This window comes from Nocardia sp. NPDC004260 (assembly GCF_053603155.1).
In genome coordinates, this window is sequence record NZ_JBSGEZ010000013.1 from 56,334 (window position 1) to 114,004 (window position 57,671).

General features: G+C 67.1%; 48 protein-coding genes (2 of these 48 cut by a window edge). 19 read left to right on the top strand and 29 right to left on the bottom strand.

Annotated features, from left to right (window positions below; translation table 11 throughout):
• Both ACWEO7_RS10295 and ACWEO7_RS10300 read right to left on the bottom strand, forming a co-directional pair.
• Positions 1-740, bottom strand: partial view of an aminoglycoside phosphotransferase family protein gene (locus tag ACWEO7_RS10295; protein WP_452422424.1) — the 5' portion only. Its footprint begins 7 nt before the window's first position; only the first 740 of its 747 coding nucleotides appear in the window; it begins with the start codon at positions 738-740; the stop codon falls past the left edge of the window.
• Positions 741-745: 5 nt separating this feature from the next.
• Positions 746-1,717, bottom strand: coding sequence for a helix-turn-helix transcriptional regulator (locus ACWEO7_RS10300; RefSeq protein WP_452422426.1), 972 nt, complete (start codon positions 1,715-1,717; stop codon positions 746-748).
• 62 nt (positions 1,718-1,779) lie between these two features.
• Between ACWEO7_RS10300 and ACWEO7_RS10305 the strand changes: the two genes are divergently transcribed.
• The gene (locus tag ACWEO7_RS10305; RefSeq protein WP_452422428.1) at positions 1,780-2,271 is read left to right on the top strand and encodes a pyridoxamine 5'-phosphate oxidase family protein; all 492 of its coding nucleotides are present in this window, start codon (positions 1,780-1,782) and stop codon (positions 2,269-2,271) included.
• A 15-nt stretch (positions 2,272-2,286) separates the two neighbouring features.
• On the opposite strand, the gene ACWEO7_RS10310 is transcribed toward ACWEO7_RS10305, so the two are convergent.
• Positions 2,287-3,195, bottom strand: coding sequence for a LysR family transcriptional regulator (locus ACWEO7_RS10310; RefSeq protein WP_452422430.1), 909 nt, complete (start codon positions 3,193-3,195; stop codon positions 2,287-2,289).
• Between the two features lie 110 nt (positions 3,196-3,305).
• On the opposite strand from ACWEO7_RS10310, the gene ACWEO7_RS10315 reads away from it, so the two are divergent.
• A complete protein-coding gene (locus tag ACWEO7_RS10315; protein WP_452422432.1) occupies positions 3,306-4,043 on the top strand; it encodes an SDR family oxidoreductase in 738 nt (245 codons plus the stop codon).
• A 10-nt stretch (positions 4,044-4,053) separates the two neighbouring features.
• On the opposite strand, the gene ACWEO7_RS10320 is transcribed toward ACWEO7_RS10315, so the two are convergent.
• The 4 genes from ACWEO7_RS10320 to ACWEO7_RS10335 all read right to left on the bottom strand — a co-directional run bounded on the left by ACWEO7_RS10320 (position 4,054) and on the right by ACWEO7_RS10335 (position 7,184).
• Positions 4,054-5,298 carry an RNA polymerase sigma factor gene (locus tag ACWEO7_RS10320; RefSeq protein WP_452422433.1) on the bottom strand — a complete coding sequence of 415 codons (1,245 nt, stop codon included), beginning with the start codon at positions 5,296-5,298 and terminating at the stop codon, positions 4,054-4,056.
• Entirely contained in the window at positions 5,299-5,637 is a 339-nt protein-coding gene (locus ACWEO7_RS10325) for a YciI family protein (protein WP_450024171.1), read from the bottom strand.
• On the bottom strand, positions 5,634-6,236 hold the full coding sequence (locus tag ACWEO7_RS10330; protein WP_452422435.1) for a dihydrofolate reductase family protein: 603 nt from the start codon (positions 6,234-6,236) through the stop codon (positions 5,634-5,636). The genes ACWEO7_RS10325 and ACWEO7_RS10330 overlap by 4 nt, the downstream gene beginning before the upstream one ends.
• A 135-nt stretch (positions 6,237-6,371) precedes the next feature.
• Positions 6,372-7,184 (bottom strand): isocitrate lyase/PEP mutase family protein, encoded by an 813-nt coding sequence (locus ACWEO7_RS10335; RefSeq protein WP_452422437.1) that lies wholly within the window; start codon positions 7,182-7,184, stop codon positions 6,372-6,374.
• Positions 7,185-7,248: 64 nt separating this feature from the next.
• Between ACWEO7_RS10335 and ACWEO7_RS10340 the strand changes: the two genes are divergently transcribed.
• From ACWEO7_RS10340 to ACWEO7_RS10375, 8 genes are all read left to right on the top strand, one after another.
• Complete coding sequence (locus ACWEO7_RS10340) at positions 7,249-7,956, top strand: ArsR/SmtB family transcription factor (protein WP_452422439.1); 708 nt, start codon at positions 7,249-7,251, stop codon at positions 7,954-7,956.
• Positions 7,957-8,104: 148 nt separating this feature from the next.
• Positions 8,105-9,163 (top strand): N-acetyl-gamma-glutamyl-phosphate reductase, encoded by a 1,059-nt coding sequence (gene argC / locus ACWEO7_RS10345; RefSeq protein ID WP_452422441.1) that lies wholly within the window; start codon positions 8,105-8,107, stop codon positions 9,161-9,163.
• Complete coding sequence (argJ, locus tag ACWEO7_RS10350) at positions 9,160-10,377, top strand: bifunctional glutamate N-acetyltransferase/amino-acid acetyltransferase ArgJ (protein WP_452422443.1); 1,218 nt, start codon at positions 9,160-9,162, stop codon at positions 10,375-10,377. Before argC ends, argJ begins: the two co-directional genes overlap by 4 nt.
• Positions 10,374-11,309: an acetylglutamate kinase gene (gene argB, locus ACWEO7_RS10355; protein ID WP_452422445.1), complete on the top strand. Its 936-nt coding sequence runs from the start codon at positions 10,374-10,376 to the stop codon at positions 11,307-11,309. The genes argJ and argB overlap by 4 nt, the downstream gene beginning before the upstream one ends.
• A complete protein-coding gene (locus ACWEO7_RS10360) occupies positions 11,306-12,508 on the top strand; it encodes an acetylornithine transaminase (protein ID WP_452422447.1) in 1,203 nt (400 codons plus the stop codon). The genes argB and ACWEO7_RS10360 overlap by 4 nt, the downstream gene beginning before the upstream one ends.
• Positions 12,505-13,449: an ornithine carbamoyltransferase gene (argF, locus tag ACWEO7_RS10365; protein WP_452422449.1), complete on the top strand. Its 945-nt coding sequence runs from the start codon at positions 12,505-12,507 to the stop codon at positions 13,447-13,449. Before ACWEO7_RS10360 ends, argF begins: the two co-directional genes overlap by 4 nt.
• A gap of 223 nt (positions 13,450-13,672) precedes the next feature.
• Positions 13,673-14,188, top strand: a complete 516-nt coding sequence (locus ACWEO7_RS10370; protein WP_452422451.1) for an arginine repressor — start codon at positions 13,673-13,675, stop codon at positions 14,186-14,188.
• 450 nt (positions 14,189-14,638) lie between these two features.
• On the top strand, positions 14,639-15,559 hold the full coding sequence (locus ACWEO7_RS10375) for a diacylglycerol/lipid kinase family protein (protein ID WP_452422453.1): 921 nt from the start codon (positions 14,639-14,641) through the stop codon (positions 15,557-15,559).
• Here the strand turns inward: ACWEO7_RS10375 and ACWEO7_RS10380 are convergent.
• The 11 genes from ACWEO7_RS10380 to tyrS form a co-directional block, all read right to left on the bottom strand.
• Positions 15,527-16,222 carry a phosphatase PAP2 family protein gene (locus tag ACWEO7_RS10380; protein ID WP_452422455.1) on the bottom strand — a complete coding sequence of 232 codons (696 nt, stop codon included), beginning with the start codon at positions 16,220-16,222 and terminating at the stop codon, positions 15,527-15,529. The two genes, ACWEO7_RS10375 and ACWEO7_RS10380, sit on opposite strands and share 33 nt — an antisense overlap.
• 246 nt (positions 16,223-16,468) lie before the next feature.
• Positions 16,469-16,849 (bottom strand): hypothetical protein, encoded by a 381-nt coding sequence (locus ACWEO7_RS10385; protein WP_452422457.1) that lies wholly within the window; start codon positions 16,847-16,849, stop codon positions 16,469-16,471.
• Between the two features lie 55 nt (positions 16,850-16,904).
• Positions 16,905-18,722, bottom strand: a complete 1,818-nt coding sequence (locus ACWEO7_RS10390; protein ID WP_452422458.1) for a hypothetical protein — start codon at positions 18,720-18,722, stop codon at positions 16,905-16,907.
• A gap of 322 nt (positions 18,723-19,044) precedes the next feature.
• A complete protein-coding gene (locus ACWEO7_RS10395; protein ID WP_452422460.1) occupies positions 19,045-22,509 on the bottom strand; it encodes a DEAD/DEAH box helicase family protein in 3,465 nt (1,154 codons plus the stop codon).
• A 15-nt stretch (positions 22,510-22,524) separates the two neighbouring features.
• Positions 22,525-23,748 (bottom strand): hypothetical protein, encoded by a 1,224-nt coding sequence (locus tag ACWEO7_RS10400; RefSeq protein WP_452422462.1) that lies wholly within the window; start codon positions 23,746-23,748, stop codon positions 22,525-22,527.
• Positions 23,745-25,253: a type I restriction-modification system subunit M gene (locus tag ACWEO7_RS10405; RefSeq protein WP_452422464.1), complete on the bottom strand. Its 1,509-nt coding sequence runs from the start codon at positions 25,251-25,253 to the stop codon at positions 23,745-23,747. The genes ACWEO7_RS10400 and ACWEO7_RS10405 overlap by 4 nt, the downstream gene beginning before the upstream one ends.
• A 184-nt stretch (positions 25,254-25,437) precedes the next feature.
• A complete protein-coding gene (locus tag ACWEO7_RS10410) occupies positions 25,438-26,676 on the bottom strand; it encodes a helix-turn-helix domain-containing protein (RefSeq protein WP_452422466.1) in 1,239 nt (412 codons plus the stop codon).
• An 81-nt stretch (positions 26,677-26,757) separates the two neighbouring features.
• The gene (locus ACWEO7_RS10415) at positions 26,758-27,816 is read right to left on the bottom strand and encodes a hypothetical protein (protein ID WP_452422468.1); all 1,059 of its coding nucleotides are present in this window, start codon (positions 27,814-27,816) and stop codon (positions 26,758-26,760) included.
• Positions 27,816-29,738, bottom strand: coding sequence for a carbamoyltransferase C-terminal domain-containing protein (locus tag ACWEO7_RS10420; protein WP_452422470.1), 1,923 nt, complete (start codon positions 29,736-29,738; stop codon positions 27,816-27,818). The genes ACWEO7_RS10415 and ACWEO7_RS10420 overlap by 1 nt, the downstream gene beginning before the upstream one ends.
• Entirely contained in the window at positions 29,735-31,456 is a 1,722-nt protein-coding gene (locus ACWEO7_RS10425) for a pyridoxal phosphate-dependent decarboxylase family protein (RefSeq protein ID WP_452422472.1), read from the bottom strand. Before ACWEO7_RS10425 ends, ACWEO7_RS10420 begins: the two co-directional genes overlap by 4 nt.
• Before the next feature lie 880 nt (positions 31,457-32,336).
• A complete protein-coding gene (tyrS, locus tag ACWEO7_RS10430) occupies positions 32,337-33,656 on the bottom strand; it encodes a tyrosine--tRNA ligase (protein WP_452422473.1) in 1,320 nt (439 codons plus the stop codon).
• Between the two features lie 193 nt (positions 33,657-33,849).
• Between tyrS and ACWEO7_RS10435 the strand changes: the two genes are divergently transcribed.
• Positions 33,850-34,449: an NUDIX hydrolase gene (locus tag ACWEO7_RS10435; RefSeq protein ID WP_452422475.1), complete on the top strand. Its 600-nt coding sequence runs from the start codon at positions 33,850-33,852 to the stop codon at positions 34,447-34,449.
• Here the strand turns inward: ACWEO7_RS10435 and ACWEO7_RS10440 are convergent.
• Together ACWEO7_RS10440 and ACWEO7_RS10445 are read right to left on the bottom strand one after the other, a co-directional pair.
• Positions 34,381-35,409, bottom strand: a complete 1,029-nt coding sequence (locus tag ACWEO7_RS10440) for a hypothetical protein (protein WP_452422477.1) — start codon at positions 35,407-35,409, stop codon at positions 34,381-34,383. The two genes, ACWEO7_RS10435 and ACWEO7_RS10440, sit on opposite strands and share 69 nt — an antisense overlap.
• Positions 35,410-35,716: 307 nt before the next feature.
• The gene (locus tag ACWEO7_RS10445) at positions 35,717-36,115 is read right to left on the bottom strand and encodes a hypothetical protein (RefSeq protein ID WP_452422479.1); all 399 of its coding nucleotides are present in this window, start codon (positions 36,113-36,115) and stop codon (positions 35,717-35,719) included.
• Positions 36,116-36,597: 482 nt separating this feature from the next.
• Between ACWEO7_RS10445 and ACWEO7_RS10450 the strand changes: the two genes are divergently transcribed.
• Positions 36,598-37,800, top strand: a complete 1,203-nt coding sequence (locus ACWEO7_RS10450; protein WP_450024194.1) for an argininosuccinate synthase — start codon at positions 36,598-36,600, stop codon at positions 37,798-37,800.
• Between the two features lie 526 nt (positions 37,801-38,326).
• Positions 38,327-39,736, top strand: coding sequence for an argininosuccinate lyase (argH, locus tag ACWEO7_RS10455; RefSeq protein ID WP_452422481.1), 1,410 nt, complete (start codon positions 38,327-38,329; stop codon positions 39,734-39,736).
• Positions 39,737-39,768: 32 nt separating this feature from the next.
• Here argH and ACWEO7_RS10460 read toward each other — a convergent pair whose 3' ends face one another.
• On the bottom strand, positions 39,769-41,034 hold the full coding sequence (locus ACWEO7_RS10460) for a hypothetical protein (RefSeq protein WP_452422482.1): 1,266 nt from the start codon (positions 41,032-41,034) through the stop codon (positions 39,769-39,771).
• A gap of 121 nt (positions 41,035-41,155) precedes the next feature.
• Here ACWEO7_RS10460 and ACWEO7_RS10465 point away from each other — a divergent pair, with 121 nt between their 5' ends.
• Complete coding sequence (locus ACWEO7_RS10465) at positions 41,156-41,479, top strand: DMT family transporter (protein WP_397279331.1); 324 nt, start codon at positions 41,156-41,158, stop codon at positions 41,477-41,479.
• Positions 41,480-41,514: 35 nt separating this feature from the next.
• Here ACWEO7_RS10465 and ilvA read toward each other — a convergent pair whose 3' ends face one another.
• Together ilvA and ACWEO7_RS10475 are read right to left on the bottom strand one after the other, a co-directional pair.
• Positions 41,515-42,735 carry a threonine ammonia-lyase gene (ilvA, locus tag ACWEO7_RS10470; RefSeq protein WP_452422484.1) on the bottom strand — a complete coding sequence of 407 codons (1,221 nt, stop codon included), beginning with the start codon at positions 42,733-42,735 and terminating at the stop codon, positions 41,515-41,517.
• A gap of 30 nt (positions 42,736-42,765) precedes the next feature.
• Entirely contained in the window at positions 42,766-43,935 is a 1,170-nt protein-coding gene (locus tag ACWEO7_RS10475) for a serine hydrolase domain-containing protein (protein ID WP_452422486.1), read from the bottom strand.
• Between the two features lie 187 nt (positions 43,936-44,122).
• Between ACWEO7_RS10475 and ACWEO7_RS10480 the strand changes: the two genes are divergently transcribed.
• From ACWEO7_RS10480 to ACWEO7_RS10490, 3 genes are all read left to right on the top strand, one after another.
• On the top strand, positions 44,123-44,845 hold the full coding sequence (locus ACWEO7_RS10480) for a GntR family transcriptional regulator (protein WP_452422488.1): 723 nt from the start codon (positions 44,123-44,125) through the stop codon (positions 44,843-44,845).
• A gap of 86 nt (positions 44,846-44,931) precedes the next feature.
• Entirely contained in the window at positions 44,932-46,419 is a 1,488-nt protein-coding gene (locus tag ACWEO7_RS10485; RefSeq protein ID WP_452422490.1) for an NCS1 family nucleobase:cation symporter-1, read from the top strand.
• Complete coding sequence (locus ACWEO7_RS10490) at positions 46,419-47,147, top strand: aspartate/glutamate racemase family protein (RefSeq protein WP_452422492.1); 729 nt, start codon at positions 46,419-46,421, stop codon at positions 47,145-47,147. The genes ACWEO7_RS10485 and ACWEO7_RS10490 overlap by 1 nt, the downstream gene beginning before the upstream one ends.
• A gap of 7 nt (positions 47,148-47,154) precedes the next feature.
• On the opposite strand, the gene ACWEO7_RS10495 is transcribed toward ACWEO7_RS10490, so the two are convergent.
• The 5 genes from ACWEO7_RS10495 to ACWEO7_RS10515 form a co-directional block, all read right to left on the bottom strand.
• Positions 47,155-47,505, bottom strand: coding sequence for a hypothetical protein (locus ACWEO7_RS10495; protein WP_450023710.1), 351 nt, complete (start codon positions 47,503-47,505; stop codon positions 47,155-47,157).
• Positions 47,506-47,803: 298 nt separating this feature from the next.
• A complete protein-coding gene (gene idi / locus ACWEO7_RS10500; RefSeq protein WP_452422494.1) occupies positions 47,804-48,379 on the bottom strand; it encodes an isopentenyl-diphosphate Delta-isomerase in 576 nt (191 codons plus the stop codon).
• Positions 48,376-49,248 carry a geranyl diphosphate 2-C-methyltransferase gene (locus tag ACWEO7_RS10505; protein WP_452422496.1) on the bottom strand — a complete coding sequence of 291 codons (873 nt, stop codon included), beginning with the start codon at positions 49,246-49,248 and terminating at the stop codon, positions 48,376-48,378. Before ACWEO7_RS10505 ends, idi begins: the two co-directional genes overlap by 4 nt.
• A 43-nt stretch (positions 49,249-49,291) precedes the next feature.
• Entirely contained in the window at positions 49,292-50,839 is a 1,548-nt protein-coding gene (locus tag ACWEO7_RS10510; protein WP_452422498.1) for a family 2 encapsulin nanocompartment cargo protein terpene cyclase, read from the bottom strand.
• Between the two features lie 14 nt (positions 50,840-50,853).
• Positions 50,854-52,260: a family 2B encapsulin nanocompartment shell protein gene (locus ACWEO7_RS10515; RefSeq protein ID WP_452422500.1), complete on the bottom strand. Its 1,407-nt coding sequence runs from the start codon at positions 52,258-52,260 to the stop codon at positions 50,854-50,856.
• An 800-nt stretch (positions 52,261-53,060) separates the two neighbouring features.
• On the opposite strand from ACWEO7_RS10515, the gene ACWEO7_RS10520 reads away from it, so the two are divergent.
• Both ACWEO7_RS10520 and ACWEO7_RS10525 read left to right on the top strand, forming a co-directional pair.
• Positions 53,061-56,012 carry an acyl-CoA synthetase gene (locus ACWEO7_RS10520; RefSeq protein ID WP_452422502.1) on the top strand — a complete coding sequence of 984 codons (2,952 nt, stop codon included), beginning with the start codon at positions 53,061-53,063 and terminating at the stop codon, positions 56,010-56,012.
• Between the two features lie 56 nt (positions 56,013-56,068).
• Positions 56,069-56,668 (top strand): class I SAM-dependent methyltransferase, encoded by a 600-nt coding sequence (locus tag ACWEO7_RS10525; protein WP_355080806.1) that lies wholly within the window; start codon positions 56,069-56,071, stop codon positions 56,666-56,668.
• Between the two features lie 18 nt (positions 56,669-56,686).
• On the opposite strand, the gene rffA is transcribed toward ACWEO7_RS10525, so the two are convergent.
• On the bottom strand, positions 56,687-57,671 hold the 3' portion of the coding sequence (gene rffA / locus ACWEO7_RS10530) for a dTDP-4-amino-4,6-dideoxygalactose transaminase (RefSeq protein WP_452422503.1). It continues 155 nt past the right edge of the window; only the last 985 of its 1,140 coding nucleotides appear in the window; its start codon lies off the right edge, out of view; it ends in the stop codon at positions 56,687-56,689.

Below are 57,671 nucleotides of genomic sequence, written 5' to 3' on the forward strand. Positions count from 1 at the left end.
TCGTGCCGGAGTGCCGCTTCGAAGGCGGCGCGGTGGGCGCTGGTGTAGGCATGTTCCCGTTCGGACCAGGCGATGCGGGAGGCGATCTGCTCGGGGCTGGTGTCGCGATGGCCGGGTTCGGTCAGCTGTGCTGTCCACCAGTGGGCGTTGCGGATCTGGCGATCGAGCATCGCGTCGACGACGTGGGCTCGCTCGGCGGTGGTGAGGCCGTAAGCGCCGGCGAGGATTCGCACCTGGGCTGCTTGGGCGGGGGCGGGTGGTGCGTCGGGCTTCGAGGAGACGCACCACGTCCAGGCGAGGTACCCGAAGTCTTCGAGCGGATCGCCGGGGGCGGCGGTATCGAAATCGATGAAGGCGACCGGTCGGGCGTTCCGGAAGACGGTGTTGTTGGGGCCGGGGTCGTGGTGGCAGACGACCGGTCGGCCTGCCGTGAGCCCGCTGTCGCGGGTTGCGTCGTGGAGCGAACGGAGCAGGGCCCCTGCTGCGGCGACCTGGGTGTCCGTCCAGCGCTGGAACCTGGCGGGCACCCATCCGGGCAGGTAGGTGAAGGTATCGCGGCCGGTGTCGTCGAGTCCGAGATAACGCGGTGCGCCGGCGAAACGGACTTGCTCGAGGTGCGTGAGCAGCTCGGCGACGAAGGCCGACGAGGCGGTGGTGGGTCGTCGCACCGTGTCGCCGCCGCGGACCACGCCGGGGGTGATTCGTCCTCCGGTCAGGGGGACTTCGGCATCAGGTGGCATAGGAACTACTTCCCGGAGTAGCGCGCGTGCATGGCGGCTGCGGTCGCCGCGAGTCGAGCGCGCAACTGCGGTGGGTCGAGAACCTCGACGTGCTCGCCGAGCGGCAGCAGGCCGTGGGCGAGCACGTCGTAGGACTCCGACGGAACCACCAACTCGACCCAGCCTTCGGCATCGGGCGGTCCCGCCGAGGCCAGTGCCTCCGCGACCGCCGCCGGATCGTTCGTCAGCCGCAGCAGGCGCAGGTGGGTGGCGGCGATCCGGCAGCGCGCCCGCACGCGCAGCATCGAGCGCGCGAATTCGTCGGCGGCTTCGGACCAATGTGTGCGCAGATCGAATTGTGCTGGGCGGGAGAAGGTTTCGCCGGTCGGCTCGGCGGAGAGGATCCGGCCGACCCGGTACGAGCGCGGTGTGGACCCGCTGCGCGCGACCAGGTACCAGGTGCCCGCCTTGAGCACCAGACCGAGCGGGTCGAGCAGGCGCTCGACCACTTTGTCGTTGCGGCCGTAGCGCACTCGCAGCCTGCGGTCGTGCCAGAGCGCGTCGGCGATCGCCGCGAGCATCGGCGTCTCGTCCGGCCGGTGGAACCAGCCCGGCGCGTCGACGAGCACCCGTTCGGCGATGCGCGTCGCCCGCCCGCGCAGTTCCGGCGGTAGCGCGGCGAGCACCTTCAACTGCGCGGTGGCCAGCACGGTGCCGAGCCCGAGATCGGCGGCGGCGCCGGGCAGACCGGTCAGCAGCACCGCGTCGGCTTCGTCGGTGGTGAGGCCGGTGAGCCGGGTGCGGTAGCCGTCGACCAGCCGCACGCCGCCGGCCCGGCCCGGCTCGCTGTAGACCGGGACACCGGCCGCCGAGAGTGCCTCGACGTCGCGGTAGACGGTGCGCACCGACACCTCCAGTTCCCTGGCCAGTTCGGGCGCGGTGAGTCTGCCCCGCGTCTGCAACAGCAACAGCAGCTGCACCAATCGACTGGCCCGCACGTAGGCGAGACTAGCCGGAAACCTGGACAGGAGATGGCAAGTATTCGCCGTACCGTCGCCGTATGACCACTTGGAGCCGGTTCACCGAAGAAGCGCCGCACATCGCCGAGATCTTCCTGCGCAGGCATCGCGCGGCGGGCAATCTCTGCATGCTCGGCACCATCCGTTCCGACGGGTATCCACGGATCAGTCCGATCGAGCCGCGCGTCTTCGACGGGCTGCTGGTGATCGCGGGGATGCCGGGCACGACCAAGTTCCGCGATCTGGCGCGCGATCCGCGCTTCTGCCTGCACACCGCCACGGTGGACACGAACGTGTCCGACGGCGACGCCAAACTCTTCGGCACCGTCGTCGAGCTTCCCGACCGCGACGTGCACGTTCGCTTCGCCCAGCACCTGTTCGACGAGACCGGTTTCGACATCAGGGGCCAAGAGTTCGACCACTTCTACGTCGCCGATCTCACCGGCGCGTCGACAGTGGAGGTCGCGGGCGACCACCTCGACATCACCATCTGGAAGCCGGGTGAAGGCGAACGCGTGGTGCGCAAGCACTGACCCGGGGCCGCCGCCTCACTCCGGCGCCGTCAACTGGGCGGCGATCGGGCTCGGGACCGGGACTCCGCGACGGCGCAGGTCTTCCAGGAATCGGCGGACGAGAGGATCGCCAGGGGTGGCGGTGAGGCAGACGACCTCGCGCACCAGGGGCGGACGCAGGCTGCGGACGGCGCCGGAGAACGTGGCCGGCAGCGCGCTGGTCGGCACGAGTGCGGTGCCGAGTCCGGCGGCGGCCAGCTGGGCGGCGGTGCTGGCCTGCCGGGTCCTGGTGGACGCGGTCAGCGTCACGCCCTGGCCTGCCGCGATTTCGTCGAGCCAGGCGCCGAGACCGTTGTCGGAGTGGTAGTGCACCACCGGTTGCGCGGCGATGTCGGCGAAAGTGACCGTCGCCGTGGGCTTTCCGGCAGCCTGCGGCGATACCGCGACGATCTCCTCGCTTCCGATCACCACGAGGCGGCCCTCCCAGCGGGACGGCCGCGGGCCGAGGGCGAGGTCGGCCGTCCCGGCGGACACCATCTCGGCCATGGCGTCCGCGCTGGACAACTCGGCCAGCACGAGGTGTACCTCGGGACGGCGGCGATGCCAGGCACGCAGCACAGGCGCGAGCAGGCTCGCGGACATGCTGTCCGCGCAGGCGATCCGCAGCTGTCCTCGCGCGCCCGCGGCGACGGCGCGCCCTGCCGTGACCACACGTTCGGCGGCGGCCACGGCGGCGCGCGCGTCCGCGGCGATCGCGCGGCCCGCCGCGGTGGCCCGCATACCGCGCGGCAGCCGCTCCAGCACCGGCGTGCCGAGCTCGCGTTCCAGCGCGGCGATCTGATGCGACAGCGCGGGCTGCGACAGATGCAGCCGGGCGGCGGCTTCGGTCACCGATCCGGAGTCCAGCACGGCGACCAGGCACTCCAGCGCGCGCAGAGTAGGCATTCGAGAATTTTATGGCAAAGCCAGAAAATATCGATCTCACGACGGGATGGCCGATGGTCTCCCTGCTTGTTCCTTCTCGGTGGGGGCGACACCTACCGAGGAGGCAACTCATGACAGGCACGATGCATGGCAAGAAACTCGTCATCGTCGGCGGTGCGTCGGGCATCGCGCGACAGATCGCGCGAGACGGCGCCGCCGAGGGTGCGGACGTGGTGCTCGCGGGCCGGGACGAGAACGCCGTCGCCGCCGCACGGCGGCAGGTGGCGGGCGAGACACGTGGTCGCGCGACGATCCATGCCCTGCGCATCGATCTCGGCGACGAGGACTCCGTCGTCCGGGCGGCCGAGGAGATCGGTGAACTGGACTATCTGGTGTCGGTGGCGGCGGCGCACGCGAACGGTCCCGTGGCCGAGTTGGACCGCGCGGCGGTCGTGCGGGCCTTCGACGCGAAGGTGATCGGTCCGATCCTGCTCGGCAAGCACTTCGCCGCCCGGATCAGGCCGGGCGGTGCGCTGCTGCTGTTCTCCGAGGTCGCCGCATGGCGGCCCGCGCCGGGCCGGACGGTGATGGCCGCGACCAACGGCGCGGTGCGTTTTCTCGCCGAGGCGCTGGCGGTCGAGCTGGCGCCGGTCCGGGTGAACGCGCTGTCGCCGGGCATCGTCGACTCGGGCGCCTGGGACGGTCTGGGCGAGCGGAAAGAGCATTTCTTCGAGGAGGTGGCGGCTCGCAATCCGGCGCGCCGGGTCGGAAGCACCGCCGACATCTCCGCCGCGGCGCTGTCGGCACTGACCAATCCGTTCATGACCGGGACGACCCTGCACGTCGATGGCGGCGGCCGCCTGGCGTGAGCGCGGGCCGTCAATCGCTCCGGCGTGGTTGCCCACCGAGTTCGGCGCGCCGACGCGCCAGGAAACTGCGCTCGGCGGCATTCTCGGTGCGGGCGATGGCGGCGTCGTAGGCGGCGGCGGCCTCCTCGGTGCGGCCGAGCCGGGTCAACAGGTCGGCGCGGATGGCATGGAACAGGTGGTACCCCGCCAGGGGCAGGGCGTCCACCTGTGCCAAGGCCGTTGCCGGACCGTCTATTTCGGCGACCGCCACCGCGCGATTGAGCGTGACGATCGGACTCGGCGTGAGTGCGGCGAGCTGGTCGTAGAGCCGCAGGATCTGGGTCCAGTCGGTGGCCGCGGCGGCGGGGGCGTCGGCATGCACCGCGTTGATCGCCGCCTGCAGCTGGTACTGCCCCGGCCGGTTGCGGCGCAGGCACTGCCGGACGAGCGCGTGTCCTTCGTCGACGAGGTCGCGGTCCCACCGGCTGCGATCCTGCTCCGCGAGGGGGACGAGAGAGCCGTCGGCACCCGTGCGGGCGGCCCGGCGGGACTCGCTCAGCAGCATCAGCGCGAGCAGTCCGGTCACCTCGGGCTCGTCCGGCATCAGCTCTGCCAGCAAGCGCCCGAGGCGGATGGCCTCGGCGCAGAGGTCGGCCCGGACCAGCCGCGCGCCGGAGGAGGCGGTGTGCCCCTCGGTGAAGATCAGATACACGACGGCGAGTACCGCGCGCAGCCGGGCGGGCAACTCGGCGTCCGCGGGCACCCGGTAGGGAATGCGGGCATCCCGGATCTTGCCTTTGGCGCGCACCAAGCGTTGCGCCATGGTCGCTTCCGAGACCAGGAAGGCGCGGGCGATCTCGGCGGTGCCCAACCCGCCGAGCAGCCGCAGGGTCAGTGCCACCCGCGCCTGCTGCGCGAGGGCGGGGTGGCAGCAGGTGAAGATCAACCGGAGGCGGTCGTCGCGCACGGCGCTCATGGGCTCCAACGGTTCGTCCTCGGCATGCAGGAGTGCGGCCTGCGCGTGCCGGTCCGCCCGGGAGGCGTCGCGGCGCAGGCGGTCGATCGCTCGGTTGCGGGCGGTGGTGATGATCCAGCCGGGCGGGCTCGGCGGGACACCGTCGGCGGGCCAGCGCTGGACGGCGGCGGCGAACGCGTCCTGCACCGCGTCCTCGGCGACGCCGATGTCTCCGAACACGCGGATCAGGCTCGCCACCGCACGGCCGTAGTGCTCGGCGAACACCGCTTCGATCACCGAGCCGGTCACGGCCTCGCTCATCTATTCGTCTCGGATCGGACGGACTTCGATGGGCAGAGTGACGACGGCGGCGAGCCTGCGGCCCCACTCCAGGGCCTCGTCGAGATCGGCGGCGCGGATGACGGTGAACCCGCCGATGTGCTCCTTGCCCTCGACATACGGGCCGTCAGTGATCAGCATGTCGTCGCCCTTGGCGCGCAGCACGGTGGCGGTGCTCGGGGCGTGCAGGCCCGCCGCGAACACCCAGGCTCCCGCCGCCCGCATCTCGTCGTTCAGCGCCGCGAGATCGCGCATGATCTGGTCCAGGTTGTCCGGCACGCCTTCGTCGGGCTGGTAGATGCCGAGCAGATAGTTCTTCATTCCGTCGTCCTCCCGCACGCACGCCGGTAGGTGGTGATGACGACACCGGTGCCGGTCACCACGGTGTCGACCGACCGCAGACCGACCGGCCCCACGCCGTCGAACAGGCGGCGACCGGTGCCGAGCACCAGCGGGTGGGTCAGCAATAGGTACTCGTCCACGAGATCGTGACGCATCAGAGAGCGCAACAGGTCACCGCTGCCGAGTACCACCAGGTTCCGGTCCGGCTGCCGCCGCTGTATTCCGGGCACCGCCGTCGCCGCGTCGCCGCCGAGCCAGGTCGAATTCTGCCAGGCCAGCGGCCCGCTTCCGGTACGCGAGGCGACGATCTTCTCGGTTTTGTCCAGCGCATCGGCCATCGGATCGCCGACCTGGCGGGGCCAGTATCCCGCGAAATCCTCGTAGGTGCGCCTGCCGAGCAGCAGCGCGCCGCGGTTGGCCGCCATGTGCCTGCCCATGACCTCCGCCTGCACCGGGTCGTCGTGCCGGTGTGCCCAGCCGCCGTGGGCGAATCCGTCCCTGTCGTCCTCATCCGCCCGGCCGGGCGCCTGCATGACGCCGTCCAAGCTCAGATGCTCCACCGCGATGATCTTGCTCATCTCCGCTCCTTCCGCGACCGGCGCGGCGCCGGTCTCACCCAGTACACGAACGGACGACCGGCGTATCGACAGCGAGCGCGGAATACTTTTCCACCCAATTTCTCCCGGCACCGCGGCATCGGGCGGATTCACCGGTCAGGAGCCGGCGGGCAGGAGGCGTTGGATGTCGGAATAGCTGACGATGCCCGGCGTGACGGGAGCGTCGTGCCGCACGGCGCGGGCCACGTCCACCGCGGCCGACAGCGCGGCGCGGTAGAGCAGCGATCCGGTGCTGATCCGGCGGACACCCAGGTCTGCCAGCGTCGCGATGCCCGGGCCGGTGGCCGAATAGAGGACGTTGACCGGCAGCTCGGTCGCCGCCACGATCCGCTCGATGCGGGCCGGGTCGGCCACGCCGGGCACGAACACGCCGTCGGCTCCGGCCGCGGCGTAGCGCCGCGCTCGCTCGTGTGTGGAGCCGTGGTCGAGGCCGAGCCAGTAGGTGTCGACGCGGGCATTGACGAACAGCTGCGGTGTGCGGTCCTTGATCGCGCCGATCAGCGCGGCTTGGTGCCGTGGGTCGGCCAGAGCGGAACCCGCGCGGCCGTCCTCGAGGTTGATACCCGCGATCCCGCAGGCGGCGAGTTGTCCGGCGAAATCGGCGACCGCTTCGGGCCGCTCGTCGAATCCGCCCTCGATGTCGACGGTGATCGGGATGGGCAGCCGGCCCAGGCGCCGGGCGGCGTCGAGGGTCTCCGCCTTCGTGACGCCCGCACCGTCGGCGAGCCCCGCCGCGGCGGCCACGCCCAGGCTGGTGGTGCCGATCGCCGGGAATCCCTCGGTCGCCAGCAACGCCGCCGAGGCGAAATCCCAGGCGTTCGGCAGCACGAGGGGCAGGTCGCGGTGGTGCAGGGCGCGGAAGGTCTCGAACTTTGTCGGCGCGGGCGCCGCCGGAGAAGACGAAGTCATGCCGCGACCGTAGCCACGGGACGTTTCGGCGCCCGCCGAAACGACGACGCGCAATGATGAGGTGATGTCCGATCGAGGAGCCGAACTGGCGGGCCTGGCCGCCCTGCTCGCCGACCGCACCCGCGCCGACATCTGCCTCGCGCTGCTGGACGGACGGGCCTGGACCGCGGGCGAACTCGCGCGCCATACCGGTGTCGCGCCGTCCACCGCGACGCAACACCTGGACCGGCTGCGTGACGGCGGGCTGGTGATCGAGCATCGGCAGGGCAGACACCGCTACCTGCGGCTGGCCGGGCCGCGGGTCGCGGACCTGCTCGAGGCCATGGTCGCCCATCTCGGCCCGCCCGCAGCCCCGGCGACCGGGCTGCGCACCGCGACCGCCGCCGCCGCGCTGGCCCGTGGCCGCACCTGTTACGACCATCTCGCAGGCCGGTTGGGTGTGGCGGTCACCGACGCCATGACCGCGCAGGGCCTGTTGCGCGGCGACAGCGGGTTCGGGCTGACGGAGTCCGGTTCGGCGTGGCTCACCGGGCCGATGGGCGTCGACCCCGCCGCGCTGCGCGCTACGCGACGGCCGATCGTCCGGCCGTGTCTGGACTGGACCGAGCGCCGCGTTCATCTGGGCGGCGCGGCGGGCGCGCAACTCTGCCGCCGCATGATCGAGCTGGCGTGGATCAAGCGGATCGGTAGCGGACGCGCCGTGCGCGTGACGGCGCGGGGCGAGGCCGGGCTGGCGGAGACGCTGGGCATCGCCCCCGAACTACTGCGCTGACCTGCGGCGGATCGAGGCGCCGTAGCTCGCGTGGCCGATGCAGCGGGCGCGCCGTTTCGCGTGACGACGCGGCGGGTATCTGGTGGTCGTGAACCGCTCCCGGCGACCAGGCTGTGAATGAGCTTGCATAGTCATGCATAATCATCACATGGTTGATTCCTCGGGCGGACCCGCCGTGCGGGTCGCGGTAGCCGGTGCCAGCGGGTACGCGGGCGGCGAAGTGTTGCGTCTGCTGCTGGGGCATCCGGCCTACCGAACCGGGCGCCTCGTCATCGGGGCGCTGACCGCGGGCTCCAACGCGGGCACCCCGCTGGGGGAGCTGCAGCCGCATCTGCTGCCACTGGCCGATCGGGTGCTCGCGCCGACCACGGCCGCCGAGCTGGCCGGGCACGACGTGGTCTTCCTCGGCCTGCCGCACGGCCAGTCCGCGGCCATCGCCGCCGAGTTGCCCGAGTCCACCGTGATCATCGACTGTGGCGCCGACTTCCGGCTCACCGACCCCGAGGCCTGGGAGAAATACTACGGCAGCCCACATGCGGGCAGCTGGCCCTACGGGTTGCCCGAGCTGCCCGGCGGCCGGGAGAAGCTGCGGGGCGCGACGCGGATCGCGGTCCCCGGCTGCTATCCGACCGTAGCCAGTCTCGCGCTGGCTCCCGCCGTCGCCGCGGGCATCGTGGAGCCCACCGTGCACGTGGTCGCGGTGAGCGGCACTTCCGGAGCGGGCCGCAAGCTGGACATCGGGCTGTTGGGGTCGGAGGTGATGGGTTCGGCGCGGGCCTATGGGATCGCGGGCGCGCACCGGCACACCCCGGAGATCGCGCAGAACCTCACGGCGGCCGGCGGCGCCGACGTCACGGTGTCCTTCACGCCGGTACTCGCGCCGATGCCGCGCGGCATCCTGGCCACTTGCACCGCACCGATTCGCGTCGACGCGGCGCAGGCGCGCGCGGTCTACGAAAAAGCCTATGCCGACGAGCCTTTCGTGCACCTGCTGCCGGAGGGAGTGCTGCCGCAGACCGGGTCGGTGCTCGGCTCCAACGCCGTCACCCTGCAAGTGGCCGTGGACGCCGACGCGGGCGTGCTCGTGGTGATCGGCGCGATCGACAACTTGACCAAGGGCACCGCGGGAGCCGCGGTGCAATCGATGAACCTGGCCCTCGGCTTCGAGGAGACCGAAGGACTTTCCACCGTAGGAGTGGCACCGTGACATCGACCGACACCGCCAGCGGCAAGCTGGTCCGCACCCAGGGCGTGACCGCACCGCTCGGCTTCCGCGCGGCGGGCATCGCCGCGGGCATCAAGGTCAGCGGCAAGCCGGACCTGGCGCTGGTGTTCAACGAGGGGCCGGAGTACCCGGCCGCGGGCGTGTTCACCCGCAACAAGGTGAAGGCCGCTCCGGTGCTGTGGTCGCAGCAGGTGCTGACCGGCAAGCGGCTGCGCGCGGTGATCCTGAACTCCGGCGGCGCCAACGCCTGCACCGGCCCGGGCGGCTTCCAGGACACGCACAAGACCGCCGAGGAACTCGCCGCCGCGCTGAGCAACTGGGGCACCGAGACCGGAGCGGGGGAGATCGCGGTCTGCTCCACCGGGCTCATCGGCGACCGGCTTCCGATGGACAAACTGATCCCCGCCGTCACCGAGATCGTGCACGAGATGGGCGGCGGCCTGTCCGGCGGCGCGGATGCCGCGTGGGCCATCATGACCACCGACACGGTGCCCAAGGAGGCGGCGTTCCACCACCGTGACAAGTGGAACGTCGGCGGCATGGCGAAGGGCGCGGGCATGCTGGCCCCGTCGCTGGCGACCATGCTGGTGGTGCTCACCACCGACGCGGCGGTGACCGCCGATCAGCTCGACCGCGCGCTGCGCAACGCCACCGCGCGCACCTTCGACCGGCTCGACGTGGACGGCTCCTGCTCCACCAACGACACCGTGCTGCTGCTGGCCAACGGCGCCAGCGAGGTCAGCCCGAGCCAGGAGGAACTGGACGCTGCCGTGCTCGCGGTCTGCGACGATCTGGCCGCCCAGCTGATGGCCGACGCCGAGGGCGTCACCAAGCGGGTGCTGGTCACCGTCGCGGGCGCGGTCAGCGAGGAGGAGGCCGTGGCCGCGGCGCGCACCGTCGCCCGCGACAGCCTGGTCAAGACGGCGCTGTTCGGATCCGACCCGAACTGGGGGCGGGTGCTCGCGGCGGTCGGCATGGCGCCGGTGACGTTGGACCCGAACCGGATCTCGGTGTCGTTCAACGGCAAACCGGTGTGCATCGATGGCGTCGGCGCGCCCGGCGCACGCGAGGTCGATCTGTCCGGCGCCGACATCGAGGTGCTGATCGACCTGAACGTCGGCTCCGCGCGTGCGACCATCCGCACCACCGACCTCTCGCACGGTTACGTCGAAGAGAACTCGGCCTACAGCTCATGACCAGCCATGTGTTGCACACGCTTTCGGCGTTGGACAAGGCGCACGTCCTGGCCGACGCCCTGCCGTGGTTGCAGAAGTTCCGGGACAAGATCGTCGTCGTGAAGTACGGCGGCAACGCCATGATCGACGACGACCTCAAGCGGGCTTTCGCCGCCGACATGGCGTTCCTGCGCACGGTCGGCGTGCACCCGGTGGTGGTGCACGGTGGCGGCCCGCAGATCAGCGCGATGCTGAAAAAGCTCGGGCTGCAAGGCGAATTCCGCGGCGGCTTCCGGGTGACCACCCCCGAGGTGATGGACGTGGTGCGGATGGTGCTGTTCGGTCAGGTCGGCCGCGAGCTGGTCGGCCTGATCAACTCGCACGGCCCGTACGCGGTGGGCATCTCCGGTGAGGACGCCGGGCTGTTCACCGCGACCCGTCGCACGGTCGATGTCGACGGCGAGCCCACCGACATCGGGCTGGTCGGCGACGTCACCGAGGTGAACCCGGATGCCGTGCTGGATCTGATCGGGGCGGGCCGAATTCCCGTGGTGTCGACCATCGCCCCGGACGCCGACGGCGTGGTGCACAACATCAACGCCGACACCGCCGCCGCGGCGCTCGCCGAGGGCATCGGCGCCGAGAAACTGGTGATGCTCACCGACGTCGAAGGCCTGTACACGAACTGGCCGGACCGGTCGTCGCTCACCTCCAGCATCGATTCGAAAGCATTGGCCGAGTTGCTCCCACGCCTCGATGCGGGCATGGTGCCCAAGATGGAAGCCTGCCTGCGCGCCGTGACGGCCGGGGTGCCGACCGCGCATGTCATCGACGGCCGGGTCGCGCACGCCGTGCTGCTGGAACTGTTCACCGGAGAAGGAATCGGAACGATGGTGACGCCCGCCCCGCTCATCCCGAACGGGTCCGGCGCGCCGAACGGAACGAAACAATGAGCACAGCTGAACTGCAGCAGCGGTGGTCCGCCGCGCTGATGAACAACTACGGCACACCGAAGGTCGCGCTGGTCCGCGGCGCGGGAGCCGTGGTCTACGACGCGGACGGCAAGCGCTACGTCGATTTCCTCGGCGGCATCGCGGTCAACAGCCTCGGGCACGCGCATCCGGCGATCCTGGAGGCGGTCACCCAGCAGCTCGGCACGCTCGGGCACGTGTCGAATCTGTATGCCAGCGAGCCGGTCGTCGAGCTGGCCGAGCGGCTGCTCGCGCACTTCGGCGACGGCGAAGGCCGGGCGTTCTTCTGCAACTCCGGCACCGAGGCCGTCGAAGCGGCGTTCAAGATCGCGCGGCTGACCGGGCGGCCCAAGCTCGTCGCCTGCGAGGAGGCCTTCCACGGCCGCACCATGGGCGCGCTCGCCCTCACCGGGCAGCCGTCCAAGCGCACCCCGTTCGAACCGATGCCGCCCGGCGTCGTGCACGTGCCCTACGGCGACGCTGCGGCGCTGGAGGCCGCGGTCGACGAGGACACCGCCGCGGTGTTCCTCGAGCCGATGATGGGGGAGAGCGGCGTGGTGGTACCGCCGTTCGACTACCTGGCCAAGGCGCGGGAGATCACCGCGCGCAAGGGTGCGCTGCTGGTGCTGGACGAGGTGCAGACCGGCATCGGCCGGACCGGGAAGTTCTACGCCCACCAGGCCGTCGGCATCGTCCCGGACGTGATCACCCTGGCCAAGGGCCTCGGCGGCGGACTGCCGATCGGCGCGGTGCTGGCCACCGGGCGGGCGGCCGATCTGCTCACCCCCGGCATGCACGGCACCACCTTCGGCGGCAATCCGGTGTGCGCCGCGGCGGCGCTCGCGGTGCTGCGCACGATCGATGAGACCGACCTGCTCTCGCACGTCGAGTCGGTCGGCAAGCGGCTCAGCGACGGCATCGAACTGCTCGAGCATCCGCTCATCGATCAGGTACGCGGTGCGGGCCTGCTGCTGGGCATCGTGCTCACCGATCAGGTGTCCGCACAGGTCGAAGCGCGGGCGCGGGAGGCGGGCTACCTGGTCAACCCGGCCAAGCCCGACGTGATCCGGCTGGCGCCGCCGCTGGTGCTCACCGAGACCCAGGCCGACAATTTCGTCGCCGACCTGCCGGGGATCCTCGACGCCGCGCTCGCGGACGCGAAAGGGGCTGCGACGCAATGACTTCCGTGCGGCATTTCCTGCGTGACGACGATGTCAGCCCGGCCGAGCAGGCCGAGATCCTCGCCCTCGCGGCCGAACTCAAGAAATCGCCGTTCGCGCGGCGCCCGCTGGAGGGTCCGCGCGGCGTCGGCGTGATCTTCGAGAAGAACTCCACCCGCACCCGGTTCTCCTTCGAGATGGGCATCGCCCAGCTCGGCGGGCACGCGGTGGTCGTCGACGGTCGCGACACCCAGCTGGGCCGGGAGGAGACCCTCGGCGACACCGGCCGGGTGCTGTCCCGGTACGTGGACGCCATCGTGTGGCGCACCTTCGAGCAGTCCCGGCTGGACGAGATGGCCGCCACCGCGACCGTGCCGGTGGTCAACGCGCTGTCCAACGAGTTCCATCCCTGCCAGGTGCTCGCGGACCTGCAAACGCTCGCCGAGCACAAGGGCGACCTGACCGGTCGCGAACTGGCCTACTTCGGCGACGGCGCCAACAACATGGCGCACTCGCTGCTGCTCGGCGGCGCCACGGCGGGTCTGAACGTGACCATCGCCGCGCCCGCCGGGTTCGAGCCGCAGCCGTGGGTGGTGGAGGCCGCGCGCAAGCGTGCCGCCGAGACCGGCGCCACCATCACGGTGACCGGCGACCCGGTCGCCGCGGCGTGGGGCGCCGACGCGCTGGTCACCGACACCTGGACGTCCATGGGGCAGGAGAACGACGGCCTGGACCGGGTGGGTCCGTTCCGTCCGTTCCAGCTCAACGCCGAACTGCTCGCGCACGCCAAGCCGGACGTGGTCGTGCTGCACTGCCTGCCCGCGCACCGTGGCGAAGAGGTGACCGACGAGGTGCTCGACGGGCCGCACAGCGTGGTGTGGGACGAGGCGGAGAACCGCCTGCACGCGCAGAAGGCGCTGCTGGTCTGGCTGCTGGAGCGACGATACGGGGGCTCGGCGTGAGCGGTCCGGCCAGGAGGCGGCAGCGGAGTGTGTCCGGCTCCGCTCGTGCTGGAAGGGCGCAGCGTGAGCGAGGGCGTATTACCGGCGTGGCCATGCTCGTCGGGCCCAGCGGGGCCGCCTGGAGCGAACCGGACCCCGGCGAGATGCAGCCGGTGAGGGAGTGTCAGCCAGGGCGCAGCGCTCAGCCGCGTACGCCGATCCTGCGCCCTAGCGAGGCGCGGTCGTGAGCGTTTCGCAGTCGGAATCGGGACGAAGCGGCCCGGCCATCGCGCGCACCCGCGCCGGGCGGCAGTCGCGCATCATCGAACTGCTGTCGGCGCACGCGGTACGCAGCCAGACCGAACTGGCGGCGCTCCTGGCGGCCGAGGGCATCGAGACCACCCAGGCGACGCTGTCGCGGGACCTCGACGAACTCGGTGCGGTGAAACTGCGCGCGGCAGACGGCGGCGCGGGCGTCTACGTGGTGCCAGAGGACGGCAGCCCCGTCCGCGGTGTCACCGGCGGCACCGACCGGCTGTCCAAACTGCTCGGCGACTTGCTGGTCTCCACCGACGCCAGTGGCAACATCGCGGTCCTGCGCACCCCGCCGGGCGCGGCCCACTACCTGGCCAGTGCCCTGGACCGCGCGGCCCTGCCGTACATCGTCGGCACCATCGCGGGCGACGACACCATCGCCGTCATCGCGCGCGAACCCCTGACCGGTGCGGAAGTAGCCGCGAAGATCGAACACCTAGCCTGATCCGTCCCCGACTCCGTGCCTGATTCGTCGAACCGCCAACGACCTTCTCTCGAACTGCGTGAGTAGATCCATTGGTCCTCCCTCCCGAGGTGGTGGTACGTCGGCAGGGCTTCCGGCAGCTGCTCGACGACTCCTGCACACATGAGCTGAGGAATTCGCTGGTCAGGGGCACATTTCTTTGGTCGTCGCACCGGGTCGCCGTGGACCGAGACGTAAGATACGGAAGTGTCAGGGTCAGCAACCCGTCAATGGGGGGCATGACGTGTCAGTCCGATGCCGACGAGCGGCCAACGGTCCTCCGCGGAACCCGACCAGCGGGGTCTGCGAAGGCGACGTGAGGTCGCCATCGGTAGCTGGGGGCAGCCGGGGGAAAGCATCATGACCTTCCCATTGGTGCGGCCGAGCAGCGGCCCGTCCGAGCAGAGATCGGCCCCTCGTGGCTGGAGTGTCGTGGACCCGCCGCAACGGCCGGTGTTGTTTGTCAACCCGAAGTCGGGCGATGGCGCGGCCGGCCGCGCGAGGGTTGCTGAACGAGCACGGGATCTCGGGATAAAGGTGATCGTTCTCGATCCCGGCCAGAGCCTCACCGAACGCGTCGAGGAGGCGGTGAGGCAGGGCGCGGACGCGCTGGGGATGGCTGGTGGCGACGGGTCCCTCGCGGTCGTGGCAGCGGCCGCCGCCGGGCAGGGGGTGCCGTTCATCTGCGTCCCAGCCGGGACACGTAACCACTTCGCGCTCGACCTGGGAGTGAACCGGCAGGACGTGGCGGGCGCGCTCGACGCGTTCACCGATGGGGTCGAGCGCCGGATCGACCTGGCAGAAGTGAACGGCCGCGCATTCGTGAACAACGTTTCGCTGGGGATCTACGGTGAGGCGGTCCGCCATCCGGCTTATCGCGACGCCAAGGTGCGCACTCTTATGGAAACGGCCGATCGGGTGGCCGGCCCCGGTGGAAGGACGCCGGCGCTGCACCTCGTCGACGACGTAGGCCGGCAGCACGCTCAGCTCGCCGTTGTGCTGGTTTCGAACAACCCCTACGCGTTGGGCCCTCCAGTCCTGGGCAGTCGCCCGTCGCTCGAGAGCGGCCTACTTGGCATCGTCGTTCTCGACGCACCGGATGCCGGGCGGCGTCCTCCAGGGCGCGCTTGGAGCGCACCGGACTTCGAGGTCTTCGCCCCCGCGCCCGTGCACGCGGGTATCGACGGCGAGCCAGTGGTGCTGGACGCGCCGCTCAGGTTCGTCATTCGCCCGGCAGCGCTCCGCGTGCGCATCTCGTCCCGGCATCCTGGCGCCTCGCCCTCCGCTCGCCTGCGACCCGCAAGGTCCCCGAGGAGCGCTTCACCGTCCGTCCGCAGGCAGGCGTCGGAGTAGTCGGCCGGGTACGACGCCTCTCCGCCTCGACGACCGATACCTGCGGCCGCGTACGCCCGCCACCATGGCCGACGTTCCGGCTCCGAGGAGCGAGCCGAGCACGACGTCACCGGGGTAGTGCACGCCGGTGTGCACCCTCGAATAGGCCACCCCGCCGGCGAGCAACCGGATCGGCACTGCCAGCGCCGGGTAGTGCCGACCCACCGTGTAGGCGAACGCAAAAGCGGAGGCGGCGTGACCGGACGGGAAAGACGCGGACTCCGGCATGGGAACGAGACGTGCTTCGAACGGGTCCGGGTCGGGTCGCTCCGGACGCCGCCGATGGGCAAGAGGCTTGATGCCGAGATTCACGGTCGCGGACGTCGCACCGATCGCGAGCACACTCTCCAGCGCCACCTGGCGTCCACGTCCACCTCCGAGGGCGGCGATCACCGCAGCGATGCCGAGCCACAGACGTGAGTAGTTGGCCGCCTTCGAAAGTCGGCGAAAGGCATCGTCCAACTGAGGCGTGGGAGTCACCGCCACGGCTCGGTACGCCGCTCGGTCGACCGCTCCCAGCTCGCGCAACGCTTCCGCCCACGGGGACCTCGCACCCCGCTGGTCCTCGACCTTCCTTGCGATGGTGTCCCCGACCGTCTGCTGCTTGTCGATCCGCTCCGGCATAAGGTGATCGTAGGTCGAGGGCTGCTACCGCCGATCGACCAGGGCGCGAGAGCCCGTACAGTTGCTGCTTTGATAACCGGCGGAAACAGTTAGCTTGGGGGCCGTTGAATTCGATCCGGTTGACAAGCGAGCCCACCTGCCGACTGCGCGGTCCTGTCGCCGATGGACCGGCCCCGAATCGGGTCGGCCCGTTCGGTCGATCGCACACGTCCTTGTATTACCCCGAGATGGTGGAGTGAACCGTACTCACTCGGCGAGTGCGCGCACCCTTTCGAAGAGATCGACGATTCGTGTGAGAGTGTCGAGATTCGTGAGCGCCTCTGGAATTCGGCGGAACAGCCGAGTCCACCTGCCGGTGGCCCGTTCGAGGTCGGGTTCGGATTCGCCGAGGGCTTCGATGACTTCATCGACATCGGCAGGTTCCGCGTACGGACCCTCGGTGTCGGTGAGTAGTGCTCGGAGCGCGATCAATTCGCTACGCAGCTGAGCGATTGTCGTCTGCAGAGCGTCCAGGTCGCCGCCGCCGTTCACCGTGACTCGTCCGTGTATGGCCCCGGAATTGCCGGAACCGCCGATGTTTCCCGCGACGACATTGCCGCCGCCGATATTCACGCCGTTATCGGGCATTCTCGAGTACTCCTAGTCGTTTCGCTCTTTGTCCTGGCGGTGGATCGGGCCGAAGTCATCCTGCGGCCGGTGTGCCGATGACATCGGCGGATCCAACGGTGCCGGAATTGCCGCTGCCACCTATGCTCCCCGCCACCACCGTGCACCCGTCCATGACCGTCGCATTGTTGATCTGGGTGACCATCGCGGTGAAGGTCCCGGTGGCGATGCCCTTCGATGCGAGAAACCGCTGGATCGCGTCCAGCACGCGGCGCTCGAGAATCTTCAGGTACTGGTCGGCATCTGCCTCCTGGAAAAAATGCGGGAACGCGATGCCCGCGCCGATCTCGCGTACGGTCGCCGCCGCACCGAAGGCATGGGCAGCCTGGGCGGGCGTCCTCGTCAGCCCGTGGCCGTAGCCGAGTACGTCGCGAACCCAGGTCGTAACATCGGCGACGCGGGAAGGCACCGTCGTCGGCAGCAGCGCCATCTCACCGAGGGCCCGCCACAGGGACCGGGCCATCGTCGCGCCGGGCGGCGTGTCGACTGTTCGGTAGGCTGCGGCGACCGGCGGCAGGACGAATCCGTTCCACTCCAAGTAGAGAGTGCGCCGCTCGTACCCGACGTGCAGGTAGCCCGCGACCGCAAGCTGTCGTTCCCAAGCTTCGACCCGGAAACAGCGGTACAGGCGCAGCCATTCCGGTGAACGATTCAGCAACCCGTGCCAGTATGTGTCGGCCAGTAGTGGATTGCGGCCCGCCGTCAGTTCGTCGGCGAAGAACGTGGCGTCGGCGTAGTGCCGAAGGTGTCCCGCGGACACGAAAGCCGTGTCGGTGATGGTCAATCCGGCGAAGCGACCGCCCGGCGTGATATCGGGCGACTTCCGGATGGCGTCGACGTCCTCGGCTACGAAGTTCTGCAGATCCGCGGCGGTGAACTCGCCGATTTCCGCATCCGGCTTCGCCGCGGGATCGTCGGAGTGCAACTCGATCGCCTGTGACCAGGACCGGACTCTGGCGCCCGCGCCGACAAACGGCCGATTGCCCCGGTATACGACCACATTGCGCGGCATCGGGTGGGTGGCGCGTCGTTCCTCTTGGGCGATTCTCTCCAACCGACCGGCGAATTGTCGGCAAGCCCAACTGACGAACGGGCGTGGCGGCGTGTCCGGATGGAAAAAGCCGAATTGGAAGCACCGGTCGGCGAGCACCCAGGGTAGAAAGCGCTGCACGAACAGCACGCAGTACATCGCCACCGTCACGAGGAGCAGGGCGAAACCACTGGCGATGGCGACGAACGATGTCAGGCCGTCGGTGAAACTCAGGTCGGGGCTGTCGCTGAACCCTTTGCCGAATCCGTCGCCGCGCCGGGAGCGGCTCGTATGACTTTCGTCGGATCCGAACATGAGCAGCAGGGTCAGTGGAAAGCTCAGCGCGAGCACAAAGATCCACGACAGCGGTAGCCACAGCAGCGCGGTCGACCACCACGGCGGCGGTGTGCTACGCGCTGGCCGCCGTCCGGTGTCCGGACCATTCTGGCGCCGCATCACGCGAGCGACGATCCGGGCACTGACCCGCCATGCTAGCCCCGAGGCGAGCCAAATCACGATGAGTCCGCTTCCGAGGACGAGGAATGCCAGCAGCAGAACGAGCAGCAGGGCGTTCCCGATCCGCCGGGCGGTCTGTGCGGCGACGGCTTCTCTGAGGACGACATCGGCGCGAACGCCCGGTGACGGCACCACCACCCGGAACGGCTCGGTCAGGAACTCCTCGACGAGCGTGTCGGCGAGTTGTGGATGCAGGTGCGCCGCGGAGGCCAGGTAACGGGTGGCTTCGTCCTCCGGGACGATAACTGGCCCTGATCTCGGTGCCGCGCTGATCTGCTCCTGTACCACCTAATGCCCCCATTCGATGAAAGTCGTTCTCGCGCAGACACTATCAGCATCGGCGATGCGGTCGGCAGTGTTTTGCCCGGCCGTTGGATAACAAGGCCGGCAGTTTTCCAGGGCGGTCGCCGCGCGAGCATCGGGCCAGTACCGTTAGCGGGCCGTCAGCAAGCACACCGCCCACAGACCTGTGCGGCCTCCCCTTCGAGTTGCACTCGATGATGCCGATCGACCGATACGCGAAGCGAATCCTGATCGCAAATGGGTCGGCCAGGTTTCATGACGTGAGCGCCGTCGCGGACGGCTGCACCGGCAGGCGTCCTGATCCGCCTCAGCCGTGTGCCGCAGTGCTCTCGGCTGGGGCAGGCAGCGCAGTGGTCCGAATGTTCTTGACAACAGCGACGATTCGATCTACATCTTCTTCGGAGAAGATGTCCTCCGGCCCAGTCGGCGCCACCCCCTTGAACGGCTGTTCGTAGAGCGCGCCCACTTCGATCACGCCGTTCTTCCTGATGTACTCAGTGAGCAGGTTCAGGAAGTGGAGCTGGCTGGCGGTGAGATTGCGGCCGGTGTGGAATTCATCGAAGGCGGTCGCGGCCGCCGTGGCGTCGAGGCCGGTGAGCGAACGCAGGAACAAGCCGAGCCCGCCGTGGGTGGTGGCGGCGTGCTCGATATCCTCGGCGGTGCCGAACCCGTTGTCGAGAAAGATCTTTTCCAGTTCGCTGAGGTCGGCCGAGGTGATCTGCTTATTGCGCAGGAGCTTCTGCACAGCGAGCACGTCCTCGTGGCTGCGCAGGTAGGTGCGGACCTTCGATTCGAAGCGCGCCATGCCCTTGCCGCCGCCGGGTAGCACGGCTATCGCGACGTCGCTGACATCGCCGAGTTCATCCCGGAAATCGGTGTAGAGCGGATTCTGGGCGCCTTTCGGGGGGATCGCCTTGACCAATCCCCGCAGCCGTCGGCGCAGCGTTTCGAGCATGGGGAGAGTGACGTCCTCCCACCACGCGTCGCCGGCCACGTCTTCCAGGAACTCGTGTCGCTGTCGGATGGCGGTGATGCTGTTCAGGCCCGGGTCGAGCAAGGCATTAGCGATCTCCTGGACCTTCTCCCGCAACCCGTCGTAGTTAGCGTCGTCGGTGAGATACGCCAATTGCAGTCGCAGCGCGAGCAGATCGAACCTCTTGGCCGCCGGGCCGGGGTCGTCGTCGGTGAACTGGGTGGGCAGTCCGGCCAGCTTGCCGACCTCAACCCGGATCTCGGGAGTGACGATGTCCCAGCTCTCCCGCTCGGCGAACTTCTCGACGTACCGCAGCTCCTTGCGCACCTCGACGTTCTGGGTGTTCATGCTGGCCACCTCAACCCGCAGCCGTTCAGCGAGCTGCCACCGCACGTCGGGCAGGCTCTCCGGTTCGCCGTCCGGGATGTCGGTGGGCCGGTCATCCGGCGAATGGAGACGGTCGAGGTTGTGCAGCAGGTCGGCGCGGGCCTCGAACACTTTCTCGCTCATCGACGCCTGAGTGCGTCCTTCGGCGGTGGGCAGGTCCTGGTTGAAGTACTCGACGTTCTGGCACAGGTCGAACACCACGAACCGTTCCTTGTCCAGGTTCGGCGCGTACAGGTCCGGGCACAGCCGCGTGCCGCGACCGACCATCTGCCAATACTTGGTGCTGGTGCGCACGGCCTTCGCGAATACGAGGTTCGCAACTGCGGGCACATCGATGCCGGTGTCGAGCATGTCGACCGAGACCGCGATGTGCGGTGCCTTCTCCGGGTTCTCGAACTTGTCGATGAGGCTTTGGGCGTGGCTGACGCTGTGGGTAATCATCTCGATGAAATCGCCCGGCAGGTCGGGATAGAGCACGCGGAATCGTTGCACGATCAGTTCGGCATGCCGGTTGTTGCGGGCGAAGATGATCGTCTTGCCGATCCGTTCCCCATCGGCGACTCGGTCGCCTTGTTCCATGAGCACGAGCAGCATCTGGTCGATGGTGTCGTGGTTGAACAAGAACTGGTTCAACGCGTGCGCATCGACCGCTTCGGGAATGTCCTCGTCATCGCGCCACTCGAGGTCTTCCCAGTACGCCTTCTCTTCATCGGACAGTTCCGAGTAGCGGATGCCGGAGCGCAGGAACTTCAACGGCACCGATTTCGCCACCGGCGGGACCAGATAACCTTCGTCTACAGCCTGCTCCAGGTCGTAGACGTCGGTTGGCACCCCTTCTTCGAGGTGGAACAACCGGTAGGTGTTGCGGTCGATCTCGTTCTTCGGCGTCGCGGTCAATCCCACCAGCAGCGAATCGAAGTGCTCGAAGATCGCGCCGTACTTCTGGTACACCGACCGGTGCGCCTCATCGATGACCACGAGATCGAAGTAGCCCGGACCAAAGGGACGCTGTTGGCTGTCGTCGATCTCGTTGATGAGGTTCAGCATCGTCGGATACGTGGACACGTAGACGCGGGCGCTGCTGTCCTTCTCAATGAGCAGGTTCACCGTCGGCACGCTCGGCAGATGTGTCTTGAACGCGTTCGTCGCCTGCGACACCAGCGCCTGCCGGTCGGCCAGGAACAGCACCCGCTTCACCCAACCGGCCCGGATGAGCTGATCGACGAGCCCGATCACGGTGCGCGTCTTGCCCGTTCCGGTCGCCATCACCAGCAGGGCTTGCCGTTGCTTGTCCTTCTCGAACGCCTCTCCAATGCGCCGGATCGCCCGATGCTGGTAGTGCCGGTTCACGATGGCGTCGTTGATCGGCTCGGTGGCGAGGACCCTGCGCCCCGCCCGCCGACGGATGAGCGTGCGCAGCTGGTCTTTGGTGTAGAAGCCCTGGACCGGGCGCGGCGGATAGAAGGAGTCGTCCCAGACCTGCGTGTCGTAGCCGTTGGTGTAAAAGATGATCGGCCGTTGCCCGTGCTGCTCTTCCAGTGCATCGGCATACAGCGAGGCTTGATACTTGCCCGATTCCACACTCTTGGATGTGCGCTTGGCCTCCACCACGGCGAGCGGTTTGCCGTTGTCGTCCCACAGCACGTAATCGACTTTGCCTTTGCCGCTGTCGGTCGGCATACCGGTGACCGGGTATTCGCGGTCGTCGGGCCCGTCCAGCGCCCACCCCGCCTCCTGCAGTAGAAGATCAATCAGCTGGCTGCGGGTCTCCGCTTCCGAGTAGTCGTGCCGGTCCGGAACCGTGGCGTTGGCCGCCTTCGCCGCCTTCACCTCGGCCCGCAGCCGCTTGACCTCGTCGTCCAACTCCTTGCGCTGTCGCCGCTCCGCCGCCAGCTCCGCCTGCTGCGCGGCGAACTCGGCCGCCATCTGCTGAACCTCGGCGTACTTCTTCCGCTGCACCTCGGCAGGCACGGGCCGGGGAATCAGTGAGGTGTCGAACCGTTGTCCGTCGAAGGGCTTCCCCTCCTCGGTGCGCGCATACGTTCGCCCTAGCCAATAGAGCACATGGAACAGCTCGCCGACCGCACCCACCGCGTCCTGCGCTGGCACCTCACCAGCCCGATGAACGGCTATGTTCCCGCGCCGCCGCACCACGTCCATCTTCGTGACGATCACCGACCCCGCCACCTGCACCAGCGTCGGTTCCTTGATCTTGGCGCTCAAGTCATCCCGATACGGAATCCGCAACGTATCGTCGGCCTTGAACAGCCAGTTGACCGCCAGCTCCAGAGCCCGGCGGGCAAAGAAGCACGACACCCGCGGATCACCCACCGCGCTCCGCTCCGCCCGCCTGGCCTCGGCGTACAGCTCCGGCCACTCCGCCTGCAGGAAGTCGAAGTTGCTGTCGGTCACGAAAGGTCCTCCCCCTCAGAGATCTTTCAGGTCATCTTGCCAGAGTTCGCCGCGGAAGGCGCGGGATTGGATGGAGGCGAAGAGGCTGTCGAGGTGGGCAAGATGAAGCAGATGCGACTCAGCCTGCAGTTCAATGATTTTCATCCGGCAGCCGAATCTAGTCTGCTCCGAAATAGGTGCCACCGGAATCTGTATGGACTCAAGTGCGGTTTGGTTGATCTTAAACGTGCCATTAGTTGTGCGTGCCTTAGATTCGATCTGTCGGCGGATTGCTGACTGTTTCCAAACGTGCTCAAGATAGTATTTATTGATGGAATCTAAATCCATTCTCGAAGCAATGATGGTGTCCGGAAACGCTGTATCCCGCATATTGTAACCGGGAAAGGATCCTCGGCCGACGAGGGAGATATTACCGTTGCCGCGGCATACGAGAAAATCATCGTCGCAAACAGATTGACGCTCTGGTGGAGTGCCTATGAAGGTGGATACCTTTACGGCGTCTGGATCAAATCTTTTCCCTGTAACGGCGGACAACGTCAGAACTCTGGCTAACACTTTGCCATTTTTCGAAGGTGAGATGCCGTTTCGGGCGGGTTCTCTAACTAGGTCTTTGAATTGTCGGATCGGGAACCGGTTTGAGTTCGACTCGGTATCGCCGAACATGTCGAGGAAAATGGATTCGGCGAGGTCGTCGAGTAGGGCGATGGACTTGCGCCGCTTCTCCCGCAGTGCATCCACCCGATCCAGCACCTCCGCAACCTGCCGCTGCTCGGATAGATGAAGCAGTGGGATTGTGGTCCCAAGTAAGGCTTCTCTACCCAGGGTCGCTTGATTCACCCATTGTCGACACATCGCTTTATATGTGCCGCGTTGGAATTCTGAATTCAGCCAGCGTGCTAAATAGCTTGGATCGAGTTTTGAAGTGTCAGCCCGAAGGCGAAGGAAGTGATTGCTGAATACTGTGGGCTCGCTCAGGTTGCTGACTCTGACGGTCTTCCCCACGAGATCAGGGCTGTTGGTTGCATTGAACAGCACATCTCCTTCTCGCAGGAGAGCTCCAGGAATACCTTTATGGTCCGGGGGGACGAGTCTTTTCTTAGTCGTGTCGAGTCGACCGTCTCGGGTGACGTTGTTCATGCGAATCTGAAACACACCGTCGGGTTGTTCTTCACCGCATGCGAAACCGGGCTTTGCCTCTTTAACTACCTCGGCTAAATGCACCTTTCGTGGTTGACTCATGCGAGCATCCCCTTGAGGTCCGACATTCCTTGCTGAATATCTGCCTCGACGGACTCCAACTCTTCGATGATCTCCAGCGGTGGCCGATGCTCCACTTCCTGGTGAACTATCTCTTTGTATCGGTTCAGGCTCAGGTCATAATCCTGAGCCGCGATCTCGGCCTTTGGCACACAGAAGCTCTGCTCAGTCCGGGTTCGGTCGCGTTCGCTAGTGGTTCTCCGCGACCAGCGGGCGAGCACATCGGGGAGGTTGTTTTTGGCGTACTCGTTGGCGTTGAGAGTTGCTTTGACCCCCAATTTTTCGTCGCCTAGCAGTGGGGTGCGTTTGTCGTCAAGGCTGAACCCGTCGGAGGTAACGTCGTAGAACCACACGTGATCAGTCTCGTCGTCCTTGGTGAAAAACAGGATAGCCGTGGACACCCCAGCGTACGGCTTGAACACCCCGGAAGGCAGTTTGACCACGGCGTCCAGGCCGTGCTCTTCCACAAGAAGCTTGCGCAAGTCCTTGTGCGCTTTGGTCGATCCGAACAGCACCCCATCGGGCACGATCACCGCCGCCCGCCCGCCCGCCTTGAGCAGGCGCAGAAACAAGGTGAGAAACAGCAGCTCAGTCTTTTTCGTCTTGACCACTTGGAGAAGATCTTTGGCAGTGGTCTCGTAGTCAAGGCTGCCAGCGAAGGGCGGATTGGCGAGGATAATCGTATAGCGACCTGCTTCTCCGGCAACGGACTCGGCGAGAGAGTCGCGATAGCGAATATCAGGGTGCTCGATTTGGTGCATGAGCATGTTCATGCTGGCGATGCGCAGCATGGTGGAGTCGAAGTCGAAACCGTGGAACATGCTGCGGTGGAAATGATCCTGCTGCGCGGACTCGAGCAGTGCTTCGCGGTGGGTGTTCCGGATATATTCGGCTGCGCCGACGAGGAAGCCTGCGGTGCCGCACGCCGGGTCGCAGATCTCGTCGTTCGGACCAGGTGCCATCATCGCGACCATCAGGTCGATGATGTGGCGCGGGGTACGGAACTGTCCGTTGTGGCCCGCGGTGGCGATCTTGGACAGCATGTACTCGTACAGGTCGCCCTTGACATCGCCGCCCTCGCTCAGCGGCAGTTCATCGAGCATGTCGACGGCCTTGGTGAGCAGGCTCGCCGTCGGGATGGTGAACCGGGCATCCTTCATGTGCTCGCCGTAGGTCGACTCTTCCCCGCCGAGCAACCGCAACCAGGGAAACACGTCGTCGCGGACAGTCCGCAGCAGCTGATCCGGCCCGAGCTCGCGGAACTTCGACCAGCGCAGCGGCTCGGTGTCGGCATCGTAGATCGGATTCTCGATCGGCCGCCCGCTGCGGTTGGCCTTGCGCTCCTTGGCGATCTGTAGGTCATCGAGACGCTTGAGGAACATCAGGTATGTGATCTGCTCGATCACCTCCAGCGGATTCGAGATGCCACCCGACCAAAACGCGTTCCACAGCTGGTCGATCTTGCTCCGCAGTTCCCCTGTGATCATGGGATGAGGTTATATCGGAGGGCGCCGACAGGTTGCAGAGACCGAGGGTTCCGTCGCGCAGCGTGCGGCGGTCTGCTCGGGAGCAGCCACGCATGACCACCGAGCCACAGGCACGGCGAAAGATCGATGAGGCGAGCGGTCTGACCCTGGGCTTGCTCGGAGATCTCCGCCAACTGCGACTGGTCTACACCGCTTCTGCCCGCTTCGCCAGAAACTCGCGTACCTCCGGTACCCCAGTGTGTGGGCGGATGTCTTCCACGATGCCATAGAGGGTGGACTGAAGCCGGGTGGAGGCCAAGTTGTTGATCCGATGGAAGTGGTCGATAAGAATCCGGCAACCTTCAGCGATCTCTCCGGCCTGGATGAAATTCTCGGCCAGTTTGACGCGCCAGCCGATATTCTCCCGAGGCCACGCGTTCGTGCCTTCGATTGCCGCCTCAAAGTACGTGGTTGCCGTGTGGTGGTCGCCAACCCGCATGTACGCCCAACCGGTCATCCCGGTCAGCGCCGCCGGTGGGAGGTATACCCATTCCGGGTCATGACCGCGACCCGACTCGTACGCACGATGGGCACGACTGATCGCCTTCACCATCTTGCTGCTGTCGCCCATGGCGCTGTGGGCTCCTGCTTCGTAGATCGCCCCCAATGCACGCAACTTCGGTCCGCCCTCGCGGCGGGCTGAGGTTTGCGCGGCGTCGGCGAGGTTGACCCCGTCCCGGGGACGCCCATCTTTCGACGGCTTCGAGGGCGAGAAGCCACCCTGGAAGCTGAGCAGGCTCGCGTTCAGCAGAGCGTGCGCCGCCGCAATGCCATCGCCTGCGGCGGTCGCAGTCTGCGCTGCTTGCGCATAGTAGCGACGCGCATCCTTCGGCCGTCCTGCGTCATAGTGGACCCAGCCCGCAGCGGTCATCATCTCAGCAGCGGCGCTGGCCAGGGCCCGCCCGATGTCTTCGGTGTAGGCGCCGTTATCCAAGAGTTGTCCGACGTAGCGCACTTCGTTGGCCGCTACCCGGCGTAGGCGGTCGCCTCCTACCATCAGGTCCAGCTCATGAATTTGGTTGATACCGGCTGTAATTTCAGCGACATCGGCGGCACCCACACGGATGCTGGCGGTCGATGACGCTGTGGCAACTGCGTGTGCCGTCGCGCGGGTCGTTACGCCGGCTCCGGCACCGAGGGCGCTGGCTCGTAGGAAGTTGCGACGGTTCACATCCGCCTCCTCGTCTGACTCCACTACCAGTATGGCAAGCGGGACGTGAAGTGCCTTGGCTACTCGGCGTAATACTCGCACATCGTGCACGGCTGTCCCGCCGCGTTCGAGCTGGGAAATGGTGGGCTGGGTATAGCCCAGAACGGCTCCCAATTCGGATTGGGTCATGCCGAGCGACTTTCGTATACGGCGGATGACCTCGCCAGTCGTCATGTGCATTCCGCTGTCAGTTCCTTGTTAGTGTGCGTCTGCAAGATCGTGCGGTTTCGATTGTGGGTGCCTCAGTTACCTCGCTCAATGCGATGCTTTCGCCGTGGCATCCATCGGGAACCCGATGTCGTAGTCGATCGATCGAATCGGTTCGGCGCGTTCCCTGGTCAGGCGGTTCAGCCAGGTGTTGGTGTAGTAGGCGCTGAAATCTTCGGTGAAGTACTCATCGGATCCGATGAACGGGATCGGCCCGATGTCGATCAGCACCCATCGATCGCCATCGGCATCCCAGACGAAGTTTCCGGGATGAAGATCGAGAACAAGACCGTGTTCGAGTAGTTCTCGTAGAAGGGCCGAGTGCAAGCGCCTCAAGTCAATCCGTTGTTGCTGATTCGGCAGGAATCCGGATTTGAGAATCGCTTCCCCGTCTCTTCCTGGTACGTAGTCATGGCACAGCGTTTTCGTCGTCCGTTGGAAGTCGGCATTGGCGGGGATGCGGTCATGGAGACGGGTCTGGGCGAGGAGGCGGTAGTTGGCGAACTCGAGCGGGAACAGCACCTCACGGGCTGCATAGTTCCGGGGGTGTTTACGGACCCGTGAGCCAGTTCGGATCACGTCTGCTGCAGAGCCAGAGCCGAGCAGAGCCGCATCGGTGGTTGCTTCATGCGCCTCGGCGAGGCGGTAGAGGCCCATTACGGTGAGTTCAGCGAGGCGCCGTCCCACGGTCTTCGCTTCGACGCCTGCAGTGACCCACTGGTTGAAGGCGTAGGTCAGTACCGGAGCGAAGCCTTGCTCGTGCATGTCGAGGGCAAGGCCCAATTGATGCCCGGCTGACAACGGTACATGCTGTACCGCGGCGCCGATGTCGGCCAGCAGCGACTGCGACCTGAATTTCGGCCGCGGGCCGGTAGCACGGTTGGACAGCAGCCGTGCGGTGGACTCGACGAGTCCGGCGGTGAGCGGGCTTGTGGTGAGATCCTGGACAGCTGCCCGCCACTGTGTGTCGCGATCGAGGTCGGAGTGGTCGACGCTGCGGCCGTAGTTCTTGATGACGGCGGCCAGGATGCGGGTGCGGTCGGCTTCCGCGAAGGCAGCGTAGTGGCGCAGGTGGGCTTCGAGGACTTCGTTGGGGATCGTGGTCATCAGCGGTCCAATGCGCCGGGATTTGCGAGCAGGTACGCCTCGGTGCAGTTCCGGACGTGCTTCGCGTCATTCGCGTTCCGGATGTCTGTGGCGGCGAAAAGCGCCGGGTTGTCGTAGAAGTAGGTGAGTTCGCGCCAGTCGAGGTCATGCGGGTTGAGGCTCCGGATAACTGCGTCGATGCCTGTCCCGGCAGGTGGCTCGAAGAACTGCCGCTGGCGCGGGCGGGGCCCTGGGTAGTGTGTCGTGTTGTCGCGCAGGCTGATCAGGGTTGTTGCGTTAACGATTAGTGACCGAATCCCTTTGCCTGCGGCGAAGTGGACCGCCTCCGAGAGCCGGTTGATGATGGGTTCGCCGGCATCGTTAAGGGAGGTATTTCCCAGAATTGGGACCCCGGTACGCCTTTTGAAGGCGTGAAGCAGTTCTGCGAGGTCGCGGTTGGTGCTGGGTCTGACCGATTGCGCGCGGGCGCTGTGGTCGAGGTGTAGGACTCCGGGGACCACAGCTCGCGCACGGGCGGTGGCTTGGAAGTTGAGCAGCATGTATGGCGAGTGCCGGTAGTCGCGGAAGTAGTCGTGGCCGTCGTCGTCGAGAATTAGTGGTGCCACAGGGCGCCACCACTGCCGCTGCTTGATGTGGTTGAGCCGATCCTTGATTTCGAGCGATCGCGGGTCGGCCAGCAAGGAGCGGTTTCCCAGTGCTCTGGGGCCGATCTCGGCCGAGCCGTTGACCCAGGCGACGATCCCTTCTCTGGTCAAGAGTTCCGCGACATCGTTCGCCGATACTGTCTTCACGTCCTTGACCAGGTCCGACACCAGCTCGAGTTCGGCGGCGATGTCGCCGGGGCCTTGACCGTGGTAGGCGCTGTCGAATTCAGTGGTGATCTCGCCACTGCTCAGATGGGGATAGAACGCAGCCAGCCCAGTTCCCAGTGCGATGCCACTGTCACTGGTACACGGTGGGATCTGGAAGCCGGTGAACCCGAAATCCTGCAACAGTTGCGAGTTCGTCGGACAGTTGAGAGCAAACCCTCCGGCCAACGCCATCCGGGAAGTGGCCAGATCGGCGCCGTACTCGGTTTCAGCGAGGTTCAGGTTGCGGCGGACGACGCGCAGCGACAGTCTCGCGATGATCTTCATAACGGCACTGACATGGTGTTCGAGTGAAGTTAGGGATTCAGCGGCCGGTGTCGCGGCGCCGCGGACGACCGGTAGGGTGCCGCCTACATGAGCGTCGATGGTGTCGACGATGTCGGCTGCGGCGCGCCGTGCCGACAGATCGAGGAGGGGCTGCCGATCGAACGCGGTCAGATCCAGTTCGGTGTCATCGTCACATGCTGAGGCGAGTGCCATCAGCGTTCCTTCGCGCAGCCCGTACTTCTTGCTGGCGTAGGACCACAACCGACCCGGCGATTCGCAGGGGAACATTCGCAGGCCGCGGTCGTCGATGACGCAGCCCGGGTAGTAGTGGCGGTTGTAGGCGTCGGGTTCGAACAAGCAGTCGGGACCGGCGTCCAGCGACATGGCCACGATCGGTTCGGTGAATGGTGCCTCGTTCTGGCAGAAGAGGGCGGTCATGAGGTGGGCCATGCCGTGAAATGCATAGGCGCCGCCGAAGGTGCGCTGGTAGTCGGTGCTGGTTTCGATCCCGGGCGTGCCCCAGACCTCGACCACGTCGCGCAGGCTGGCTCCTTCCTCGGCCAGGAGATTCTGAAGAAGTCGGCGCGCCTGGGTCTGGTCGTAGAGGGCGCGGCTGTGCTGCTTGATGCCACTGATTCGCTCGAACTCCCAGTAGCGGCGGAGCCTGAGGGTGCCGCAGTCGAGCTCCCACAACGCGACGCCGTGATCGTGGCGCAGGCGGATGTCGAGGAGGTTCTTCAGGGCACCTATGTCGAAGAATGTGGAGAGGTAGAGGCCGTCGATCATGTCAGCGATCCCGGTCGGAAGATCAGCGGCCGGGCCTCATGCGGTCCGGTCGCAGGTGTGTGATCTGCGGATTGGCGGTCGAATTCGTCGAGTAGTTCGCCGAGTGTGCGGGCGAAGGTGATGGCGGTCTTCTCGTCGTAGAACGGCGACATGGGGTAGGACTTGTGGACCCCGATCTTCGCGCCGCCGACCAGCTTGTGATAACCGGAGGAGTAGTCACAGGCAATCGGACAGCGCCCCAGAGCTTGTTGTTCGAACAGATACCGGTAGAAGCGGTAGTTGTAGCGCGCCATGGATTCCAGACCGGCTCGGGTCCACGCGTGGTCGAATAGCGACGGCGTATCCGTAGCCGGTTTGGCGACAAACAGCACGGCGAAGCCCTGGCAGTCGGCGTCGCTGAGAACTTCGAACCTTCTCAGCGCAGTGAGCTCGTCGGCGAACCGCTGCGAGGACACGAGCAGACCGCCGATGAGGCGTTGGTAGCCGGTGACGCCGAGCATCTTTAAATTGACGTAGGCCTGCACCGGCCCGGCCATCGAACGGCTGAGTTCGAGGGTGTACTGGAACGGCGAATGGTGACCGAACCGAAGGTCTTGGTACGGCAGTCCCTTACGGCCACCGCCGCCGATCGGGTGGTCGGCGTCGGTGATTCCACCCTGCTGGTGAATCTCGGCCCTGTCGGCGACCATGTAAATGCTCGATGTGTACGAGGCGAATCCGGTCTTATGGAAGTCGACGCCGAAGGAATCTGCGAGGTGGACCTCGGCGATTCGGGCGGCCTGTGTGCGGATACGGGCCAGCGTCGCTGGCGGGAACCCCATGGGGTTGGCCTGGAAGTCATAGTCACGGAAGAACAGCCACACCCACCCGACAACCGAGTCCACGTGTACGCGAGGCACGTAGTCGAGGTTGAGGTCTTCGACAAGGTGGTCACGCAGGGCGACGATCTCACCGATGGGGTCGACAAGCATCTGAATTGTGGTGCCGCCGTTGGCGAAGATCGTCACGATCTGCTCGCCCGCGCGGACGCTGCGCCGGATCGTCTCCTCCAGTGCATACAGGTCCATGACACCGTCGGCTCGGGTCGGTACGCGCAGGCAACTAATTTCGCCGATGCCCAGCCACCCGCACGCCTCCTCGTGACAGGGGTGACCTTGGGTCGAAGACGCCACCCGCACTGGGGTGGTGATGCCCTCACGGCGAGCCTGCGGCTGCGCCCGCTGGATACCGTGCTTGATCGCATGCATGTTGGTGCTCTTGCCACCGAAGGTGAAGACTCCACCCGACCTGTCGACGTCGATCCCTGCCAGCTGGGAAAGCATCTTCACCACAGCGAGCTCGGTGCCGAGCAGCAAGCCGCTGGACATGTCCTGCGCACCGTTGGGGTTCAGCGCAGACACGTATGCCGCAGCCGCCACCGACGGCAGTGTCGGTGGCGGGGTCACATTGATCATGGTCCCGGGGTGGTTCCAGCGCAGCATGCCTTGGAAATAGGGCGCCAGCTCGGCCAGCACGGTCTCCGGTGCACTGGATTCGTGCGGGAGTGACTCGTGTTCGAGCATCTGTCCGAATGACCGCAGGTCCTCACGTCTCATTCGGGGGTCCGCCGGATCGGTGTAGCGGCTGACGAGATCCTCCAGCAGGCGCAGACAGCGGTGCATGTCGGCGAGGTCGGATCGGGCGGGGTGCTGGAAGAGGTCGAGTAGAGATGTGTTCATCTCTCGTCCCTCTGCAAGGGAGACATTGTGCGGCAACGAGTTCAAGGGTTTGCGTGTGGTTGCCCTAGTCATACTCTGAGGATCGGGGAGCGCGAGGACCGCGGGAACGTAGCAAGACGTAGCACCATAGAAACGCGATACAGCGAATGCTGTTGGAGTACAGAACTTATTGCTGTGTCGATAGAGCCTGAAGCAGATCGCGATAGACGGGGAACGGTCCGTGGTGGGGTCGGGGGTGGATGTGCGCGCACCCGCATCCCAGCGCGGCAGCCGGTTCTAGATCGAGGGCCACGTTGTCCCCGAGCACAGTTGTCGTGGACGCGCCGTACGTCTCGACCAGGCTCCGGTAGATAACTCGCTTGTCCGTATAGCCAGTTTCGAACACCGAGAGAGCGTCGTCGACCACACCGGTGAGCCCTAGCGTTTCTAGGACGGCGATCGCATGCTGTTCCGGGGCCATGGTCACTACTACTCGGGCGCGCGGCCACGCGTGACAGAGCGCGTATCAACCGAGGATCTGGACGGAGAAGTTGTCGATACGGTATTGCCCGATATGTCGTGCTCGCCCACTGCTGGCGGGGAAGGCCGAGCAGAGCGAGTGCCTCAAGGATCGAAGGTGTCCGCTCTTCCATCTCGGTAAGTTGCCTCGGGGTCAAACCGGCATGCCACGTGAGGAATTCGGTCGTGCGGGTGTCGATGATCCGGGTCAGCGCACTGTCGCTGGGATAGCAGGTGCCATCGAGGTCCAGAATGATCAGCCGCTGACCCATCAGCCGTCCTTCTGGTCGATCGGATTCCAACCGTCTGACGGTCCGTTTTGCCCGGCGATGGAAGTGTGGGGGTGAGGATCGGGCCGAGTCACGATCCGCGCCGGATTGTGTCAGCCGACTTCCACGACGGCGAGCGATTTGCGCCCCCACCGCAGCAAGATCCAGCGATCGTGCAGCAAGTCCGTAGCATCCACCACCGCCTCGGTGGTATCGACCTTGAGGTTGTTGACGTAGGCGCCGCCCTCGCTCACGGCACGACGGGCCGCGGACTTGCTCGCGACCAACCCCGTCGCGGCGAAGAGATCGACGACGCTGTGTGTCCCGCTCGAAATCGACGCCGAGGGCAGTTCACGCACCGCATCACCCAGTGTCGACGCATCGAGCGCGGCCAGGTCTCCACTGCCGAACAGCGCCTGGCTGGCCGCACGCACCCGCTGCATCGTGCCCTCACCGTGGACCAGGGTGGTGACGTCCTCGGCGAGCGCCCGCTGGGCCTCCCGTCGATCGGGCCGGTCCCGGGTGGCCTCCTCGAGCACCGCGATCTCGTCCCGGCTGCGGAAGGTGAAGATCTTGAGATAGTCAGCAACCTTGGCGTCCTCGGCGTTGAGCCAGAACTGGTAGAACGCGTACGGCGAGGTCATCTCCGGGTCGAGCCAGATCGCGCCGCCTTCGGTCTTGCCGAACTTAGTGCCGTCGGCCTTGGTGATCAGCGGCGTGGCCAAGACGTGCAGGCTTGTGCCTTCGACGCGGTGGGTGAGGTCAGCGCCGGCGGTGAGGTTGCCCCACTGGTCAGATCCACCAGTCTGCAATGTGCATCCGTATCGGCGGTAGAGCTGGTAAAAGTCCATGCCCTGGAGAAGCTGGTAGGAGAACTCGGTGAAACTGATCCCGGCCTCGCTCTCGAGTCGCGCCGATACCGCTTCCTTCGCCAGCATCCGGTTCACCCGGAAGTGTTTGCCGACATCGCGAAGGAAATTGATGGCTGACATCGGTGAGGTCCAGTCCAGGTTGTTCACGACCACGGCGGCGTTGTCGCCATCGAAAGACAAGAACCGCGCGACTTGGTCGCGAATTCGGTCCACCCAGGCCGCCACGGTGTGGTGGTCGTTCAGCACCCGTTCACCCGACATACGCGGATCACCGATCAGCCCGGTCGCCCCGCCCATTAGCGCGATCGGTTTGTGCCCGAAGTCCTGCAAGCGGCGCATCGTCAACAGCTGCACCAGATTGCCGATGTGCAAGCTCGGTGCCGTCGGATCGAACCCGCAATAGTAGGTGACCGGGCCGGCCGCCAGGGAGGCGCGCAGCGCATCCTCATCGGTGGACAGCGCGACAAGCCCGCGCCAGGAGAGCTCGTCAAGGGCATTGGCCCGGGTCTGGGTCACGACTGCGAAAGTCCTCTCAGTAGCCGGCCCGGCGGGTGCGGGCATCCGTGACTCGTTGCCCACGACATTGATACGGCCGGGCGAATTGCTGGTTCGACAACCTCACAACCAATCCATTGGAAACGGCTGCCACGTCGACATGAGTGTAATGATCACCCGTCTCCGCTCACGTTCCCAGGGATCAGCCAGTAACGAAAGGTAGCACCCCGTAGCTCGAGGCCCCCGCTACCGTGAATCCATGATCGAACCGCCGCGCACCACCGTTCACCGGGAGTGGACCGTCTACGACGGAAACCCCTGGCTTGAAGTGACCCGCAACGAGATCATTACCCCCGACGGACTCCACCGGACCCATCACGCCATCCGGTTGAACACGGTCGCGACAGTCATCGCGGTCGATGAACACCACCGCGCCCTCCTGATGCGCCGTCACCGATGGATCGTCGACACGATCGGCCTGGAATCACCCGGCGGAATTGTCGATCCGGGCGAAGACGCACTGACGTGCGCTCACCGAGAGCTGTTGGAAGAAACAGGGTTCGAAGTCGACACACTGACGTTGGTTGCCGACCTCGAGCCGATGCCTGGGCTCGTGCAAACCCGCCACCTGGTGTACCTCGGACACGATCCCCGTCAGGTCACTGCGCCCACGGATGCCGAAGAAGCCGCCCAATTGCTCTGGATGCCGCTAGCCGAAGCCACCGGCCTGCTGGCGAAAGGAATGCTGCTGGGTACCGGTACGGCTGTCGGCCTGCTCGCGGCCGCAGCGCTAGTCCCCGGCCAACCGACAACGCAATCGCCCGGACAACAGTTCGTGACGCTTCCCGAGCCTGGCTGAGCCGAGCCGAGCGATCGTCGCGGCTGCGGTGTCGAGAAGCTCGCGCGCCTCGCCCAACTCACCACCACCCAGGCCCGCCTCAGCCAAATCGAGTAGCTGCCCGCAGCGTGCCCGAACGAACTCCCCGGGCACCTCGTTCAACGCTGCTCGCGTCGCAACGGCTCCAGCCGGGTCGCCGGATTTGACCAGGATGTGGCCCTGCCACCGTTGAAGGTGAACCGCGTTCAATGCGAGATACGGCATCGCCTCACCGTCACCATCGCTCGAACGGAGCAGGTCGGCCTCGGCACGGGCCAGCGCTGCCCGCACCGACGGTGAGTGACCCGGTAACGCCGCGGCTACCTGAGCGTGGGTTGCCGCCAGCCACGAGCGCAGCAATACCGGCAGCATGGGCATCGACTCCGCCTTGGCGACCTGATCGACAGCGGCGGTGGCGTTACCGGTTTCGGCAAGCAGTACCGCATGCTCACCTACTGCATGAGCCCACAGCACCGGGTCGCCTGCCCGGGACGCAGCCCGTCTTGCCATCGCGTAGTGCCTCGCCGCACTCTGGTAGTCGCCGACGTCGAGGTCTTGCCACGCGGCCAACGCTGCCGTGTCGGCCTGCGCGCGGGCAACACTCACCCGGTCCGATCCGGCACACCCATGCCACAGTGTCTCCAAGGCCGCGACGTGGCCGGCTGTTTGGATCCGGACTGCTTGCGCGCCCAGCCGACGGTCCAGCAACCTCAAGCTGTTCGTATGTTCCGTCAACAGTTGGAACAGGGACCCGTCACTTGCGCTGTCGCGTGCAATCCGGACCGCTGGCACGTCATCTTCGTCCAGTTCCAGGACCCGGCATAGCAGGCGACTGTGCACTTCGTCCGGGACAACATGACCGTTCTCCCAGCGGGACAGCGCAACCCGAAGACTGGTGGTTGTCATCAGCCGGACGTGGTCGCGCTCGGCCTGTTCCCGCAACGCTGAAATCAGTCGGGCCTGTGACCAGCCGCGAGCCCGCCGCGCAGACCTGAGCACACTGGTGTCGATTGTATCCACCCCCTGTGAATGCGCGTCTGCAAGATCAGTGCATTTCCGGACTTATTGTCCAGCAATAATTTTCACCCCGGAGCTTATACGGTTCCAGCTCTTTTTCAGGGCTTTCGGTTATTCGGTCCACTGAACGGTCCAGCATGCCGTTTACGGTCGGCCTGTGCTCGGTATGGGGCTGACGCCGTAGCCGCTCAGCGGCGCACCGGCCTCCGAACGACGCGGCGAACCGGTGGCTTCACCAGCCCGCGGTGCCGGGTACCACGACCTCGACCTTGCCGGTCGAGAACCACCCGAGTCGGAGGAGATCCGCCATGCATTCACTCGCCATCCACCAGCTGAACGTCCTGATCGAGCGGGAAGCACACCAGGCGTCGACCGAACGCCCGGGAAAAGTTTGCTTGCCTGAGCAGTCGGCGGACGTGCCCTCACCGAAGACGGTCCGGTCGAATTCTGCGGAGACCGACTTGCTGAAGAGTGCCGAAGACCAGGCGGTCGGCTGATGACGGATCCCGTGAAGCATCGAACTTTCCTCCAAGCCGATGGCGTGCTCGCCGAGTTCATGTGCCAGGTCCATCTGCTTGAGCTGACACCGGAACGGGCTTTGCAGCTGCGGTACATCCACCGCGAGCACCATCCGGATGAATGTTTGGTGCATCTGGCAGCAGCCTGTTTGCTACTGCGCAGCGAGGGCGTTTCATGACATCGTGCACCCGCGGCCGACGCCGATTCGACGGCCGTTGTGGGTGGTGATGCTCCAGACTGAGGAGTATCAGATGTTGCAATCGGGCGGCCGGGACATTGTTGAGCGGTTGAGCGTGGAGGATGACGACATCGATTTCGACCCGGCGCAGTGGCGCGAGGGTTGCTCTCCCGCCGCCCGCCTCACCACTGCTGGCGATGGTGGTGTGGCGGGGACGCCTGACGGGTTTGCGAGAGCGGTGCGGATCGAGGACGCTACCCCGATTATGCATGGGCTTGCATCATCGTGCATAATCATTTGTAGAACGACGCGGACCCGCCCAGGCTGGTCTCGAGGCGTCGGGGCCGGGCTTCCCACCGCTCGGACACCCGCCATACTGCTGATACACCTACCGAACATCGAGGAGCACACAGAACATGTCCGAGCGCGTCGTACTCGCCTACTCCGGTGGGCTGGACACCTCCGTCGCGATCAGCTGGATCGGCAAGGAGACCGGCGCCGAAGTGGTGGCCGTGGCCATCGACCTCGGCCAGGGTGGCGAGGACATGAACGTGGTGCGCCAGCGCGCCCTGGACTGCGGCGCCGTCGAGGCGATCGTGGTCGACGCGCGCGACGAGTTCGCCGACCAGTACTGCCTGCCCACCATCCAGGCCAACGCGATGTACATGGGCCAGTATCCGCTGGTGTCCGCGATCAGCCGCCCGCTCATCGTCAAGCACCTGGTCGAGGCCGCCAAGTTCCACGGCGCGCGCACCGTCGCGCACGGCTGCACCGGCAAGGGCAACGACCAGGTCCGCTTCGAGGTCGGCATCGGCGCGCTCGCGCCCGACCTGAACGTGATCGCCCCGGTTCGCGACTACGCCTGGACCAGGGAGAAGGCCATCGCCTTCGCCGAGGAGAACGCGCTGCCGATCAACGTCACCAAGAAGTCGCCGTTCTCCATCGACCAGAACGTCTGGGGCCGCGCGGTGGAGACCGGGTTCCTCGAGGACCTGTGGAACGCCCCGACCAAGGACGTCTACGACTACACCTCCGACCCGACCGTCAACTTCGAGGCTCCCGACGAACTCATCGTCACCTTCGACAAGGGCGTTCCGGTGGCCATCGACGGCCGCCAGGTCAGCGTGCTGGAAGCGATCGTCGAGCTGAACCATCGCGCGGGCCGCCAGGGCGTCGGCCGCCTGGACATGGTCGAGGACCGCCTGGTCGGCATCAAGAGCCGCGAGATCTACGAGGCTCCGGGCGCCATCGCGCTGATCACCGCGCACCAGGCCCTGGAGAACGTCACCATCGAGCGCGAGCTGGGCCGCTACAAGCGGCAGGTCGAGCAGCGCTGGGGCGAGCTGGCCTACGACGGCCTGTGGTTCTCCCCGCTCAAGCGCGCGCTGGACGCCTTCATCCTGGACACCCAGCAGCACGTCTCCGGCGACATCCGGATGGTGCTGCACGGCGGCTCCGCCGTGGTCAACGGCCGCCGCTCGGAGCAGTCGCTCTACGACTTCAACCTGGCCACCTATGACGAGGGCGACACCTTCGACCAGTCCCTGGCCAAGGGCTTCGTCCAGATCCACGGCCTGTCCTCCAAGGTCGCCGCCCGCCGCGACCTGAACCAGAAGTAGGCACTCGGCGTGCCGGTGCCGCAACGAGCGCCGGCACGCCGACAGCTCCCGCGAAGGGTGGCCTCGAACCAGAATTCGCGCTGCACCGCCTCGACTTCGGCGGCGGTGGGGTAGGTAGGCCGTAGGCTCGAACGGCGTTCGGAGCGTGCTGGCAGGGCAGCAGTGCACCCCGAAAGGAACCTGCGTACGCCTTCACCCCGGTGCGCGAGGCCGCTCTCGGCAGATGGTGTCGAGCAACCACCGAACGGCCCAGCTGCGTCGAGCAGGAACGATTCGACCTCCGCGCCGACGCAACAACTGGTTCCCCGAGCCCACGGAACGACTGAGTCGCAAGTCAGCGCACCAGTTGATCCCACAAACCAACGCACAACTGATCTCGCGAATCAACGCACCAACTGATCTCGCAAGAACATGGGTAACTCACCGGGTACGCCCAAAACCCGACCGACACCCAACGCAAGACCTGAACGCAAACCCACCACCCACCCAACTGGTACGGCCTGAAGACGCGGAGAGGCGGAACAGCATGAGCACGAACCAAGGTGCGCTCTGGGGCGGGCGATTCGCCTCCGGACCGGCCGAGGCCATGGCCGCGCTGAGCAAGTCGACGCACTTCGACTGGGCGCTGGCCCCTTACGACATCCGCGCGTCGAAGGCGCACGCGCGTGTGCTGCACAAGGCAGGGCTGCTCTCCGACACCGACCTGTCCGGCATGCTCGACGGGCTGGATCGCCTCGCGGCGGACGTAGCGTCCGGCGCGTTCGGCCCCGCCGAGTCGGATGAGGACGTACACGGCGCGCTGGAACGCGGTCTGATCGAGCGGGTCGGCACGGAGCTCGGTGGCCGGTTGCGGGCGGGGCGTTCGCGCAACGACCAGGTGGCCACGCTGTTCCGGATGTGGCTGCGCGACGGCGTGCGCCGGGTGGCCGCGGGCGTGCTCGCGGTGGTCGACGCGCTGGTGGAGCAGGCGGCCGCGCATCCGGACGCGGTGATGCCGGGTAAGACCCATTTGCAGGCGGCGCAGCCGGTGCTGCTGGCTCATCATCTGCTCGCGCACGCGCACCCGCTGCTGCGCGACCTCGACCGGCTGCGCGACTTCGATCGCCGCGCGGCGGTGTCGCCCTACGGTTCCGGCGCGTTGGCGGGCTCCTCCCTGGGACTCGACCCGGAGGCCATCGCCGCGGATCTGGATTTCGACGCGGCCGCCGCCAACTCGATCGACGCCACCTCGGCGCGGGACTTCGCCGCCGAGGCCGCGTTCGTGCTTGCCATGATCGGCGTCGACCTGAGCCGGATGGCCGAAGAGGTGATCCTCTGGAGCACACCGGAATTCGGCTATGTCACGCTGGCCGACGCCTGGTCGACCGGCTCGTCGATCATGCCGCAGAAAAAGAACCCGGACGTCTCCGAGCTGACCCGAGGCAAGGCGGGCAGGCTGATCGGCAATCTCACCGGCCTGCTGGCCACCCTCAAGGCGCAGCCGCTCGCCTACAACCGCGACCTCCAAGAGGACAAGGAACCTCTCTTCGACTCGGTCGCGCAACTCGAACTGCTGCTCCCGGCCATCGCGGGCTTGGTCTCGACGCTGACCTTCCACACCGATCGCATGGCCGAACTCGCGCCCGCGGGTTTCACGCTGGCCACCGATATCGCCGAATGGCTCGTCCGTCAGGGTGTTCCGTTCCGGGTCGCGCACGAGGCGGCGGGTGCGTGCGTGCGTGCCGCCGAGTCCCGCGGCGTCGGCTTGGATGAGCTCACCGACGAGGAGTTCGCCGCGATCGACCCGGCGCTGACCGGGAAGGTGCGCGAGGTGCTCACCGTGCAGGGCTCCATCGCGTCTCGCAACGCCCGGGGCGGTACGGCCGGTGTCCAGGTCGCGGCGCAGCTCGCGGAGGTGCGCGAGGCGGCGGCCGCGGCGCGAGCCTGGCTGGACTGAACCCGGGCTCCGCCCGCTGTCCGCGACCCGGCCTATCCGACGACGGTGATGTCGGCTCCGCTGAACAGCAGATCGCTGCGGCGCCGGGTACCCGCGCCGAACCGTGGCACCGGTTCGGCTTCCGGCGTCAGCTCGCGCAACTGCCGGAGAAACACCTCGACCGCCAGCGTGGCCATGCTCTTGCCGGGACAGACATGCCTGCCGAACCCGAAGGTCAACGGCAGCTTGCCGGTCCGGCCCAGCGCCAGGCAGTCGGGAAACGCCTCCGGGTCGCGGTTCGCCGCGGCGAACATCACGAGCAAGGGTCCGGCGGGCAGCCGCGTGCCGCTGGAGAGTACGACCGGCGTCCTGGCCTGACGCTTCCATGCCACCAGTCCCGGATCGAGTTGAAGGATCTTCGCCGCGACCCGTGCGCCGCCGTTCGGCTCGGCGAGCAGATCCCACCAGACCCGGTCCGGATCGCCGAGCAGTCGCTGAACGCCTTGCTGAATGCTGCCGCTCACCGTGTGCACTCCTGCGGCCAGTGAATTCGCCATGGCGGATACCGCGATCCGATGGGACAGCCCGGCGTCGCGCAGTGTGCGGGCGAACCCGGTCGCCTCGCTGCCGCGGCCGGCGCGGACCGCTCTGCCGCTGACGGTGAACAGCCAGCCGAGCGCGCTCACCGCGTCGGCCAGTTCGCGTCCGCGCATCACCCGGCCGAGCAGTCCCGATTGCGCTCCGCTCCAAGCGGCCACGTTCGGCCAGTCCGATGCGGGCAAGCCGACCGCCGCACCGACGGTCCGGGCGGCATAACCGATCGACAACGCAGTCACGTCCAACGGCGAGCCGGGCCGGAATCCCGCGTCCCGCACCGCCGCGTGGAAGTGCTCGGCCATCTCGGCGGCCCGGGCGGGCCGATCGGCGGGGGAGATGGTGAAATGGCCAGAAGGCCCGGCCATGGTATTCCACACCCGCTTGTGCAGCAGGTCGTCGGACAGGTTGGCGGTCGCCTTCGCGGGTGGCGGAACCAGGTGCCGGACGAAATGCGGGATGGCGCGGGGCGTCGCCGCGATGCGCGCGTAACCGACGAGGGGATCCAGCGAATTCGCGTTGGAGATGCCCGGCGTCGTCGCGTCCAGCACTTCGCGCACGTCGTCGTACTTCCAGATCATGCACAGCCCGGACCGGTGCGCGTAACTCGGTTCCGGCCACTCGTGCAGACGCCGGTACCTCTCGTCGCGCTCGGCATACGGCAACTCGTTGCAGGTCACTTCGTCGAAGGGAAAACCGGTTACCGCAACGTTCGAGCTACGCATCGGCCGAGCGTATCGGCACGTCGGCAACGGTCGCCGGTCCGCGAATCCCCGGCACTGGGAGGGCCGGTGCCCACCGCTGCCGGGGCCGAGGCCGGGTCGCGGCTGTGACTAGGCTGCGAAAATGACCTTGTTGCTGCTCGCCTTGGCCATCGCCTCCGAGGTGACCGCGACCGTTTCACTGAAACTGTCCGATGGATTCACCAAGCTCGTCCCTTCGATCGTGGTGGTCGTCGGCTATTGCACGGCGTTCTTCTTCCTCGCCCAGGCGCTGAAGCGAGGGATGCCGATCGGGGTGGCTTACGGCATCTGGTCGGCGATCGGCGTCGCCGCGATCGCGCTGATCGGCGTGCTGTTCCTCAACGAGCGGCTGACCCTCGTGCAGGTCGGCGGCATCGGGCTCGTGATACTCGGCGTGCTCGCCTTGGAACTCGGCGGCGCGCACTGACTTCGGTTGCGAGGCATCCCGCGAGTTGTCGCGGGTCAATCCGATACGTGGACCCCGTATCCCGCGTTCCCGAGGGCGGTGAGCACGTCGTCGCGGTGAGCGGAACCTCGTGTCTCCAGCGTGAGCGCCACTTCCACCTCGTCCACGGCCAGCCACGTCCCGGTACGGGAGTGTGCCACGTCGACCACGCTGGCGCCCGTCTTGCCCACCACCGCCAGCAGCGATCCCAGCGCGCCGGGGCGATCGGAGATCGTCACGCGCACGGCGAGATAGCGACCTGCCGCGCTCAGGCCGTGACCTATCACCCGGGTCAGCAGCAACGGGTCGATATTGCCGCCGGACAGGATCGCGCAGACCGGCCCCCGCAGGCCGAGTTCCTCGGGCGAAATACTCATCAGAGCGGCGACCGCCGCGGCGCCCGCGGGTTCGACGATCAGCTTCGCGCGTTCCAGGCACAGCAGCAGCGCCTGCGACAGCGCTTCCTCGTCCACCGTCACGATTCGTGAAACATGCTGGGCCACATGGTCGAACGGCACTTTGCCGGGCTGTCCGACCGCGATGCCGTCGGCCATCGTCGACATCCGCTCGACGCGGACCGGGTGGCCCGCCGCCAGCGAGCCCGGCCAGGCGGCCGCTTCCGCCGCCTGCACCCCGATGACGCGGACGTTCGGCGCCAGATGCCCCAGCGCGACCGCGACTCCCGCCAAGAGCCCGCCGCCGCCGGTGGGCACGAGCACCGTGCCGACCTGCGGCAGCTGCTCCGCGATCTCCACGCCGGCGGTGGCCTGACCGGCCACGATATCGGGATGGTCGAATGGATGGATCAGCGTCGCGCCGGACCGGTCGGCGAAATCCAGTGCGGCGTCCAGCGACTCGTCGATGTTCTCGCCCACCTGGCGGACTTGCGCACCGTATGCCTTGGTCGCCGTCACCTTCGGCAGTGACGCCCCGACCGGCATGAACACCGTCGACGCGATGCCCAGCGAGGCCGCCGACCACGCGACGCCTTGCGCGTGGTTACCGGCGCTCGCGGCCACGACGCCGCGCTCCCGAACCTCCTGCGGCAGATTCGCGATTCGGTTGTAGGCCCCGCGCGGCTTGAACGACCCGGTGCGCTGCAGATTCTCGCATTTCAGCCACACTTCGGCGCCCACGCGCTCGGACAACACTCGCGAGGCCAGCAGCGGCGTACGCCGGATCACCGGGTCCAGCAGCCGCGCGGCAGCCGCGATCCGCGGCATGTCGACCGTCTCCATAGCGCCATGCTGCCACTCGGGCAGGCGAGATCAGGCGGCTCTGGCGAGGTTGTGCGCCAGCGTCCCCAAGCGCGCCAGGCGCGCGTCGCCGAGCGGGGTGATCCGGCTGCCCAGGCGATTGGTGACGAAGCCGAGCGACATCCCGGTCGCCGGGTCGGCGAAACCGCCGGAGCCGCCGAGGCCGAAATGGCCGAAAGCCGAGATGGGTTCGGCCTTGGACGGCTTCATCGGCACGCCGTGGTACCCCAGCGCCCAGGGAATACGGAAGGCCAGCACGTAGTCGGGGGTGAACACCTGCCGCCGGGTGATCTGCTCGATGGTGTCCGGGCGCAGCAGCTGATGCCCGTCCAGTTGCCCGCCGTTGGCGAGCGCGCCGTACACGCGGGCCAGCGCGCGGGCGGAGAAGACGCCGTTGAGGCCGGGCATCACCGAGTCGTGCAGGCGCGGATCGGCCACCAGCTCGGCGAAACCCACGGGGGTGGTGTCGGCGGCGGCCGCGAAGCGGGTACGGGCGAGCATCCGCGAGCCACGCTCCCAGCTCATGCCCGCGACCGTCAGGCGCGGGAAATTGGTGGCGATACGCCCGCGCTCGGCTGCCGGGACCCGGAACCACAGTTCTTCGGCCGCGAGCGGTTGCGCGATCTCGGTGCGCAGCGCGTCGGTGAATTCCGCTCCGGTCACCCGGCGCACCAGCTCCGCGGCGAGGTGTCCGTAGGTGATGCCGTGATAGCCGCTGGTGACCCGGTGCCGCGGATCGGGCGCGGCGGCCGCGAGCGCCGCGGTGACCGCGGCGTCGTCGAAGAATCGCTCGACCGGTCCGGGCAGCAGCCCGCGCAGCCGGTGCAGCCCGGCCCGGTGGGTCAGCATCGCCCGCACGCTGATGCGCTCTTTGCCCGCCGCCGCGAACTCCGGCCAGTAGGTCGCGAGCGGCTCGTCGTAGTCGATCAGGCCGCGCTCGGCCAGACGATGCACCAGCGTGCTGGCGATCCCTTTGCCGGTCGAGAACGCCATGGCGACGGTGTCGTGCGCCCACGCGACGTCCGGATGCGCGTAACCGGCCCAGACGTCGACCACCGGCTCGCCGTGCAGGTAGACCGCCAGCGCTCCGCCGCCGTCGGACGGACGCCGGAACAGCCGGTCGAACTCCGCCACCAATCGCGCGAAGCGGCGATCTACGAATTGTCCTGCCGAAACTGTCATCGAAACCCGTGCCTGTCTTTCAGCGCCTGCGGCGTCGCGAACAATCCCATGCTAGGTGTCTCGTTTCGCTCGAGACCGGTGGCCGGGACCCGCACCCACCACGCGACCGGTCGGTACTGTGAGAAGACGTTTCCTGACCGTCACACGGGTGACCGGGAACGCAACACGCTGCCCCTAGCGTGTTGTCATGCCCCCGAGACGACGTTCGGCGCTGCTCGCGAGGTTGGTCGTCGACACACCCGGCCGCCCGCAGATCATCCTCGGCGAACTGCGCCGGGTGATCCTCGACGGGGCGGTGCCGCCCCGTACCGTCATCCCGCTGCGCGAGGTGGCGGAACTGTTCGGCGTGAGCCATATTCCGGTGCGCGAGGCGCTCAAGACACTGATCGGGGAGGGACTGGTCACCCACGAGCCGCACGCGGGATACACGGTGGCGCAACTGACCGCCGCCGAGTTGCGCGAGATGTACATCGTGCGGCAGACCTTGGAGACGGCCTCGCTCGCCGCGGCCGCCATGAACCACTCCGCCGCCGATCGCACCGAGCTGCTGGATGTGAACGAGACCCTGGAACAGGCGATTCGCGACGACGACCCGGCCGCCTACCACCGTGGGTCGCGCACCTTTCATGTGGCGCTGACCAGGCCGTCACGCATGTTCCGGCTGCTGCACATGCTCGAAGCGGCGTGGAACGTCACCGAGCCGGTGCAGTCGATGGTGCACATCGGCCGGGCCGACCGAGTGCGGCTGCACACCGACCACGCGTTGATGCTGGACGCGTTCCTGGCCCGGGATGTCGAGCGCCTGCTGCTCGTCGCCGAACATCACCATCGCAGGCTGGAGTCCGTGATCGCGACCTTGCCCACCGATACCGGTCTGCTCGCTCCGGAAGATATATCTGCCGCGCAATAGCCGGGCAATAACCGCGCAATGGACGGGCAATAGCCGATTCCTACCGTCGTTTCGATCACAGTTTCACCCTTCGGATGGGAAACACCATGACCGAAACCATCGCCGCGGCACCCGCTCCTGAGCGGATCACCCCCGCCGGCTACGACCCACGGCTCACCAACGACGATCTCGCGCCGCTGCGCAAGCAGAACTGGGGCTCTTACAACATCTTCGCGTTCTGGATGTCGGACGTGCACAGCGTCGGTGGCTATGTCACCGCGGGCAGCTTGTTCTCGCTCGGCTTGGCCAGTTGGCAGGTACTGGTGGCCCTGCTGATCGGGATCACCCTGGTGTATTTCTTCTGCAATCTGGTCGCCAAGCCGAGTCAGGTGACCGGCGTGCCGTACCCGGTCATCTGCCGCAGTGCCTTCGGCGTGCTCGGCGCCAATATCCCCGCGATCATCCGCGGGCTGATCGCGGTGGCCTGGTACGGCATTCAGACGTTTCTCGCTTCGGCGGCACTGGATGTCGTACTGCTGAAGCTGTTTCCGTCCCTCGGGCCCTACGCGGTGGCAGGCGACTACGGGTTCCTCGGTCTGTCGCTGCTCGGCTGGGGCAGCTATTTGACGCTGTGGGTGGTGCAGGCCTGCGTTTTCTGGCAGGGCATGGAGTCCATTCGCCGGTTCATCGACTTCTGCGGGCCCGCGGTGTACGTGGTGATGTTCCTGTTGTGCGGTTACCTGATCGCGAAGGCCGGATGGGGCGCGATCGATCTGAACCTGGGCGCGGTGCGGTACACCGGATGGGATTCGGTGCCGGTGATGCTGGGCGCCATCGCGCTCGTGGTCTCCTACTTCTCCGGGCCGATGTTGAACTTCGGCGACTTCTCCCGGTACGGCAAGTCCTTCGCCGTGGTGCGCCGGGGCAACCTGCTCGGTCTCCCGCTGAACTTCCTGCTGTTCTCGTTGCTGGTGGTGATCACCGCCTCGCTGACGGTGCCGGTCTACGGCGAGCTGATCACCGACCCGGTCGCCACGGTGGCGCGCATCGACAGCACCTTCGCGATCGTGCTCGGCGCACTGACCTTCACTGTCGCCACCATCGGCATCAACATCGTCGCGAACTTCATCTCGCCGGCCTTCGATTTCTCGCACGTGAGTCCGCAGCGCGTCAGCTGGCGGGCGGGCGGCATGATCGCCGCAGTGGGCTCGGTGCTGATCACGCCGTGGAATCTCTACAACAACCCGGAGGTCATCCACTACACGCTGGAGGTGCTCGGCGCCTTCATCGGCCCACTGTTCGGGGTGCTCATCGCCGATTACTACCTGGTGCGCAAGCAACGCGTGGCGGTGGACGACCTGTTCACGATGTCCAGCAGCGGACGCTATTGGTATCGCGGCGGATACAACCCGGCCGCGGTGATCGCGACGGTCGTCGGCGCGCTGGTCGCGGTGATCCCGGTGCTGGCCAAGGACGTCACCGGTATGTACACCGCGGCCCAGTACAGCTGGTTCATCGGTTGCGGCCTCGGCTTCGTGGCCTACTACGTGCTCGCCACCCGCACCCGGCCGGCGATGCGGGAGAGCGCGGCCTGATGCGTATCCGCGTGGTCAATCCCAATACCTCCCGGGCGATGACCGACACGATCGAGCGGTGTGCCAGGGCCGTCGCTGGTCCTCGCACCCTGCTCGACGCGGTGACCTCGGAGATGGGACCGGCCTCGATCGAAAGTCACTACGACGAAGCGCTCAGCGTTCCCGGCCTGCTCGCCGCGATCCGGCGCGGGGAGGCCGAGGGGGTCGACGGCTACGTGCTGGCCTGCTTCGGCGACCCCGGTCTCGACGCCGCGCGCGAGCTGGCCGGGGGACCGGTGATCGGGATCGCCGAGGCCGCCATGCGTACCGCCGCTCATCTCGGTCGCGGGTTCAGCGTGGTCACCACCCTGGGCCGGACCGTCGGCCGGACGGCGGATCTGGCGGAGCGCTACGGGATGCGGCGCTTCTGCCGCGGTATCCACGCCTGCGAGATCCCCGTACTCGCCCTCGACACCGATCCGGACGCGCGGAAGATCGTCACCGAAGTGTGCCGGGAAGCGGTCGAGGCGGACCGGTCCGACGCGATCGTTCTGGGCTGCGCGGGGATGGCCGATCTGTCCGCGCAGGTGCGCGCTGAAGTCGGCGTGCCGGTGGTGGACGGTGTGGCGGCGGCGACCCTGACCGTCCAATCGCTGCTCACGCTCGGTCTGCGCAAGTCCGGCCGGGGCGAATTCGCCGCGCCGCCGCCGAAGCCGTACACCGGCTCGCTGCGATCGTTCGGCGCCTGAGCGATGCTCAGGCGGCTACCGCGATGGCGAGCTTGCGCAGTGCGGCGTCCGGGTCGGCCACGTCGACCACGAGCCGTGTGACGTCCGCGCCCGCCAAGTCGATACGGATGGCGTGTCCGTCGAATCGGGTGTCCCAGAATTCCTTGCGGCCCTTGCCGCGGAAGGTCCCGGCCGCGATCACGCCGGGGAAGAAAGTGCCGGGCGTGCGCACCCACGGCGGGCGGCGGTCGACCCCGGCCATGCCGAGCGCGGTGACGGCGGACAGGTCGAAACTCAGCTGGTCGCGCAGCGCCAGCAGCTGATGCGCACCGAGCACGTGCACCGTCACCGTCGTTCCGGTGACCTCGAATTCCACCATCACGCACCTCACTTCACCGAGAACTCGTACCTTCTCAACGATGCAGAACGGTCCTGGTCACAGCCTGTGCCGTTCCTATGAGTTCTCTCAGTTTCACTCCATGTTGTTACATGGATATGCGCATCAATCGATGTCACACACCGTGCCCAGTGTGTCGACCAGCGCGAATGTCGAACTACAACCGGCTGGGAAGGGAAAGCCGTCGTGAATTCGCGGGCTGGATCGAAGCAGCCGCGCCGCCTGCGCAGTCGGCGAGATGTGTTCGGCTGCCTCGGACCAGGAGAAACGATACGGCGAATCAGTGCGCAGAGGTTCCCGTGACGTGCGCGTGTTCCGCGACGTCGAGGACACCGGCCAGCCATGGGGTGTAGGCATCCGGGTTGTCGGCCAGCGCGTCGCGAAGCGCGTCCGGCTGAATCCAGGCGAAGTCGGCGACCTCGGCCGGATCCGGCCGAGGGTCGCCGATGTCGAGGCGCCCGATCAGAACGTGATCCCACTCGGATTCGACGCGGCCGGTGCGCAGGTCCGCCGCGTGGTAGCGGTAGATCCCGGCCTCGGTGAGCGCGATCGTCAGGCCCATTTCCTCGGCCAGCCGCTGCCCGGCCGCGGTAGCGACCGGTTCGCCGGGTGCGGGGTGGCCACAGCAGGTGTTGGCCCACAGCGACGGGAACCTGGTCTTGACCGCCGCACGCTGCTGCAAGAGCACCCGGCCCGCCGAGTCGAACAGCAAGACGGAGAACGCGCGGTGCAGTCGTCCCGGGGCCAGGTGTGCCTCGGCGACCGTGCACGCGCCGACCGCGCGGCCCGCGTCGTCGACGAGTTCGACGGGCAGGGCCTCGCGGTCGGTGTGCGGCTGGGCGAGGGCGTCGGTCACCTCCCCACCTTATCGGCGGCGATGAGCAGGTAGTGGAAGCTCCCCTCCCGGTACGCGGTCAGGAACGGCTTCTCGACGCCGGTGGCGAGCTCGGAATGGGTGCGCAGCTCCCAGTACGGGATGGTCGCCGCGGTGAGTTCGGTCACGGAGATGGGCACCAGGTTGTTCGCGGCCAGGGCGCGGAAGTACTCGCCGCGCGGATGGATCATGCAGCCGTAGTGCGCGTCGATCCAGCTGACCGAGGACGAGCGGCCGCCGGTCACGTCGTTGGAGCAGCCGGTGATGCACACGTAGCGTCCGCCCGGCTCCAGCAGGCGGGAGAACTCGCTGAACAAATCGAAGAGGTCCACGTACATCGTGGTCTCGTTGGTCCAGATCCCGCGCATGGAACCGGTCTCGAAGCCGGTGTCGAGCATGTTGCGGAAGTGGAACCGCACCTTGTCCGCGACGCCGCGGTGAACAGCCTGGTCATTGGCGAAGCCGACCTGATATTCGGAGATGGTCACGCCGTCGACCTGGCAGCCGAAGCGCTGGTTGGCCATGAAGCTGGTGCCACCGCGGCCCGAGCCGCCGTCCAGCATCCGGTCGCCGGGCCGGACGTCGCCGAGGTGGTCGAGCAGGAAGTCCGCCTGCGCGGTCTCCAGCCGGTGCAGTTCGGCGACGATGCGTTCCTCGCGGGTGTCCGCCGGGCCGGTCAGCACGGACAGGTCCGGCTCGCCGATGCCGTAGTGGTGGTGGTAGAGCCCGTCGACCTCACCGAGTTTGGTGTTGACCCGGTCGTCGTTCGGGTTGTTGTTCCAGTACGCGGCGACGGATTTCTGATAGCTGGTACGCAGAACGGTCCCGGTCTCCGGGTTGAGCATGGTCATGCGCGATCATCCTCTCTCGGTGCGGTACTGCTTCGTTGCTCTCTTACATGTGGCTCTGGTGCGGGTCGCGATAGCGCTTGCTGTCGGCGTGCCAGGCGCGGTTGCCTCCCATCCAGGCCCACAGGCCTGCGAGGAAACGGCGTAGTTCCGGCGAGCCGAGCGCGGCCAGGGGCGCCGCTTCCCGCTCGAACCGGTGCACGAGTTCGTCGTGCACCTCGGCGGTGCGCAGCACGGCCTCGCGGCGCGAGCAGCGCTCCTCGACGGCCAGGACGGTCGGCAGGTTGAACTCCCTCCCGTTGGAGAGATCCTCGCGCGCCATCGAATACAGGTCGTTCACCATCTGGCTGGCCAGCGCCGCGGTGGTGACCACGCGGCGCACCGCGGGGTCGGTGTACTCGGCGGCCGGTAACTCGTAGCCGCCGACCACATCGGTCGGCGCCATGCACGGAAGGAAGCTGTGCGGTTGCCGATTGGCGAGGTACTCCCATACCGGCGGCATCCGCCCCGCCGCGCGCCAGCCCGCTTCCGCTCCGAGCGCGATGAACCAGCCCGCGATCTCGGTGCGCAGCCGGGCCAGTTGCACCGGGCGTGCGTAGCGTGCGAGGTGCTCGAAGGACGTGCGAAACGCGCGCAGGATCGGATCGGCTTCGAGAGCGGCCTCGAGTTGGGCGACGTAACGCGCGGGAAGATGGACCGGGTCCATGGCGGCGGCCGCCAATTCGAGCCGGGGACCCAACTCCGCCTCGGCGCTGGAGGGGGTGCCGTCCGGTGCCCGGTCGTCGGCATCCTCCTCGCAGTAATAGTCGTCCACGGACCATTCCGAGACCGCGCATTTCGCCGCCGCCAGCAGCCGGTCGGCATCGTCGCAGTCCGGGTGGGCGAGCATGATCAGCCGGCCGAAATCGGCGTCGCGCAACTCCTCCAGCCTGCCCTCGTACAACCCGATGTCCCTGGCCCAGTCGACGATGCCGGCGTTGACGGCCTCGGCGAGAGCAGGATCGTCACGCAGCGGCGGCGGGCAGTACAGCGGTGGAATCGGATCCTGCCGATCCCGGCGCACCGCGGCGGTGTCGGATCCGGTCGGTGCGCGTGGCACCCGCGCGGGACCGCCCGCGGCATCCGATCCGGTGCTCGGTTGCGTCCGCGTGCCCGTGCGAGGAGGCCCCGCGAGGCCGTGTATTCCGAGCAACGCCGACGACGGCGTGCCGAGCCCGGTGGGTCCGGTGGGAATGCGTGGCGCCGCGGGCAACGGCGTTCGTCCCGCCGCTGCCGCTGTGCCGTCGATGGCTGCTCCCGGTGTGCCTGCGCGCACAGCGGTGGGGGAGGTCGCCGCCACGGCGGGCGTCGGGACAGCGGCCGCACCGGTACGGGGGAGTAACAGCGCGGCGGCGCCAAGGCCGGACGGACCGAGCAGAGCGCGCGGTGTGACCCCCGCCTGTCCGGTCATCAACGAAATATCCGGCGAATCAACCGCTTTCGTCGACAACAGGTCGGCCGGAGCGGTCGTGCTGGTATCAGTGAGTAGCGCGACGACGGTGGCGGCCACCTCATCGGTGGCGTGCGCCGCCGCGGCGCGGGAGAGCACCGACATGCCCATCACCCCGGTCAGTCGGCTTGCCGGGCGACCGAGACGTTGTCGAGCACGCCGAGGGCGTCGGGCACCAGCACGGCCGCCGAGTAATAGCAGCTGATCAGGTAGGAGATGATCGACTGGTCGTCGATGCCCTTGAAGCGCACGTTGAGGCTCGGCTCGTATTCGTCCGGAATCCCGGTCTGGTGCAGGCCGATCACGCCCTGGTCCTTCTCGCCGGTGCGCATCGCCAGGATCGAGGTGGTCTGGGTGTCGCTGATCGGGATCTTGCCGCACGGGAAGATCGGTACGCCTCGCCACGCCGGAACACGGTGCCCGTCCACCTCGACCGGATCCGGGTAGAGCCCGCGCTTGGTGCATTCGCGTCCGAACGCGGCGATCGCCTTCGGATGGGCAAGAAACAATTTCGTGCTGCGGCGCATGCTGAGCAGTTCGTCGAAGTCGTCCGGAGTGGGCGCGCCGGTCTCGGTGTAGATGCGCTGCTTCAGATCGCAGTTGTGCAGCAGCCCGAAGTCGGTGTTGTTGACCAGGTCGTATTCGCGACGTTCGTAGAGCGCTTCGATGGTCAGGCGCAGCTGCTGCTCGACCTGATTCATCGGGTCGTTGAACAGGTCGGCGACTCGGGTATGCACCCGCAGCACGCTCTGCGCCAGGCTGAGTTCGTATTGGCGTGGGGCGGCGTCGTAATCGACGAACGTGCCTTCCAACAGCGGCTCGCCCGCGTGGCCGGAGGCGATCGCGATGTCCGCCTCGCCTTTGTTGTTCTGCGGATGGGTGGGTGCGGAAGCCACGCGAGAAAGTTGCTCGCGCAATGCCGAACTTCTGTCGATGAACTCTGTGAGCGATCGTCGCGGAAGGACCAACATGGTTGTTCGCGTGACCGTCTTGATGGTGACCGGCCAGATCGCCGAAGGTTCGGTCAATATCGTGTCGCCGAAGAAGTCGCCGCCGCCGAGGATCCCGAGCTTCGTCTGCTCGCCGTACTCACCCGACCCGATTTTGCTCAATTTGCCGTGCACGATCAGCAGAATTTGATCCATCGGATTGCCGAATTCCGCTACCACAATGCCCGGTTCGAGATCGCGCTGTTCGAAACGATCCGCGAGGGCGCGCAGCACGTCCTCGTCGTCGAATCCACGCAGCGCCGGAAGTTCTTGCAATTCCAGGGGAATGACGCGTGCGGTGGAGCCGTCGATGACGAATTCCACCTCGCCGTTGCCGACGGTGTGGGTGAGGCGGCGGTTCACTCGGTATACACCGCCGTTGACCTGCGTCCACGGCAGCGCGCGAGTGAGCCATCGCGAGCTGATGCCCTGCATCTGCGGTTCGGATTTCGTGGTGTGCGCGAGCAGGCCCGCCGTACTGGTGCTCAGGCTCCTGCGCACGTTGTTTTCCGTTTGGACTGGCATTTCAATGGTCATGCGTGGTCCTCACCTCGAGACGGCCACCGAGACGTGGTGACGGGTTTTGGAGCAGGGGATTCGAGATCGTCGATAGTTCAGAGTCGCCGGGTGTTCACATCAAACAGCAGCGGGCGTGCCCGCGGACAGCTCATCGATCGAAATTGCCTACGCGCCACAGCGTTCCAGACGTGATCGATGGTAGACGCCGAAAGCGGCTGTGCGCAGAAAAATTTCGAAGATCGTTCCGACGCGCGCCGGATGGTCACGACACGCGGTCGATTCCGGTAACGGCGGGTTGTGTCCCATGGTTCGGTCCGAATTGCGTTCTGGTAGCGTCGGATCAGCTATGGAAGCGTTCGACTGCCTCGTCACGAGCGGTGCCCGGCGCTCTCTCGATGTGGGCGAATCGGGCGGCTGGAGGGGCCACAGCGGCGATGCCGCCGCATCCGGCGATCGCGAGGGACGCCCTGCCCGCTTGGTGCCGACGGAATCCATGTCCGAGCCGGGGTGTGGGCGCCGGCGGGATACGGTCGAGTAGGTGACCCCTCGATCGATGTGCGCCCGTATTCCGGCGGGGCGCGAAAACGGTGGCGGGCGTCCGGGCGCACCGATGGTGCTGAACTACCCGGGTTGCCGGTGGCCGGGGCTGCCGCGATGGAATGTTTCCGCGTCGATACGTGACCGTCAGGGAGCCGACTGCGGCAACCTGGCATGTGACGTGTCACAGCGGACACATAATGGACAAGTGGTGTGGGAAGCTCGTCTGAACACGCCGCCGTGTGTGATGCGGGTCACGTTCTAGGGTAGGGCCAGGAGCGATGGTGAAGTTGAATGCGAAGGTTGTGGTGGGCTCGGTACAGCGGTTGATGGCGACCGCGCAGAACGGCCTGGAGGTCATCCGCTTCGGCGGACTGACCCCTGACGTCGCGTCCTCGCCGTTCGAAGTCGTGGAACGCAGACGCATGTACCGGCTGCGGCATTACTTCCCTGACGACACGACGCCTGGGCGCCCGGTGGCCGTGCTGGTCCCGCCGCTCATGGTGAACGCCGACATCTGGGATGTGAACGCCGAAGAGGGCGCCGTCGGGATTCTGCACCGCGGCGGCATCGACTGCTGGGTGGTGGACTTCGGCTCGCCCGCCAGCGAGGAGGGCGGCTGGCAGCGCGATCTCGCCGACCACGTGCTGGCCGTCAACAGCGCGATCGACACCGTCAACGAAGCCACCGGCAGCGGCGTGCACCTGATGGGCTACTCGCAGGGCGGCATGTTCGCCTACCAGACCGCCGCCTACCGGTACGGCAAGGGCGTGGACAGCATCGTGACCTTCGGCAGCCCGGTCGACATCGTCGCGGGCATGCCGTTCGGGCTGCCCTACGGCATGGTCTCCGACGTCGCGGACTTCCTGGCCGATCATGTGGTCACCCGGTTGCCGATCACCGACTCCATGGTGCGCATCGGCTTCCAGTTGCTCGATCCGGTGAAGACGGCCAAGTCGAGGATCGATTTCCTGCTTCAGCTGCACGACCGCGAGGCGTTGTTGCCGAAGGAGCGCCAGCGCCGATTCCTCAACAGTGAAGGCTGGGTCGGTTACGCGGGCCCGGCCGCGGCGGATCTGCTCAAGCAGTTCGTCGCGCACAACCGGCTGATGCTCGGCGGTTTCGTGATCCGCGATCACCCGATCTCGCTGGCCGAGCTGAAATGCCCGATCCTGGCGTTCGTCGGCGAGGTCGACGACATCGGACAGCCCGCCGCGGTGCGCGGCATCGTGCGGGCCGCGCCGAACGCGGAGGTCTACGAGGCGACATTGGTCGCGGGCCACTTCGGCCTGGTGGCCGGAAGCATGGCCAGCAAACACACCTGGCCGCTGGTGCGGCAGTGGGTGGAGTGGATGAACGGCGACAAGCCGCTGCCTCCTGAGATCGTGCCGATGACCGAGCACGTGCCCAGCAATCGCCCCCGCTCGGCGGCCACCCGGGTGGTGCACACCGCCGCGACGCTGGCCGAGGCGGGCACCGGCGTCGGCAAGGCCCTCGAAGGCATCGCCAACAGCACAGTGCGCGGATCGATCGAACTGGCGGGCGAGGCGGCCCGGGCTCTGCCCAGGCTGACCCGCCTCGGCATGATCCAGCCGCATACCCGGATATCGCTCGGCCGTTTGCTGACCGAGCAGACGCGCCGCGCGCCGCAGCGGGACCTCTTCCTGTTCGACGACCGCGTGCACACCAACGCGGCGGTCAACGAGCGCATCGACAACGTGGTGCGCGGCCTGATCTCGGTGGGCGTGCGCCCGGCCATGCGGGTCGGCGTGGTGATGGAGACCCGGCCCAGCGCGCTGGCCTCGGTCGCGGCGCTGTCGCGGCTGGGCGCGGTGGCGGTGCTGCTCGCCCCGCACAGCGACCTGCGCCGCGCGATCGAGCTCACCGGCGTCGAGACTCTGATCTCCGATCCGGAGAATCTGCGGCAGGCCGCCGAGACCGGCGCCAGGGTGCTGGTGCTCGGCGGTGGTAGCACGCGCGAGCTGGCGCTGCCCACGACCGACCGCCTGATCGACCTCGAGCAGATCGACCCGGCGCGGGTGCGGGTGCCCGCCTGGTACCGGCCGGACCCCGGCCTGGCGCGCGAGCTGGCGTTCGTGCTCGTCACCGGCACCGGTGATCGGCTGGAGACGAAGTACATCACCAACCACCGCTGGGCGCTGTCGGCGTTCGGCACCGCGACCACGGCCGATCTCAATCGCAGGGACACGGTGTACTGCCTTGCGCCGCTGCACCATTCGTCCGGGCTGCTGGTCAGTCTCGGCGGGGCGGTCGCGGGCGGTAGCCGGATCGCGCTGGCCCGGTCGCTGGACCCGGCGCGCTTCGCCGAGGAGGTGCACCGCTACGGCGTCACCGTGGTGACCTACACCTGGACCATGCTGCGCGACATCCTCGACGCGGAGGTTTTCCCGGACGGCCACAGCCACCCGATCCGTTTGTTCATCGGCTCCGGAATGCCCGCCGGACTGTGGCGGCGCACCGTGGAGCAATTCGAGCCCGCCCGCGTGCTCGAGTACTACGCGTCGATCGAGGGTGACGTGGTGCTGGCCAACGTGGCCGGGGTGAAACGCGGATGCAAGGGCAGGCCGGTTCCCGGCACCGCGAAGGTGGAACTGGTCGCCTACGACCCGCTCACCGAACGCATCCTGGTCGACGGATCCGGCTACGCCCGCCGTTGCGCGGACAACGAGGTGGGTCTGCTGATCGGCAAGGCGTCCGACGGCGTCGACATCTCCGCGGGCGGCCTGCGCGGGGTCTTCACGGCGGGCGACTCCTGGATGCCGACGGAGAATCTGTTCCGCCGCGACAGCGACGGCGACTACTGGCTGATGGACCGCACGGACACGGTGATCCACACGCGGCGCGGGCCGGTCTTCGGTCAGCCGATCGTCGACGTGCTCAACGACATCACCGCCGTGGACATGGAAGTCACCTACGGACTCAATGTCGACGACCATTGCATCGCGGTGGCCGCGGTGAGCGTGCGCGAGGGTTTCCACCTGGACCCGAAGGATGTCACCGAGGCGTTGCGGGTGCTGGACCCGGACCAGCGGCCCGACCTGGTGTACGTGGTGGACGACATCCCGCGCAGCCCGTCGTTCCGTCCGTCCGCCCGCGCCGTGCAGGAGGCAGGCAGGCCGGAGCCGGGACCGGATACCTGGTGGTACAACCGGGCATCGGACGCCTACGAGATCCTCACCGACGACCAAGCGCGCGCGCTGCTCGGTGACTGAAGCGATACATATTGCCGAAGAGCCGGATTCATCGACCGATGGCATAGTGAGTGCCTGTGGGAACGAGCCTCATTTACCGTAACGGGACCGTCTACGAGGTCCTGATGCGCGGGTTGTACGGCAAGCACTACACGGCTCGGTATCGCGCTATCGCGGAGCTCGTCCCGGAAGGGGCGAGCGTGGTCGATCTGTGCTGCGGACCCGCGACGCTCTACACCCGCTACTTGCGCCACAAGTCGGTCGACTACACCGGGCTCGATCTGAACGAGCGCTTCGTCGCGCGCGTGAACGAAGCGGGCGGGCGGGGCAAGGTGTGGAATTTGCATTCCGGCGACGCGCTGCCCACGGCCGATTACGTCATCATGCAGGCCAGCCTCTACCACTTCCTGCCCGAGCCGCGCCCGCTGCTCGATCGGATGCTCGCTGCGGCCACCGACCGGGTGATCGTCGCCGAACCGGTCCGCAACCTGGCCACCAGCGACAATCCGGTCCTCGCCACGATCGGCAAGCGGTTCACCGACGCGGGCGACGGCGAGCAGGCGCACCGCTTCACCGAACGGACGCTGGACGAATTCTTCACGGCGTACGGCCCGCGAGTGGCGCGGCAGTCCCTCATCGCGGGCGGGCGGGAGAAGCTCTACATACTCACCGCGTGAGCCGGCGTGCCAGCCGGCTCACACGGTGAACGCGGTGACCGCGTCCACGACGCGGGCCACCTGCGCGTCGGTGAGATCCGGCCAGAGCGGCAGACGCACGACGGTTCCGGAGAACTCCGCGCTGCGGGCGCAGGCCCGCGGCGTGCGGCCGAGCTTGAACCCGGCCGGGCTGGAATCCAATGGGATGTAGTGGAACGGCGCGGAGATACCCCGTGCCGCGAGGTGCGCGATCAGGTCGTCGCGGCGGCGCTCGTTCGGGGTCCGCAGGTAGTACAGATGCGCAGTGTGCCCGCGATCGGCGGGCACGGACATCAGACGGACGTCGTTGCGCTCCGCCCAATCCGGCAGGGCGGCGGCGTAGGCGTCCCACACCCGGTGGCGTCCGGCCTGGATGGTGTCGAACTCGTCCAACTGCGCGTCGAGCACGGCCGCGTTCAGCTCGCTGGGCAAGTAGCTGGAGCCGATGTCCTGCCAGGAGTACTTGTCCACGGCGCCGCGCAGGAACCGGGCACGGTCGGTGCCCTTCTCCCGGATGATCTCGGCGCGCGCCATCAGGATCTCGTCGGTGAGCAGCAGCGCGCCGCCCTCGCCGCAGTGCACGTTCTTGGTGTCGTGGAAGCTCAGCGTGCCCATCGTGCCGATGGTGCCGAGCTTCCGGTCACGCCAGGTGCCGCCGAGTCCGTGCGCGTTGTCCTCCACGACGGCGAAGCCGTGCGTGTTCGCCAGGTCGAGCAGTCCGGCCATGTCGGCGGCGACGCCACCGTAATGGATGACCACCACGGCCTTCGTCCGCTCGGTGACCACGGCCGCCACCGACTCCGGATCCAGATTCCCGGTGGCCGGATCGATGTCGGCGAAGACGCATGTGGCCCCACGCAGCGCCATCGAGGTGGCGGTGGAGGTGAAGGCGAAGCTGGGCACGATCACTTCGTCGTCGGGCCCCAACTCCAGCAGCAGGCCCGCCATTTCCAGCGCGGATGTGCAGGAGGTGGTGAGCAGGGCG

Excerpts from the sequence above, each read along its gene's own strand:
- ACWEO7_RS10305 (WP_452422428.1), top strand. The coding sequence starts at position 1,780 with ATGACCACTTGGAGCCGGTTCACCGAAGAAGCGCCGCACATCGCCGAG.
- ACWEO7_RS10310 (WP_452422430.1), bottom strand. The coding sequence starts at position 3,195 with ATGCCTACTCTGCGCGCGCTGGAGTGCCTGGTCGCCGTGCTGGACTCC.
- ACWEO7_RS10315 (WP_452422432.1), top strand. The coding sequence starts at position 3,306 with ATGACAGGCACGATGCATGGCAAGAAACTCGTCATCGTCGGCGGTGCG.
- ACWEO7_RS10320 (WP_452422433.1), bottom strand. The coding sequence starts at position 5,298 with ATGAGCGAGGCCGTGACCGGCTCGGTGATCGAAGCGGTGTTCGCCGAG.
- ACWEO7_RS10325 (WP_450024171.1), bottom strand. The coding sequence starts at position 5,637 with ATGAAGAACTATCTGCTCGGCATCTACCAGCCCGACGAAGGCGTGCCG.
- ACWEO7_RS10330 (WP_452422435.1), bottom strand. The coding sequence starts at position 6,236 with ATGAGCAAGATCATCGCGGTGGAGCATCTGAGCTTGGACGGCGTCATG.
- ACWEO7_RS10335 (WP_452422437.1), bottom strand. The coding sequence starts at position 7,184 with ATGACTTCGTCTTCTCCGGCGGCGCCCGCGCCGACAAAGTTCGAGACC.
- ACWEO7_RS10340 (WP_452422439.1), top strand. The coding sequence starts at position 7,249 with ATGTCCGATCGAGGAGCCGAACTGGCGGGCCTGGCCGCCCTGCTCGCC.
- argC (WP_452422441.1), top strand. The coding sequence starts at position 8,105 with ATGGTTGATTCCTCGGGCGGACCCGCCGTGCGGGTCGCGGTAGCCGGT.
- argB (WP_452422445.1), top strand. The coding sequence starts at position 10,374 with ATGACCAGCCATGTGTTGCACACGCTTTCGGCGTTGGACAAGGCGCAC.
- ACWEO7_RS10360 (WP_452422447.1), top strand. The coding sequence starts at position 11,306 with ATGAGCACAGCTGAACTGCAGCAGCGGTGGTCCGCCGCGCTGATGAAC.
- argF (WP_452422449.1), top strand. The coding sequence starts at position 12,505 with ATGACTTCCGTGCGGCATTTCCTGCGTGACGACGATGTCAGCCCGGCC.
- ACWEO7_RS10380 (WP_452422455.1), bottom strand. The coding sequence starts at position 16,222 with ATGCCGGAGCGGATCGACAAGCAGCAGACGGTCGGGGACACCATCGCA.
- ACWEO7_RS10385 (WP_452422457.1), bottom strand. The coding sequence starts at position 16,849 with ATGCCCGATAACGGCGTGAATATCGGCGGCGGCAATGTCGTCGCGGGA.
- ACWEO7_RS10400 (WP_452422462.1), bottom strand. The coding sequence starts at position 23,748 with ATGAGTCAACCACGAAAGGTGCATTTAGCCGAGGTAGTTAAAGAGGCA.
- ACWEO7_RS10405 (WP_452422464.1), bottom strand. The coding sequence starts at position 25,253 with ATGATCACAGGGGAACTGCGGAGCAAGATCGACCAGCTGTGGAACGCG.
- ACWEO7_RS10410 (WP_452422466.1), bottom strand. The coding sequence starts at position 26,676 with ATGACGACTGGCGAGGTCATCCGCCGTATACGAAAGTCGCTCGGCATG.
- ACWEO7_RS10415 (WP_452422468.1), bottom strand. The coding sequence starts at position 27,816 with ATGACCACGATCCCCAACGAAGTCCTCGAAGCCCACCTGCGCCACTAC.
- ACWEO7_RS10420 (WP_452422470.1), bottom strand. The coding sequence starts at position 29,738 with ATGATCGACGGCCTCTACCTCTCCACATTCTTCGACATAGGTGCCCTG.
- ACWEO7_RS10425 (WP_452422472.1), bottom strand. The coding sequence starts at position 31,456 with ATGAACACATCTCTACTCGACCTCTTCCAGCACCCCGCCCGATCCGAC.
- tyrS (WP_452422473.1), bottom strand. The coding sequence starts at position 33,656 with ATGCCCGCACCCGCCGGGCCGGCTACTGAGAGGACTTTCGCAGTCGTG.
- ACWEO7_RS10435 (WP_452422475.1), top strand. The coding sequence starts at position 33,850 with ATGATCGAACCGCCGCGCACCACCGTTCACCGGGAGTGGACCGTCTAC.
- ACWEO7_RS10445 (WP_452422479.1), bottom strand. The coding sequence starts at position 36,115 with ATGGTGCTCGCGGTGGATGTACCGCAGCTGCAAAGCCCGTTCCGGTGT.
- ACWEO7_RS10450 (WP_450024194.1), top strand. The coding sequence starts at position 36,598 with ATGTCCGAGCGCGTCGTACTCGCCTACTCCGGTGGGCTGGACACCTCC.
- argH (WP_452422481.1), top strand. The coding sequence starts at position 38,327 with ATGAGCACGAACCAAGGTGCGCTCTGGGGCGGGCGATTCGCCTCCGGA.
- ACWEO7_RS10460 (WP_452422482.1), bottom strand. The coding sequence starts at position 41,034 with ATGCGTAGCTCGAACGTTGCGGTAACCGGTTTTCCCTTCGACGAAGTG.
- ACWEO7_RS10465 (WP_397279331.1), top strand. The coding sequence starts at position 41,156 with ATGACCTTGTTGCTGCTCGCCTTGGCCATCGCCTCCGAGGTGACCGCG.
- ilvA (WP_452422484.1), bottom strand. The coding sequence starts at position 42,735 with ATGGAGACGGTCGACATGCCGCGGATCGCGGCTGCCGCGCGGCTGCTG.
- ACWEO7_RS10475 (WP_452422486.1), bottom strand. The coding sequence starts at position 43,935 with ATGACAGTTTCGGCAGGACAATTCGTAGATCGCCGCTTCGCGCGATTG.
- ACWEO7_RS10480 (WP_452422488.1), top strand. The coding sequence starts at position 44,123 with ATGCCCCCGAGACGACGTTCGGCGCTGCTCGCGAGGTTGGTCGTCGAC.
- ACWEO7_RS10485 (WP_452422490.1), top strand. The coding sequence starts at position 44,932 with ATGACCGAAACCATCGCCGCGGCACCCGCTCCTGAGCGGATCACCCCC.
- ACWEO7_RS10490 (WP_452422492.1), top strand. The coding sequence starts at position 46,419 with ATGCGTATCCGCGTGGTCAATCCCAATACCTCCCGGGCGATGACCGAC.
- ACWEO7_RS10495 (WP_450023710.1), bottom strand. The coding sequence starts at position 47,505 with ATGGTGGAATTCGAGGTCACCGGAACGACGGTGACGGTGCACGTGCTC.
- ACWEO7_RS10505 (WP_452422496.1), bottom strand. The coding sequence starts at position 49,248 with ATGACCATGCTCAACCCGGAGACCGGGACCGTTCTGCGTACCAGCTAT.
- ACWEO7_RS10510 (WP_452422498.1), bottom strand. The coding sequence starts at position 50,839 with ATGTCGGTGCTCTCCCGCGCCGCGGCGGCGCACGCCACCGATGAGGTG.
- ACWEO7_RS10515 (WP_452422500.1), bottom strand. The coding sequence starts at position 52,260 with ATGACCATTGAAATGCCAGTCCAAACGGAAAACAACGTGCGCAGGAGC.
- ACWEO7_RS10520 (WP_452422502.1), top strand. The coding sequence starts at position 53,061 with ATGGTGAAGTTGAATGCGAAGGTTGTGGTGGGCTCGGTACAGCGGTTG.